This is a genomic window from Microbacterium sp. NPDC076911, from assembly GCF_040687125.1.
Classification (GTDB): Bacteria; Actinomycetota; Actinomycetes; order Actinomycetales; family Microbacteriaceae; genus Microbacterium.
Map to the genome: position 1 here is coordinate 171,674 of NZ_JBFBMP010000006.1, position 57,193 is coordinate 228,866.

A 57,193-nucleotide genomic window follows, 5' to 3' on the forward strand; every position below is an offset into this window, starting at 1 on the left:
CGCCCCTACTAGGCGACTACCTCGAGCGAGCGCGCCTCGAGTCTTCGCGGGGCGTGAGTACCGCCACCATGCGGGTCGCAGATGAATTGAGCCTTCGAAGGTTGGCAACTCGCCGTGCGGGCGCCGTCGAGATTGTGCGGCCGGCTGGAGCGCGACGAGCTGCGGCTGAATGGGCTGAAGCCGGCCTCGCTCAGTACTCTTAGTGAGTTTGCGGGGTTAGACTACCCACACGTACTACGCAATCCCTGGAAGGATTACACACATGGGAATCCAAGGCTGGCAGTGGCTCCTCATCCTCGCCGTGATCCTTCTGCTCTTTGGCGCAGCGAAACTTCCCGCTCTCGCGAAGAGCATGGGACAGTCCGCTCGAGTGTTCAAGGGCGAGATGAAGGCGATGAAGGACGAAGATAAGGCTGATGCAGAAAGCCCTGTCAACTCGACTCCTGCCCCCTCGACTTCGAATACGGTGACTCCAAGCGAACCGTCTTCGAACACGGGCAGGACTCCCGACTCGACCCTGTAGCCCCTTCGTGGTGACCACTGAGCCGCCGCGCACGGGAGATTCACACTCCCCAAAGCGCGATCGGCGGATGTCGCTTGGCGCTCATTTGGTGGAGCTGAAGCGACGATTGCTGATCGGCGCCATCGCGCTCGTAGTCGGAATGGTCGTCGCTTTCATCGTGACCGACCCTGTCTTGAGACTGATCACCGAGCCGATTCGAATCGTCGCGGAGAGCCGCGGTGAAGGGTCGGCTGTTGAACTGGCGTTTAGCAGCGTGACTGCAGGATTCGATCTGCGCCTGAGAATGTCGTTTGCTATCGGTCTGTTGATTTCCGCTCCTGTGTGGATTTGGCAGGTGTGGGCCTACATCATGCCCGGTCTGACTCGCAAAGAGATCCGTTACACAATCGGATTTGTGGCTGCTGCGGTCCCGCTTTTCTTCGCTGGCTGTGCGACCGGGCTCTATGTGATGCCCAACATCGTGAGCCTGATGGCGACGTTCGTTCCTGAGGGCGCTGCGGCGTTTTACGACGCGATCTACTACTACGACTTTGTTTTCAAACTGCTGTTGTTTGTCGGAGTCGCCTTTGTGCTTCCCGTGTTCTTGGTGGCGCTCAACCTCGCCGGAATCATTTCCGGGCGTGCGATTCTTCAGGGCTGGCGCCTGGCGATCATCATTGCTGTGGTGTTCGCGTCTCTCGCGACGCCGCCCGCCGACATTGCCACGACATTGCTCCTGGCTGGCATTTTGACAATGCTCTTTTTTGCCGCGGCTGGCTTGTCGATGCTTTTTGACCGGCGCAAAGCGAAACGCGATGCGGCATTTCTATCATCGGAGGCACCCGAGTGAGTGACGCCGGTCCTGCGGAGCGATACGCACGAGCGCGCCAGATTGCCGAGCAGAACCGGAGCCATGCGATCACGGCTGACTTCGCCGCATCTCAGGAATTCGAACTCGACGATTTTCAGATCGAAGGGTGCCGCGCGCTAGAAGACGGCAAAAGCGTGTTGGTTGCCGCCCCCACAGGTGCGGGAAAGACGATCGTCGGCGAGTTCGCCATTCACCTGGCAATGCGTGAACCGGGTGTAAAAGCCTTCTACACGACACCGATGAAGGCGCTTTCCAACCAGAAGTTTCGAGAGCTTCAGCAGGTTTATGGGGAGTCTGAGGTAGGGCTGCTCACGGGCGACACGAATATCAACGGCAATGCGCGTGTGGTCGTGATGACAACCGAAGTGTTGCGCAACATGCTTTATGCCGACTCACCAGCGCTTCGCGGTCTGCGGTACGTCGTCATGGACGAAGTTCACTACCTTGCAGACAGGTTTCGCGGAGCGGTGTGGGAAGAAGTCATCATTCATCTTCCGCCCGCGGTGCGGATGATCTCACTTTCTGCGACGGTGTCGAACGCTGAAGAATTCGGCGACTGGCTCGATACGGTACGTGGCGACACCGCCGTGATCGTGTCGGAAATTCGTCCGGTGCCGCTAGAACAGCACGTGCTGGTGCGAGGCGATCTGCTTCCGCTCTTCGATGACCGGGCGGGCATTGCAACCGCTCAGGTCAATCAAGAGCTCATGCGAATCCGCTCCTTCAAAGGCGGCAACTACGAGAATAATCGACGCGCGCAATCGTCGAACAGTGCACGACACGGTGGCTATCAGTCGTCGCGGCGCCGATCTAAACATGGCAACAAGCCACCGGCGCGTCCCGCGAATATGCCGCGCATGGAGCGCATCGACCGCCCTGAAGTCATTGCGCTGCTGGACCGCGCAAATCTGCTTCCCGCCATCTTCTTCATCTTCTCTCGTGTTGGTTGCGATGCTGCCGTTCAACAGGTGCGCCGCTCGGGCTTGCGGCTGACGACGGCCGAGGAGCGCGCTGAGATTCGCGCGACCGTAGAGGAGCGCACTCGTGCCTTGCATGACGAAGACCTTGCTGTGCTCGGCTATTGGGATTGGCTGAGCAACCTCGAGAGGGGCGTGGCGTCACACCACGCTGGCCTGCTTCCTGCGTTCAAAGAAGTCGTTGAGGACTTGTACCGCCGCCGCCTCGTGAAAGTCGTGTTCGCGACCGAGACACTCGCGCTGGGCATCAATATGCCGGCACGGACCGTGGTGCTTGAGAAGCTCGAGAAGTTCAATGGCGAAGCGCGCGTGGCTATCACCTCAGGGGAGTACACCCAGCTCACCGGACGTGCCGGACGGCGCGGCATCGACGTCGAAGGCCACGCGGTCATTCAGTGGGCCGAGGGGTTAGACCCGCAAGCCGTCGCCGCGCTTGCTTCTCGCCGCACCTACCCGCTCAATTCCAGCTTCCGGCCGACATACAACATGGCCGTCAACTTGATCGATCAGTTCGGGCGGCCGCGCGCACGCGAGATTCTCGAATCGTCGTTCGCGCAGTTTCAAGCAGACCGCGCTGTGGTGGGTCTGGCGCGCAAGGTGCGCGAGCAGGAAGAATCGCTCGCTGGCTACAAGACGGCGATGAGTTGCGATCGCGGTGACTTCGCGGAATACTCCGGCATTCGACGTGAGCTCAGCGATCTCGAGCGAACTAACCGCAAAGATGCGAACGCGTCGCGTTCTACCCGAGATGCACGCCAAAAGCAGCTGGCTACGTTGCGACGTCGCATGCAGCGACACCCCTGCCACCAATGCCCAGAGCGCGAGGATCACGCACGCTGGGGTGAGCGCTATTGGCGCATGAAGCGCACTACCGACCAGCTTCGTCGCGAGATCGACAATCGCACCGGAACAGTGGCTCGCATCTTTGATCGTGTCGTTGATGTGTTGCACACCCTGTATTACGTGAACATCGACGATGAGGGAGTCGTGAGCCTCACAGCTGCGGGGCGCACGATGCGACGCATCTATGGCGAACGTGATCTGCTTGTGGCCGAGTCCATTCGCCAGGGTCTGTGGAACAAGCTCGACGCGCCGTCACTTGCTGCACTGGCGTGCAGTCTTGTTTACGAACCGCGCCGTGATGAATCTGGTTCGGGGGAGCGGGCCCTGCCGCGGGGCGCTTTCCGCGTGGCGTTGGCAGAGACTTTGACGCTATGGCAAGAGCTCGACGACCTCGAACAAGACCACAAGCTGCCGGGTTCCGAACCGCCCGCTGCGGGGCTTGCTCAAGCAATGTACTCATGGGCGCGCGGCGGCATGCTCGATTGTGTGCTCTCTGAAGCCGATATGGCAGCGGGGGACTTTGTGCGCTGGTCTAAGCAGACAATAGATCTACTCGACCAGCTCTCGTTGGTCGCTGACGCTCCGCTGGCCACGACTGCTCGCCAGGCCCTTGATGCGGTCCGGCGCGGCATAGTGGCGTACGGCACCGTCTGATGAACCCTCGTCCGATCTTGCCCCTGTGGGCAGCTGCCATCGTTGCTGCTCTCGCTGGCGGCGTGCTTGATCTCGCCTACCCGTCGCTGGGCTGGTGGCCGTTCGCCTTTGCTGGCGTCGCTCTTGTGCTCGTGACGCTTATCGGTAGGTCGGCATGGGGGTCGGTACTTGTTGGATTCGTCTTCGGCGCGTCGTTCTATCTGATTCACATTGTGTGGATCACGCGCTATCTGGGCGTGGTTCCCTGGTTCGCTCTCACCGCTGTCGAGACGGTCTTCATGGCGTTCGGGTCGATTCCGATCGCCTTGGCCTATCGATGGATGCCTCGACTGTCATCGTCGCGATGGGTCCGCCTGATTGCACTGCCTGCACTCGTGGCTGGGCTCTGGACGGCACGTGAACTGTTCATGGGCGCATGGCCCTACTCGGGCTTTCCGTGGGCACGAATTGGAATGAGTCAGTCAGAGAGCCCGCTCGCGCATATTGCCTCGTGGGTGGGCGTCGCTGGGCTCACCTTCCTCATGGTAGCTTTCACCGCAGGCGTGATCGAGTGGATTCGGCTTGCACAGTGGCGGCAGGTCCGCACGGCCGTGCCAGCCGCGAGCGTCGGCTTGCTGATGCTCGTGCTACCGGCTTTTCCCACCACCCCCGCCGGCGACATGCGGGTCGGCAGCGTGCAGGGCAACGGACCGTCGGGCTACTTCGATGAACGCACCCCCAATGCGGTGCTCGGTGCGCAACTCGAAGCATCCGAACCTCTCTTCGGCGAAGAGATGGATGTGCTGCTCTGGCCAGAGGGCGGAATCGACTCAGACCCGCTGACGAACTCAACAACGGCCTTCACCCTCGACGCCCTGGCGAGACGGGTGGATGCCCCGCTGCTCGTGAATGCGGCAACCACACGCGGCGATGACACCTTCAATACCTCGATGTTGTGGGTCGGCGGCGAAGGAGCGGTGCAACTGCATGACAAAGCAAACCCCGTTCCGATGGGGGAGTACGTGCCCGATCGTTGGTTCTTCGAGCCGCTCGCACCTGATCTGGTCGGTTTGATACAACGCGAGTACACGCCGGGCACCAACCCGCCGTTCTTCGACGTCAATGGCATTGGGGTTGGCTTGGCCATCTGCTTTGACGTGATTTATGACCGTGTCATCTGGGACGGCGCCCGAGATGGCGCACAGATCTACATGTTCCAGACGAACAACGCAGATTTTCGCGATACTGACGAGAACCTTCAGCAGCTCGCCTTCGCCCGCATGCGAGCTATTGAAACGGGTCGCTCGGTAGTCAACCTGTCGACGGTCGGCACGAGTCAGGTGATCGCGCCGGACGGCTCCACGATCGACGGCATCGCCGCGGACGTTGCTGGCCATATGCTCACCGAGGTGCCGCTGCGCACCGGCCTCACGCCCGCGGTCGTCATCGGTCCTGCGGTGCAGTTAGTACTCGGTTTTGGCAGCGTGCTCGTTCTTGTCTTGATCGGCGTGCGCGTCAAGACCGCTGCGCGTGGGCGCACCAAAACGCCGACCCTCTAGGAGGGCCGGCGTTTACGGGGGATCGCGTCAGCTAGGCGCTGATCTTGGCGCTTGCGGGCTCACTGGTGCCGCGGCGCTCACGCAACAGAGCGAGGCGCTCTTCAAGCAACTCCTCGAGCTCCGGAAGCGTGCGACGCTCGAGCAACATGTCCCAGTGGCTACGGGGCACCTTGTCGCCTGAATGGTCGACGGTGGCCGTGGTGTCGCCAACACGCAGGAGTGCCTCGGCGCCGCAGGTGCGGCATTCCCAGGCCTCTGGAACCTCTGCGTCAGCGGCAAAGGTCAGCGTGGAATCGTTTTTGCACGTCGTGCAGTGGTAGGTGTGCTGTGCGCGTTCATGGAACACGACGCCCTCTTCGCTCTGTAAGCTCTGGGCGCCGAGTCGGATGCCGCGAAGGCTGCGGTCTGCCATTGTGTGGTCCTCTCGTCGCTACCTATCAGGTATAACGGGGCCACCTGTGCAGAAGGTTGGAACGGTGCCCGTTAACGACCATTCACAGTTGATGCACAGCCGCTGTCAGGGCTTTAGCAGGGCGAGTGCATCGGCGGCGCGGTCGGTCACAATTCCATCGACTCCTAGCGCAACCAGTCGCCGCATGTCGTCGGGTTCATTCACGGTCCAGACGTGTACTTCGACGCCGTGTCTGTGTGCAGCCTCGAGCAGTCGCGGGCTCACCACGCGCAGTGCCCCGTGCCGCTCGGGTAGCTGCAACGCGTCAACGCCGTCTAGTGCGGCAGCGACGCCTCGCCGCGAGTGAATGGTGAGGGCGAAGATCAGGCGCGCGACCGTGCTCCACCCGGCTGACGTAGCTGGCCGTTGTTGAGGGTTCGCGGCCAGCGCGGCCTCAAGGGCTCGGAGTCGTCGCTGGTCAGAGAAGCTGGTCAGTAGAACTCGATCTGCAAAGGGACCGACGATGGTGCCTGCGGTTTCTGCCGCCGCATCCGCTTTCACATCAATGTTGAACCGAACGCCGGGGAACGACTCGAGTGCCTGAGCGAGGCTAACCAGGCCGCCGCGCTCAGCCATGAGCTGCTCGAGTTCTCTCAACTCGATTTGATCGATGCGCCGTGGGTCGCCAGCTACGCGCACCAGGTCGTCGTCGTGAAAGAGCACGGCGACGCCGTCGCGCGTGACATGGCAATCAGATTCGACGTAGACCGCTCCCGCTGCGTGTGCTGCCGCAACAGCGGCAAATGAGTTCTCGACAATGCCCGCCGCGAGGGCGGCATCGGTCACTAAGCCGCGATGGGCGAGGGTGCGAGGTGTCTCAGAGGCATCAAACCACGGGTGCTGCGCCAGCCGCTCAGGCATCCGATCCGGGTGTGGGTGCGGTCCGAGCTTCGGTCGCGATTGAGTCTGCCTCGGATGCCGCCTGTCTTGCTGCAGCCACGGCCTCGTCAGCGGTGGCGCGGGTGGTCGACTCGCGTTTCGGCTTTGACGCGCCCGTCGCGTCGCTCGGCGCCGCGTTTCCAGCACGCCCCGCGAAGGCTTCACCGATGCCTTGTAGTGCCTGCGTGAGTTCGCTAGGCACGATCCATAGTTTGCTCGAGGGGCTATCCGCGATTTTCGGTAGCGTCTGCAGATACTGGTAGGCCAGCAGCTTCTCATCGGCGTCACCGACGTGAATTGCGTTGAACACCATCTCGATGGCTTCAGATTCGCCCTGTGCACGGAGCACCGAGGCGAGCTTGTCGCCTTCAGCGCGCAAGATCTCGGCTTGTCTGCGACCTTCTGCTTCAAGAATCTGTGACTGCTTGGAACCTTCAGCAGTGAGGATCGCAGCGCGACGGTCGCGCTCAGCGCGCATCTGCTTTTCCATCGAGTCTTGGATTGAAAGGGGCGGATCGATTGCCTTGAGCTCGACGCGAGATACGCGAATGCCCCACTTGCCGGTCGCCTCGTCGAGCACTACCCGTAGCTTGCTGTTGATTTCGTCGCGGCTGGTAAGTGCCTCTTCAAGGTTCAACCCGCCGACAACGTTGCGAAGCGTCGTTGTCGTGAGTTGTTCCACTGCGCCCAGATAGTTTGCGATCTCATAGGTAGCCGCCCGCGCGTCGGTCACCTGGAAGTAGACCACTGTGTCGATGGAGACCACGAGGTTGTCTTCGGTGATGACCGGTTGCGGCGGAAACGACACGACTTGCTCGCGCAGATCGATAAGCGGTCGAACGCGATCGATGAACGGAACCAGGATATTCAGACCGGGCGAGAGTGTGCGTTGATACTTGCCCAGGCGCTCGACAACTCCGGCGTTGGCTTGGGGGATGATGCGGATAGAGCGAAAGATCACCACGACCACGAATATCGCGATGACGATCAGCAGGATTACGACGAATATCTGGCCGATGAAGGCCCCAACGTCAACCATGTGTGGTGGTCCTTTCGAGAGTATTGGGGGGAGTGGCCACCTCAACGGTGGCGCCAAGAACCCGGGTTACTGATACTCGGCTACCGACCGCGATCAGTGAATCTGAGACGCCGTCGGGAAGCCGCGCAGACCACGTTTCGCCGTTATCGAGCTTCACGGTTCCGTTGCCTTCGGCGAATGCCCCGACCACGCGGCCAGACATACCGACTATCGCGTCGACATTCATTGGCACGTTGGCAGAGCCGCGGCGCAGTGCTTTCAGTAGCAGCGGACGGATCGTGAAGAGCAGCAATGCCGAGACAACGGCGGCGGCTGCTATCTGCAACCACCAGACGCCACCGAGCAGGTTCACACCGAGGCCACCGACCAGCGCGCCCGCCGCCAGCATGAGAAATGTGAACTCGAGCGTGAGCAGTTCGATGATGACGAAAATCAGCACGAGGGCAAGCCAGAGAATCCACATGTACTGGGTGAGATCTGGCAACATCGCCCATCCTTTCGATGACTTGTTTGAAGACTATCAACGAGGGGGTTAGTAGGGCCCGATTGGTAGGGTCGAATATGGTTTCACCGTTCGGTGGAATCGCTCAGAACCACCCAGGAGTGCACAATGACACAGCCTCTCGCTCAGGGAGCGCTCACCGGCCGTACGGCCCTCGTGACCGGATCTTCTCGTGGTATCGGCGCCGATACGGTGCGATACCTAGCCGAGGCCGGCGCAAACGTGGTGGTCAACTTTCGCAACAAGGCCCCCCGTGCAGAGAAACTCGCGCGCGAGTTGCGTGAACTGGGAGTGCGGGTGCTCGTCGTGGGCGCTGACCTGACAGACCAGGCTTCGGTCGACGCTATGTTCGCAGAGGTCGAGTCCACGTTCGGGTCGCTCGACATCTTGGTGCTCAACGCCTCCGGCGGTATGGAATCCGGTATGGCTGAGGACTACGCCCTCGCGCTCAACCGTGATGCGCAGGTGCGAGTTCTTGAGGCAGCCACCCCGTTGCTACCGAACGACGGACGCGTGGTCTTCGTCACCAGCCATCAAGCGCACTTCATTCGAACGACCCCAACGATGCCGGAGTATGTGCCCGTCGCGCTCTCGAAGCGTGCGGGCGAAGACGCTCTGCGCGAGATGATTCCTGCTCTCGCGGATCGCGGCGTCGGATTTGTCGTGGTATCGGGCGACATGATCGAGGGCACAATCACCGCCACGCTGCTCGAACGTGCCAACCCTGGGGCGATTGCCTCGCGTCGCGACTCGGCGGGCAAGCTCTACAACGTGTCAGAGTTCGCGGCCGAAGTCGCGAAGGCTGCGCTGGAAGAGGTTCCAGAAAACAACACGAAGTTGGTGGGCGACGTTTCTTCGTTCGTAGGGGAGTGATCGATGCGCGCGCAAGACATTGAGACGCTGGTTTCGGTCGGGCGCCCGACCCTCGCAGCAGATGCGACGTTCGCCATCTTTGCCACGTCGCGACCCGATGTTGCGGCTAACCGTGATGTCGGGCAACTATGGCGAGTGGAGTTGCCCGCAGGCACGCTGACTCGCATGACTCGCGGCGTGTCCGACAGCTCGCCGCAGCTATCGCCCACCGATGCGAGCGTCGCGTTCTTACGCGCTGACGCCAAGGGCAAGCCGCAGGTCTATGTTGTCGCCGCCACTGGTGGTGAACCCGTGCAGACCAGTGATGCCCCGCTCGGTGTATCCAGTTTTGGCTGGTCGCCCGCGGGAGATTCGATTGCGTTCGTTGCGCGGGTTGCAGAGCCGGGGCGCTATGGCGACGTCGAGGGCTTGGATGCTTCCGCCGAAGCGCCGCGACACATCACCAGCATCCGGTGGCATGCAAATGGTCTTGGCTACACCGGTGATCGTCCTGCTCACGTGTTCATCGTCGACGCCCCAGATCTGGATGCCGAGCCCTTCTACGAAGCGGCGCCGGCCGTCGTCGATGCCAACAGCCCCGCGCCTGAAAAACGGGTGTTGCAGAATCTGCCCCGGCAATTGACCTTCGGTATGGCTTCGCACGCCGGAGTGGTCTTCAGCGAAGACGGCACCGAGATTCTCACCGTTCCCGATCTCGCGGAGAGCACACGGCGCGATCTTCGGAGTCGTTTGATCGCGGTTGCGGTGGACGGCACCGGGGAGCGTGAGATCGTTGGCCTCGAAGCGAGGCTGTCAATCGGTGACGTTGCGATCGCGCACGATGGCGGCATCGCATTGCTCGCTCACGAACTTCCGCGCAGCGATGTGGACTTTGTTGCACCGATGGTTGGACTCTGGGCTGTCGATGAGGGCGCTCCGCGACGTTTGACGGATGCGACGCTTGATCTCGGAGAAGTGGGCAGCCACGTTACCTGCATCGATGGCGGCTTTTTGGTGCAGGACCGCACTCACGGGCGCCTGAGACTCGTGAAAATCTCGGCGACGGGAGACGCGGAAGAGGTGCTCGGGGGCAACGTCGAAGTCACCGCTCACGCGGCAGCAGCGGGGACGGTAGTCGTCGCCGTGCAAGGGCAAGATTCGTATGGTGAACTCGTCGCTATCGAGGGCGGCGAAGCTCGCACACTGACCTCGTTTGGTGCTGCTGCTGGCAGCGCGGGGATCGTGGTTCCTCGTGAACTCACGATCGAAGCCCGCGACGGGTATCCCGTGCATGGGTGGGTAGCGACACCCGCAGGCGATGGACCTTTTCCCGTCATCTTGCAGATTCACGGCGGGCCATATGCCTCATACGGTATTCACTTGTTCGATGAGACTCAGGTGCTCGTCGATGCCGGATACGCGGTGGTTTACTGCAATCCCCGTGGATCGGCTGGCTACGGGCGCGAGCACGGACTCAGCATTCGCGGGCAGATGGGCACCGTTGACTTTGCCGACGTGATTGATTTCTTGGATGCCGCGATGGCTGCCGATTCTCGGCTCGACAGCGAGCGAGTTGGCGTCATGGGTGGCTCCTATGGCGGCTACCTCACGGCGTGGATCATCGCTCACGATCACCGTTTCGCCGCGGCGATTGTGGAACGCGGCTTTCTCGATCCGGTGTCGTTCCAGGGAACGAGTGATATCGGTACTTTCTTCGGAGATGAGTACGTTGGTGTTGATACGGCTGCGATGATCCGTCAGAGTCCCATGGCCGTGGTGGAAGAGGTCTCGACTCCCACGTTTGTCGTGCATTCTGAACTTGATTTCCGTTGCCCGCTCGAGCAAGCCACACGCTATTTCTCTGCGCTGAAGCGAAACGGCGTCGACGCTGAGATGCTCATCTTTCCAGGTGAGAATCATGAACTCACCCGTGCGGGTCAGCCGCGTCATCGTGTGCAACGCTTCGAGGCTGTGCTCGCGTGGTGGGCGCGCTACCTTCCGGCTCAGTAATACACTAATACACGCAAAAGAGGAACGGCCCGGAGAACCCGGGCCGTTCCTCTTTTACAGGCTCTTGGTCAGGCCTTCTTGCCGTACATGAATGCACGCACGACGTTGATGATACCGAGCACCACCAGCATGATGCCGAGCAGCCACCAGAGCGCGAATGCGCCCCACAGCGGTGTGAAGACCAGGTACAGTCCGGCGATAAGGCTGACGATCGCAAAGAAGATCGTCCAGCCTTTGGAAGAAGCATCGCCGATTGTCGTGAGCGACACGATGCCCTCAACGACCCACATGATTCCGATCAGAATCGCGAAGAACACTGCGAACCATCCGGTAGCTACCTGGAGGTTGGCGAACATGATGATGCCAGCGGCGATGAAGACCAGGCCAAGTACGATGTGACCGACGCGAGCCCAACCGCCCTTGTGCTTCGAGAAGATACCGAGGCCACCATAGATAAGGCCGGCTGCGATTGCGTATACGGCGATGATCGCGGTAACGACGGAAGCGGTCGCGCCGGGCCATGCGAGGATCAGTACGCCGACGATAATTGCGAGGAGGCCGCCGACGCCGAGCGCGGTGCGGATTCCGTTGATTGCCGATTTTTCGGCGGATTCCATTGACATGCGTGGGCCTTTCTGGGAGTTAGCTGTGAGCGTGCGGGATACAGTTTAGACCTCGTTGTGACGCGCGGCGAACGCTCTTGGGGGAGTGTTGCAATCTTCTGGTCGCTTGAGTCCGGTTATTTGAGTAGCAGGGTGATCAAGATCAGCACAGGGACGCAACCGATGGTGGTGACGAACACGGTATCGCGAGAGATCGTTTCGCCTATGCCGTAGCGCTGCGAGTAGTTGAATACGTTCTGCGCGGTCGGCAGTGCTGCGAGCACGGTGATGACGAGCACATCGTGGTTGCTCAGTCCAAAGATGTATTCGGCTACGGTCCATGCGATTAATGGCATCGCGATGAGTTTGAGCGACGACGCAAGCATGATGTCTCGTCGTCGGCCAGGCGATGACAGCACGCGTTGCCCATGAAGTGAGATGCCATAGCTGATGAGCAAAATGGGCACGCAGGCGTTGGCGATGAGGATTGCTGGCTCGATCACGATCGGCGGGAGCTCAATTTGCGATACCGACACGAGGGTGCCGAGTGCCGAGCCAAGCACGATGGGGTTGGTGAGGGTGCGCCCGATTGTGCGCCACACGCTCGTTCGCCCGGAAGTGACAGCATCCATGATCGCGATTGTCACGGGAGTGAACACGAGCAATTGCAGCAGGATGACGGGCGCAGGATAGGCAGCGCTACCGAGTAGATAGAGCGAGAGGGGGATGCCGATGTTGTTGGAATTGACCTGTCCCGCCGACAGCAGGCCGATCACAGTCTCGCCCACAGAGCGGCGCCACACGAAGCGGGCGATAAGCGCGTAGGCCAGAAAGACAGCGACGGCGGCGATCGCTGATACCGGTAGCAGTGCAGAGAACAGGGTCTGGACGTCTGCTTGCGAGAGCACGACGAACAGCAGAAAGGGCGATAGAACAAAAAACGTCAGCCGTGCGAGAACAGGGCGTGCATGCTCGCCAAGGAGGTCAATTCGTCCGATGATCCAGCCGACGACGATCGCCACGCCCACGACGGCGAATCCGGTGAGCGACTCCAGCATGAGCAAAGCCTAGAGATGTGTTTGTGAAGACGCCGAATCGACTCAATAGATCTGGAAGACTGGCGGCGTGGAGGAGCAGCTGGCGGGCGGCAATATGGCACCCGTCTTTCGAGTGGGCGCGACGGTGCGGCGTGAGACAGGGGAGTGGACTCCTGCCGTGCACCGACTGCTGGCTGCCTTGACCTCGATTGACGAGGTGCCAGCGGTGATCGGGCTCGATGATTTCGACCGCGAGGTGCTGACTTTTCTGCCCGGCGACATGCTGGCCGGTGCAGATGCGACCGTGTTGTGGTCTGAGCGCATTTTGGTTTCGTCAGCGAGATTGCTTCGAAGAATGCACGATGCGTCGGTCGAGCTCGCGGGCGACCCGAGCTTGGTGTGGCGTTCACCGGCGCATCGGCCGAGAGAGGTGATTTGTCATAACGATTTCGCGCCCTACAACTTGATTGTGCGTGGGGGTGTGCTGAGTGGGGTCATTGACTTTGATTTCGCGTCACCAGGCTCGCGTGTGTGGGATCTCGCGTACCTCGCGTATCGGTTGGTGCCGTTCGCTGAAGACGCACCACACGCGGAATCGCTGGATCGGTCGCAGCGCCTTGCGGCACTGATCAACGCCTATGGCATGTCGTTCGCGCCCGACGATGTTGTGAGCGTGATTGTGCAACGACTCGATGAACTCGAGTCGTTTACGCTGGCGCGGGCCAGTGACACAGGTCATGCCGACTTCTTAGCTCATGCGGCTATGTATCGTCGGGATGCTGAACGGCTGAAGCTCTGGAACGCCCGTAATTCATAAACACCGATAATGCACATTATGACAATCCGTCTGGAAGTGCTCCCTCCCTCACGCCCTCCTGTCGATCGGCATCATTGCTGGAGTGCTTCGGCGATAGCTACCCGCATGGAGTCCGCGGCACGCGCGGCGAGAGCAAGCATGGCCACGAGTGCGCCAGTCTTAGGAATGCCTGCGGTGGCGGTGATCTGAGCGTGTCGACGCAAGAACGGTATCGCCGGCTGCTGCGCTGGTATCCCCGATCGTGGCGCGACGCCCATGGTGAGGTCGCACTCGGAACCATGCTGGATCTCGCTGAGAGCGAGGACCGTGTGCGCCCCACGGCGCGCGACCATGTTGCCGCAGTCATCTACGGGCTGGGGGCTCGTTTGACCGTCGCCGCGGCCCTCGGGTCCGCTCTGGTTGGGCTAGTGCTGGCGGCGGTTGCTGGACTCGTGGCGGTCTGGGACGTTTCGACCGTGTCGGTCCTGGATGCTTCGTGGGTGCTGCCGGTGCTGACCGGCGGCGTAGTGCCACTTTTCACTGCATTCAGCCTCGTCGCGATCGCGCGCGACCGAGGTTTTGTATCGTCGCCACGTGCGCGTGCGCGTGCGCGTGCGCTTGCCGGGTTGGTGCTCGCCACGGTCGCTCTGAGCCTCGGCGTGCTAGCCCAAACGGCGTGGAGTCTCGGCTTCGACTTCGTCGACGAGGAGGCCGCGGCGACCGGCCTCGCCACGCTCTTTCGACCGCTCTTCGTTGCCGGTTGGTTCTTTGGAGCCACTGCGATCGCTGTTCTCTTGGCGGGCTTGCTGTCGCGGACGAGCATTCCCCGCGGGTTTGTGATCCTCCTATCTGCAGTCTGCGGCCTTGTTGCCCCTCCCTTTGTCGGTGTCTCGCTACTCTCCCCCATCGTCTCGCTGATCGTCGCCATTGCCGCGCTCACGCTACTGTCCCGGCGACAAGCGGCCTCATCCCCCTGGTGGCGGTGGCATACGCAATTTGGGGCACTCGCAGCCTGCACGCGGCACCGAAGCGCGGCGGCCACAAGAATGAGCGGGCGAGAAGCGACAAGATCATCAACCAAGTACGTCCCATCGCCGACGCATGAGCCGCTGCGGGTGACGTCGGATGAGACTATTCGGGCGTGCGAAAGATGAACCGGTCGGCCGGCGACCAGAGGTGCTGGTCGTCGCACCGAAAGCCTCGCAGCCACGGTTTGCCGTCGATCGTTCGCAGGTAAAAGCCTTTCGGAAACTCATCATCTTCGCGCAACGCGCGCGCGGCTACGGTCACGGAGCCTGTCGGCGCGCGGCCCGAGCTCAGCACCGAGTCTGGGGCGGACTGCTGCTGTGCCAGTGCAAACCGCAAGTACGGACCAGCGACGGCGGGACACAGCAGTAGTCCTTGGCATGTTGCCCGTGCGTAGATCTGGGTGAGTGTCGCCCCATCGGCAAGTCCGATGGCGGCCACTGAGCGCTCCGCAATTGATATGACTTCGCCCTCACCGACGTCGTCGAATGCCGAGTCGTCTAGGAGCGTGTTCGCATGTTCGTTCAATAGCGTGCCGCTCGCGTGGAGTCTCGCCAACAACACTTCGCGCGAGAGATGCCCAACAAAAACACGACGGGCTACGTCGTCGGCTCGGGCTCGCGTTGTCATCTCTAGAGAGTACGGCGTCGGTCGTTACGACGTGAAGATCCGTGCTGCGGACGAAGACGGGACCATTGGCCCTACCTCGCCGCGCCTTCGTCGCGCACAGTTAGGTGACCGCAAACGCCGGCCACGCGTCGATCTACGCGAACCGGTACGCGCCTCTTCATGAAGCGAACCGGAAGGATGAGCGAAGTGAACGACACCACCGACCAGAGGCCGATCATCGTCGGAGTCGACGGGTCTGCCGGCTCCATCGACGCCCTACGTAAGGGCGCTGAACTAGCCCACGCACTCGGCGCGCCTCTCGAGGCGGTCACAGTGTGGCAGTTTCCTGCCCTCTACGACGGTTCATTTGTTGCCGCGAACTGGTCCCCCGAGGAAGACGCAAAGGACGTCCTCGTTGCGACGATCGCCGCAGCATTCCCTGACGGCCCGCCCGAGGGGCTCAAACGATCCATTGTTGCCGGGCCAGCGGCGGCAGCGCTGCTTGACTTAAGCGCTGACGCGGCCATGATCGTCGTCGGCAGTCGCGGGCGAGGCGGATTCCTCGGTTTGCTTCTCGGATCGGTGAGCACCGCGTGCGCACAGCACGCGCGTTGCCCGGTTCTGATTATGCACGCGACGAAACCAAACACGAGTTCGAACGGCGAGAAGACCTCGCGATCTGATGCCGATGGCCGCTGAGGCAGTGACATCCACCCGCCCAGTGCCAGCGGGAACCTACGAGCCGCCCCATGCCCATCCGGCAGCCCGGGTGCTCGAGGGCCGCTGACCGCCTTGCAGTGGCTCCTTGCGCTGGCATACGGCGTAGCGTGCTTCATCGCGATCGAAGCGATCAAAGCCATCGGTCGGCACTTTCAGGCGAAGCGAACACTGCAACGATGACCATCGGCGTCGCGTCGCTAGACCTCGCTCTGACATCATCGATGGGAATCTCCACGACGAAAGCAGCCTGCGCATGACAATGACCGACGATGAGTTGCTAGACGCGTTCGAGCGAGGAACGCTGAGAAGCTTCCCCCACCGAGAGCATGTGCGCGTCGCGTACCTGCTGCTGCATCGAGATGGCTTCGACGATGGTTCGCGCAACATGAGCGAGGGAATACTCACTATGGCGATCGCGGCGGGGTTCGAGAACAAGTTTCATGTCACTCGCACGATCGCATGGTTGCACGTGGTGCAGGCAGCAATGCTCAGCAGTGGCGACGCTACTGATTCGCAGGACTTCGTTGATCAGCATCCCGATCTGCTCGATCGCGATCGACTGTCACAGCACTACTCCCCCGAGGCTTTGAAATCGGTCGCGGCCCGCCAAGCGTTTGTTGAAACTGATCGCGAACCGTTCCAGCCCTGAAAAGCAGACGTAGGATCGATTGATGATCAAGCGGAAGCGTGTTCCTGCACTCGTTGCTTTTCCCCTGGCTCTCACCGTGGCCCTCGGGGGATGCGCCACTGGGGCATCAGACGTCGAGAACGACGAAGTCTCCCCGGCAGTCGCTGAGCTAAGCGAACGCTTGGGCGAGACGACAGTGGCGATCAGTGCCTGGCACGACGCAGAAGATCTCGCGGAGCTCAAGCAAGCGGCCGAACAGGTGCGCAACCTCGTCACGGGCGAGGTTGGCCCATACTACGGCGATGCCGATGGTGACGGAACGGTCTCTGGAGCGATGACGGTGGGGGTACTACCTGGCCTCGAAGGCGAACCAGGTCTCGCGAGCATCATCGAAGGCGACTGCCTTGAGCAGGATGTCTTAGGCGGCGACTGGTCTGACCCTGCAGAGCGATGGCAAATTCTTGACGACGCAATCGTGGCATGGGCGCCCACGAATAACACCTTTCCGTCGCTTCCGAGCCACCCGCAACGCACAATCGGCTGGGCCACGCTTGCCCTGAACGAAGACGACCTCGAAACCGCGCGCGAGTTCGCTAGCCACGCGCAACTGCACATCAATGTGACGGCTGCCGCGCTGCAAAACTGCAAATGAACCGTCGCGCGGCATCCCCGACACCACCCACACCGACAGGAGCGACACATGATCGACTTTCCTATGCACGACGAAGAATCCGCACCAGAGGGCAGCAAAGAGCTTCTCGCAAAGTCGAAGAAGCAGAACGGCCGCATTCCGGGCCTTCACGCGACCATGGCTGAAGCCCCGGGCCTGCTGGACGGCTACCAGCAACTGCACCGTCTCTTTCTCGAGTCGAGTTTCAACGACGACGAGAAGACTGTCGTGTGGCAAACGATCAACGTTGAGCACGAGTGTCACTACTGCGTGCCCGCACACACTGGCATTGCCAAGCGCATGAAGGTTGACGATGCGATCACCGAGGCCCTGCGCGATGGCACTCCCCTGCCCACCGCCCGCCTCGAAGCGTTGCGTACCTTCACTCTCGAGATGGTTCGCGAGCGCGGCAACGTGGGCGACGCCGAGCTGCAGGTATTTCTCGACGCAGGTTTTACCAAGCGTCAGGTGCTCGAAGTCGTGCTCGGTCTGTCACAGAAGGTGATGTCGAACTACACCAACCACCTTGCGCACACTCCCCTAGACGCCGCGAACGAAAAGTACGCGTGGGATGGCGTCATCGTTCAGCCGTAGGCGATGTGGCTGATCACGTAGAGCGCGGTGTCCATCCGAAGGGAGTTGGGCCACCGCGCTCTGCACGTACTTGGTCCGTGGCGGCCGACCAGCCCTGCGCAGCATCCACTGAATCGAATCCGCCACGAGCCAGGCGAAAGCCGACATCGTCGTGGTGCATTCGAGGTGCTCCTCCGCGCCGAACTGATGCGCGAACGCTCCACGCATCATCGGCGAAGCCGCCACCTCGAAAGACTCGATAGTCGTTGTATCGTGCGGGATCCAGCAGATCCCAGCACCACTCCCAGACATTGCCGAGAGTGTCGAAGAGCCCATTGAGATTGGGATGCTTGCCGCCGACATTCTGCGGCGCGCTGACGCCGTCTGTGCTTGTCCAAGCGATCTCCGCAAGCGGTCCGTAGTGAGGGGTCGTGGAACCCGCCCGGCAGGCAAACTCCCATTCCGCTTCGGTTGGTAGACGGAACCCGTCGGAATCGACATGCCAGGTCACATCTTCGCCGTCGAAGCTGTATGCGCTGTCGAGACCTTCCCACTCCGATGCCGCGTTGCAGAAATGCACAGCCCGCAACCAGCTGACGTCGCTTGCTGGGCGACGCGGGAAAGCGGCCGAAACACCAAGGATCTCGGCGAGCTGTGACTGGGTCACCGCGTACACGCCGATCTCAAATGCCTCAAGGTTGACGCTCCGGCGGCTCTCGGTTCGTGCGTCGTGCAACGTGACATTTCCGCCTGCCACCCGCGTCATTTGAAAGTCGTCCACTCAGGAACTCCAGGCGTTCTACTGCGTCGGTGACTGCAGGATCTCTTCGATCTCGTCGACGAAGGCGTTGTAGCCGGCGATCGTCGCGGCGACCTGGTCGTCACTGAAATCAGAGCGATCTTGACTGATGGTGAGTTGTGTTGCCCCGGCGACTTCTTCGATGTCGAACAGCACAGGCGAACCTGCATCACGGCCAGGCTGGTCTGTCAGCGTCATGGCAATGTGCGAGGGACGTTCCACAGCAATGTAGGTGCCTTCCCAGTTGATGGAACCGCCCTCTGGAAGCTTCATTTCAGCACGAAACTCTCCACCTGGCCATACCTCCATGCGAAGGCTCTCTTGGGGCACTTCGACGACGGCCGTGCCAAACCACACTGCGAAGTGCTCCGGCAGGGTGATCACGTCGAAGACCTCTTCCTTCGAGCCGCCGAGTGTGCGTATCACGGTGAAGTATTCGGGCATGCTTTCACTGTCTCCTCGTGCGTGTCGATGAACTAGGAATCGCTCGGCGTGATCGTGGTCCACTGCCCGAACTTGGGCGTTCGCCCATCACCAGAAGACGTCCCCGTCAGCCGGCGCTGAACCCAAGGGCCGACGTGTTCACGGTAGTAGTCCAAGCCGCGTGGTGCTGAAGCAGGCAGCGGAGGCAATGACCACCAGCCTGCGGGTGGCTCAAGGCCGAGGGCGGTGATCACCCGTGCCGCGACGCGGTGATGGCCCCGTGCATTCATATGCAGACGGTCTTCAGACCAGTACGGCGGGGTAGCTAGCTCGCGATCAAACCAGTTGAAAGCGCGAATGATGTCGCGCCGATCGTTGAAGCGGGAATCAACCGCGTGGGATAGCAAATCACCCCGTCGCTGGATGAGGCGGCTGAGTGGAAGCTGCGCTGACGGGTTTGCGCCAGAGAGCATGATCAGCTTCACACCCTCCTCATCGCATCGCTCGATCACGCGACGAAACGAGTCCACAACTGTCGAGACGCTCGTTCGTGGGCGCAACATGTCGTTGCCGCCGCCGTTGAACGAAAGGTGGGTGGGGCGAAGTGCCAAGGCCGGCTCAAGCTGTTCTTCGATGATCGGGCGAACGAGCTTGCCGCGAATAGCGAAGTTGGCGTACTCCACACTCTCGCCGCTGGCGTCGGCCCAGCCCTGGGCGGTCAGGTCGGCCCAACCTCGAACGTGGCCATCAGGAAGTTCGTCGCCGACTCCCTCGGTGAATGAATCGCCGATGGCGACGTAGCGAACTTTTGACACCCCTCCACCCTAGGACTGCTGGACGACGCAGCGCTTCATACCGACAAGCTCAGCGTGCCATTGCCGCGCGCAAGGTGTCGAGACCGACGCCACCGATATCGAGGGCACGCTTGTGGAACTCCTTGATGGAGAAGTCCTCACCGTCTCGCTCAGCCACGTCATCTCGCAGCTGCTCCCAGATGCGCTGGCCCACCTTGTACGACGGCGCCTGCCCTGGCCAGCCGAGATAGCGGTTCACCTCGAACTGTACGAACTCGTCAGGCATGTTGACGTTTCGCCGCATGAACTCAAGGGCATAGTCAGCATCCCAAACGCCTTGGCCATCGGGCCGAGGCTTTCCAAGATGCACGCCGATGTCGAGCACCACACGCGCAGCGCGCATGCGCTGACCATCGAGCATGCCGAGACGATCGGCGGGGTCTTCGAGGTAGCCGAGCTGCTCCATAAGCCGCTCTGCGTACAGCGCCCAGCCTTCAGCGTGGCCGGATGTGCCGCCGAGGAGACGGCGCCAAGAATTCAACTGTCCACGGTTGTACACAGCCTGCGCGATCTGAAGGTGGTGACCCGGAATGCCCTCGTGATACACCGTGGTGAGTTCACGCCAGGTGTCGAACTCGGTAACTCCTTCGGGCACAGACCACCACATGCGGCCGGGTCGCGAGAAATCGTCGGTGGGCCCGGTGTAGTAGATACCGCCCTCTTGGGTGGGTGCAATCATGCACTCCAGGTCGCGGATGGGTGGAGCAATGTCGAAGTGAGTCTTGCCCAACTCCTCAACTGCACGGTCGCTCGTCTGCTGCATCCACTTCTGCAGCGCATCGGTGCCGACTAGCTTGCGGCTGGAATCCTTCTCGAGAAACTCGATTGCTTCTTCAACGGTTGCGCCCGGAAGAATCTCGTTGGCAATTGCCTCTTGCTCAGCGACCATTCGGGCGAGCTCTTGAATTCCCCACTCATAGGTTTCGTCAAGGTCAATCGTCGCGCCGAGGAAGCGACGGGAGTGCAGCTTGTAGAGTTCCCGACCGACAGCATCTGATTCGGATGACGCGGGGGCAAGGGTAGAAGTCAAGAACGATCCGAGCGAGTTGTAGGCCGAGCGCGCCACGTCTGCGCCCTCGCGCAGCTCACGGATGAGATCTGCGGGCAAATCGCCTTCGGCTATCGAAGCCCCGGCGACAAAAGAGGTGAAGAAACCAGAGTCATCGGTGTAGCGGGCCACCTGCGCTGCAACTTCGCGCACCTGGCGCCGTGCAGGAGTGATGTTTTGGGCGATACCTTCGCGAAGCGTTTCGACGTATCCCTCGATGGCGGCAGGGACGGCTTTCAACCGCGTTGCGATTGTCTTCCAGTCTTCGACGGAGTCTGTCGGCATGAGGTCGAACGCCGAGCGAATGTCTTGAGCGGGAGAGGCGATGACGTTCAGATCACGTAAGTGCCAGCGTGCCTCGTGAACGTCGAGTAGGAGCTGAAGATCGCGTGACAGGTCGTCTTGCGTGACGATATCGATGTCATCGACCGGTGTCGCTGCCTGCAAATCAGCCAGCGCGGCGCGGGCTGCGCTGGCGATCCGCTCCGCACCCGCGGGGCTGTAATCGGCGAAACGATCGTTGAACTCGAATCGACCGATGTAGGTTGCCAGGAGCGGCTCGAGTTCAGCGAGTGTGTCTACCCAGGCTTCTGCGATTGTGTCGATAGGCGTGGGTGTGCGAGGTGTTTCTGTCATACCCCGAGCCTAAATCTTGTTGGGGCAGAACAGGTGTGCGTCAGTGTGCGGCTTCGTCCCAATTCGCGCCTCGGCCGATCTGCACGTCGAGCGGAACCGTCAGCGCGGCAGCGTCGCCCATGCGCGTGCGCACGATCTGCTCGGTGGCATCCCACTCCCCCGGAGCCACCTCGATGACGAGCTCATCGTGGATCTGCATAAGCACACGTGACGCGAGACCCTGCGTGCGCAACTCGTCGTGAATGTGGAACAGCGCGATCTTCATGATGTCGGCCGCGCTGCCCTGAATCGGAGCATTCAAAGCGGCGCGTTCTGCGTTCTCGCGCAACACTCTGTTGGGGCTCGACAGGTCTGGGAAGGGCCGGCGCCTGCCGAAAATCGTCTCAGTGTAGCCATCGACTTTGGCCTGCTCAACGGACGAGCGCAAATAGTCGCGCACCGCGCCGAAACGAGCGAAGTACTCCAGCATCAGCTGCTTGGCCTCGGACTGCTCGATGCGCAGTTGCTTCGATAGTCCAAACGCCGACAGACCGTAGACGAGGCCGTACGACATGGCCTTGACCTTGGTGCGCATCGCGGCAGTGACCTCATTCGGCTCAACGCCGAACACCCTCGCACCGACGAACCGGTGCAGGTCTTCACCCGAGTTGAAGGCCTCGATCAGCCCCGGGTCTTCAGACAGATGCGCCATGATGCGCATTTCGATCTGTGAGTAATCCGCGGTCAGCAGTGTCTCGTAGCTATCGCCGACCTGGAATGCAGCGCGGATGCGGCGACTTTCTTCATTGCGCACCGGAATGTTCTGCAGGTTCGGGTCAGTGCTCGACAGGCGGCCGGTCTGGCTACCGGTCTGCACGTAAGTGGTGTGAATGCGATCATCGGTGCCGATAGCGGTATCGAGTGACTCGATGATCTGGCGCAACTTCGTCGCTTCGCGGTGCTGCAGGAGTAGATCGAGGAATGGGTGAGGGTTCGTTCGCTGTAGGTCAGCGAGACCGGCAGCATCCGTCGAGTAACCGGTCTTGGTCTTGCGCGTCTTCGGCAACTGCAGATCCTCGAACAGCACCTCTTGCAACTGCTTGGGCGACCCGAGGTTCACCTCTCGGCCGATGGTCGTGAAGGCTTGTTGAGCAATCGCGTCCGTGCGAGTGCCGAGTTCCGCCGAGAACGCCGAGAGCTCGTCATGCGACACAGCGACGCCGGCGAGCTCCATATCGGCGAGTACAAGCAGTGAGGGCACCTCGATGTCGGTCAATACGGTCGTCACGCTGGCTGGCATTTCGGCGCGAAGAGCCTCGGCGACACGCACGGTGAACCACGAGAGCTGACCAGGAGTTGCCCCCTCGGTCTCGGGAACGAGCTGGCTCGGGTCGGCCTCAGGAAGCTTCTCATCAAGGAATCGCTCCACCAGATGGCCAAGAGTTTTGTCTGGAAAACTCGGTCGCAGAAGCCACCCAGCGATGAGCGTGTCAAACGCCAGCCCGCCCAGCACGACATCTGCGCGGCGAAGCGCCTTGACCTGTGCTTTTGCATCATTCATGATCTTGGGCGCGTCAGAAGCCAGCCAGGGGGCCAGCACGGTGGATGCTTCCGCATCCCATGCCGCCTCGATAGCGCTGTCGCTGTTGGCGAGACCGAGCCGTTGCGGAAGCCCGCCCTCGGTGAGCACTGTAACGCCGACTTCGCCAGTGGCTGCTTCAAGCCAGGCTTGCAACTCTGCTCCGGTCGGCTCTGTGGGGACGGGCATGGCCACGGCCGGTGCGCTGGCGGCATCGGCGGTGGCCTGATCAGCGCCGGTCGCTTCAAAAACCCGTGGCAGAAGCGCACGGAACTCGAGGCGTGCGAAGATCTCGCGCACCGCCTGCGCGTCGATGGGGGCCACCGCGAGCTCATCAGGGCCAAGCGCTAGCTCGACGTCGGTGAGCAGACGGTTGAGCTTACGATTGCGGCGCACGTCATCAAGATGCTCGCGCAGGTTGCCGCCCACAACACCAGTGACTTTGTCAGCGTTGTCGAGCAGTTCTTGCAGTGAGCCGTACTGCTTGAGCCACTTGACCGCGGTCTTTTCCCCCACCTTGGGTACACCGGGCAGGTTGTCGCTCGTCTCACCGACAAGGGCTGCGATGTCAGGGTATTGCTCGGGCGGCACTCCGTAGCGCTCAATGACCGCCTCGCGGTCGTAGCGCTTGAGCTGCGAGACACCCTGCACATTCGGGTAGAGCAAGGTGACGTCGTCATTGACCAGCTGAATGGTGTCACGGTCGCCGGAGCACACCAGCACGTTGTAACCGGCGGCGGCTCCTTGGCTGGCCAACGTCGCGAGAATGTCGTCTGCTTCGAAGTCGGGCTTCAGCAGCACCGGGATGTTCATCGCGCCGAGACATTCCTGTAGCAGTGGAATCTGGCCCTTGAACTCGGCGGGTGACTCAGAGCGGTTTGCCTTGTATTCGGTGTATTCCCGGGTGCGGAAGGACTCGCGGGAGGTGTCGAATGCGACAGCAAGATGCGTCGGCTTCTCTGCCTTGACGAGATTGACGAGCATGGACAAGAAGCCATAGATGCCGTTGGTGTGCTGGCCGTCTTTTGTCGAGAAGTTATCGACCGGCAGAGCGTAGAAGGCGCGGTAGGCCAGCGAATGGCCGTCGATAACGAGAAGGGTAGGCTTTGCGGAGTCCGTCACCCTGCAAGCGTAGCCGCGGGTGACGACATGGCTCTCGCACTGTTGCTCGACCGAAGGTGAATCATGGCATCCGACCTCCCCACTGACATCGATGGATTGGCCTGGGCAGCGGAGCGAGGACTGGGCGCGCTTGCCGAGAAAATGGGCATGCGCTTCACCGAATTCACGATTGATCGCTGTGTGGCCACGATGCCCGTAGAAGGCAACACACAGCCGGTGGGACTGCTGCACGGCGGCGCCTACGTGGTGCTGGGCGAATCGCTTGGTTCAATGGCGGCGAATCTGCACGCGGGCCCGGGACGGCTTGCTGTGGGCGTCGACATCAATGCGACTCACACACGTTCGGCGACTTCGGGCACCGTGACCGGAGTCTGCACACCGGTGCACCTGGGACGAAGCATGACGGTGCACGAGATCGCCGTGAGCGATGATCAGGGACGCCGTTGCTCGACTATTCGCATCACAAACATGATTAAAGAAATGCCCGCCAAGAACTGATCAGTTCCTGGCGGGCATTCCTGCACTAGGGTTCGGCTAGCTCTTGGGAGCGAGTTGTTCGATGATCGCCTTCGCGACATCCTGCATGGTGAGACGGCGGTCCATAGACGCCTTCTGGATCCAGCGGAATGCTTCGGGTTCAGACAGGCCCATCTTCTCGTTGAGAAGGCCCTTGGCGCGATCAACAAGCTTGCGGGTCTCAAAGCGCTCGACCATGTCGGCGACCTCGGCCTCAAGCGTAATGATCTGCTCATATCGAGCAAGCGCAATCTCAATCGCGGGAAGAAGGTCGTTCGGTGTGAACGGCTTCACCACGTAGGCGAGTGCGCCCGCCTCACTGGCGCGCTCTACGAGCTCTTTCTGGCTGAAAGCCGTGAGAAGCACCACGGGCGCAATATGGTTCTTGCTCAGCTTCTCGGCGGCAGAGATGCCATCGAGCTGAGGCATCTTCACATCCATGATCACAAGGTCAGGTCGCAGCTCGGTTGCCAGTGCGACAGCGGTCTCACCGTCACCCGCTTCGCCGACGACGTCAAATCCGTTGTCTCGCAGAATCTCGACGATGTCGAGTCGGATCAACGACTCATCTTCGGCCACTACGACACGACGGGGGGTGTTTGCCGGCGTACCGGGGGTCTCTTCCTGCTCAGTCACCATTGAATCCTACGGTATCGTCGTTGTTGCACGTTTTATTGCCGGTGTGGCGGAATGGTAGACGCGACCGACTCAAAATCGGTTGCTCGAGAGGGCGTGTGGGTTCGAGTCCCACCACCGGTACAAAAACGAGAGCGGGTCCCCGTCCGGGGACCCGCTCTTTTTGTTGAGAAACCAGGCCGTCAGCCGAAGTACTTGTTTCCCAGCGCCTTGCTCTTGAGCGCATCGAACTCGCCTTGAGAAATGGCGCCCGAGTCGAGCAGAGCTTTCGCCTGCGCAATATCTTCGGACGGACTCGCCGACGCTTTGGGCTGGTAGTCGTCCTTTTCGGGTACGGCGCCGCGGTTGTGCGCCTGTGCGCGCGCCGCCATTCCTGACCCGCGTGCGATGACGTAGACCAGCGCGGTGAGGAACGGCACAAAGATCAAGAAGATGATCCACAGCGCCTTCCACCAGCCGCTCAGCTCATGATCGCGGAACAGATCAATGATGATCATGGCCATCACGAAGAAGTAGGCGATGAAGTAGAACGAGACGAGGGCAAACCAGAACAGGTCGAGGATCATCGAGATTTTCTTTCTTGTGAGGGCTTGGAAGCTACGTCGCTCACCCTACTGCCGCGGGGATTTGCGCGCCATAACCCGATACGGGTGAAACGCAAAGTGGGATGCCTCGCTTGAGGCATCCCACTTTGATTCCGGTGTTTACAGATCGCCCGACTTGTAGATCGGTGCCTTGCCGTGAACGGCATCGCCCACCTTGTGGATGCGAATGTCGTTGGTCGAGCCAATGATTCCGGGAGGGGAACCCGAGATCACCACGACCTTGTCGCCGACTGCTGCGAGGTCGTTCGAGAGCAGGTGGTCATCAACCTGGATGAACATGCGGTCTGTGTGCGTCACTGGCTGCACGAGGGCTGACTGCACACCCCAGGTGACCGCCATACGGCGACGAATCGCAGGCTCAGGAGTAAACCCGATCATCGGAATTGCAGGGCGCAGACGAGACATACGGCGCGCGGTGTCGCCAGATTCCGTGAAGATGCAGAGACACTTCGCGCCGACGAACTCCGCGACCTCGAGCGCAGCGAGAGTGATCGCACCGCCCTGCGTGCGTGGTTTGGTGAGTAGCGGCTGGATGCGCTCCAGCCCGTGTTCCTCGGTGGAGTCGACGATGCGTGCCATCGTCTCCACAACGCCGACGGGGTACTTGCCGACACTGGTCTCACCCGAGAGCATGACTGCGTCAGCACCGTCGAGGATGGCGTTCGCCACGTCGCTGGTCTCAGCGCGCGTCGGCACGGGATTGTCGATCATGGATTCGAGCATCTGTGTGGCAACGATGACTGGCTTGGCCATGCGGCGGCACAGTTCCACGGCGCGCTTCTGAACGATCGGCACCGCTTCGAGCGGAAGTTCGACGCCGAGGTCACCACGAGCGACCATGATTCCATCGAACGCGTCAATGATCTCTTCGAGATTCTCGACTGCCTGTGGCTTTTCGATCTTGGCGATGACGGGAATGTGGCGTCCCTCTTCGGCCATGATGACGTGCACTCGTTGGATGTCTTTCGCATCGCGAACGAACGACAGTGCGATCAGATCGGCGCCAGCATTGAGTCCCCAGCGGAGGTCTGCTTCGTCCTTCTCAGATAGTGCAGGAACGTTCACAGCAACGCCGGGCAAGTTGATGCCCTTGTTGTTCGATACAGCGCCAGCGACGATCACCTTGGTGGTTACGACGGTGCCGTCTGTTTCGGTGACCTCTACGCGAACTTTGCCGTCGTCGATGAGGAGGAAATCTCCGGGATTGACGTCATGCGGGAGGCCCTTGAAGGTTGTGCTGACGATTTCTTTGGTGCCGAGAATATCGTCGACCGTGATCTTGAAGATGTCGCCCACTTCGAGCATGTGCGGGCCGTTCTCGAACTTGCCGAGGCGGATCTTCGGACCTTGCAGGTCGACGAGCGCGGCGACGGATCGCCCTGCATCGTCGGCAGCTTTGCGAACATTCGCGAAGTTGTTTTCGTGAACTGAGTAGTCGCCGTGGCTCAAATTGAAGCGGGCGACATCCACACCAGCATCGATGATGGCGCGAACCATCTCATATGACGATGTTGCGGGTCCTAACGTGGCGACGATCTTAGCGCGTCTCATCCGTGGGTTCTCCGGGTTGTTTGTTAGTGGCGAATGCCGATTTCAGCCTACGCGTGCGGTAGACCGATGGCGAGGTCGGTCGGGCGAACCGGGGCGGGTAGCTCCGATGAACCCATAAGGAAACGGTCGACGCTGGCGGCCGCGGCGCGGCCTTCTGCGATTGCCCAGACAATTAGTGACTGGCCTCGGCCAGCGTCACCAGCAACGAACACCCCTGGTGCTGTGCTCTGATAGTCGTCTTCGCGATGCACGTTGCCGCGTTCGGTGAACTGGGTTCCGAGTTGCTCTTCGAGGAAGGTGCGCTCTGCACCAGTGAAGCCCATTGCGATCAGAACCAGGTCAGCCGGAATCTCTCGCTCGGTGCCGCTCTTTGGCACGCGTCGTCCGTCAACAAACTCAGTTTCAGCGACGCGGAGGCCGCGAACTTCTCCTGCATCGTTGCCAACGAACTCGACGGTTGAGGCAAGGTAGGCGCGTTCGCCGCCCTCTTCGTGCGCCGACGCGACTTCGAACAGCAGCGGTGCCATCGGCCACGGGTGGCTCTCAGGACGCTCTGCCGGCGGTTGCTTTCCGATGGCCAGGTTGGTCACGCTCAGTGCGCCATGACGGTGAGCGGTGCCGATGCAGTCGGCACCGGTGTCGCCGCCGCCGATGACGACGACGTGCTTGCCCTCTGCGGTGATCTGGTGGGCAACCTTGTCGCCCGCTCCCGCCTTGTTCTGTTCAACCAGGTACTCCATGGCGAAATGAACACCCGCGAGGTCACGACCGGGGATGGGCAATTCGCGAGGAATCGTCGCGCCCGTGGTGACGACGACAGCGTCATAACGGGCGCGCAAGTCGTTCCACGAGATGTCTTTGCCGATTTCGACGCCAGCCCGAAAACGTGTGCCTTCGTCTTGCATCTGGCGAAGACGCGACTCGAGGTGCTTCTTCTCCATCTTGAAGTCGGGAATGCCATAACGAAGGAGGCCACCGATTCGGTCGTCGCGCTCATAGACGGCCACAGTGTGACCGGCGCGCGTGAGCTGCTGTGCAGCTGCCAACCCAGCCGGACCCGAGCCGACAACCGCCACGGTCTTGCCCGTCAGCCGACCGGGAGGCTCTGCTTCCACCCAGCCATTGGCAAAAGCCTCGTCAATGATCGACACTTCGATCTGCTTGATTGTCACGGCGGGCTGGTTGATTCCCAACACGCATGAGCTCTCGCACGGAGCGGGACAAAGGCGCCCGGTGAACTCCGGGAAGTTGTTCGTCGCGTGCAGACGTTCAATCGCTGAGCGGCCCTCGCCGCGCCAGGTGAGGTCGTTCCACTCGGGAATCAGGTTTCCCAGCGGGCAACCTTGATGGCAGAACGGAACGCCGCAGTCCATACAGCGGCCTGCCTGCCGTCGCAGAACGGCGGAATCGCCGGGCTCATAGACCTCTTTCCAGTCCATGATCCGCACGGGAACGGGGCGCCGAGCGGGCAGCTCCCGTTCGGTGGTCTTTAGAAATCCCTTTGGGTCAGCCACCCGTCACCTCCAAGATGCGTGACCAGACGACATCGCCATCAGGGTCCAGCCCCTCGGTGACGGCGTCCTGTCGCGTTTGCAGCACTGCTGCGTAGTCGCGTGGCATCACCCGCACGAAATTGTCGAGCTCGCTATCGAGATTCGCCAAAAGTGAGGCTGCCAAGGTTGATTCGGTCTGTGAGAGATGCTGCTCAAGCAGATCGCGCAAGATTTCAGCATCCCCCGATCCGAGCGGGCCAAGAACGAGTTCGCCTGACGCGAGTGATTCGCGGTTGACGAGCGCGTCATCGAGCTTGTAGATGTACGCAGTGCCGCCCGACATACCTGCACCGAGGTTTCGGCCGGTAGCACCCAAGATCACGGCAAGTCCACCCGTCATGTACTCGAGCGCGTGGTCACCGACGCCTTCAACGACGGCAGTAGCACCCGAGTTGCGAACGAAGAAGCGCTCCCCCACAACGCCACTCAGGAACATGGTTCCCTGCGTAGCCCCATAGCCGATCACGTTGCCCGCGATCACGTTCTGAGACGCATCAAAGGTCGCACTGCGCGGCGGGCGCACGACAATCTGGCCGCCGGAGAGACCCTTGCCGACGTAATCGTTCGAGTCGCCCTCAAGGCGCAGCGTGATCCCAGAGGGCATGAACGCGCCGAATGATTGCCCCGCAGATCCCTTCAGATTCACAATGATGCTGTCTTGCGGCAGGCCGTTCTGGCCGCGCGCCCGCGTGACATGGTGGCCCAACAGAGTGCCGACTGCGCGCGCGGTGTTGCGTACCGGCAGGTCGATCGTGACCGATCCACCATCGCTGATGACGCCGGCGGCGCGTTCGATCAACGCGACATCAAAGTGCGAGTCGAGATCGTGCTCTTGCGCGCGCAGGTTGCGGCGAGGTTCGTCGTCGGCGAACTGAGGACCGTGAAGCACAGGTGCCAGGTTCAGACCGCTTGCCTTCCAATGGCCTACTGCGCCGTCGGTGTTGAGCAGATCTACGCGACCGATCACTTCGTCGAGCGAACGGTAACCCAGCTCGGCTAGATATTCGCGCACTTCTTCGGCGATGAACTCCATGAAGTTCACGACGAACTCGGGCTTGCCGGTGAAACGCGATCGTAGGGTCGGGTTCTGCGTTGCGACTCCCACTGGACATGTGTCGAGATGGCAGACGCGCATCATGATGCAACCCGAGACCACCAGAGGAGCTGTGGCAAAACCGAATTCCTCGGCTCCGAGCAACGCACCGATGATGACGTCGCGGCCGGTCTTCAGCTGACCGTCAACCTGCACCACGACGCGGTCGCGCATGCCATTGAGCATTAGAGTCTGCTGGGTCTCTGCGAGCCCCAGTTCCCATGGCGTTCCGGCGTGCTTGAGCGAATTGAGCGGGCTTGCACCCGTGCCGCCGTCGTGGCCGGAGACCAAAATGACATCAGCGAGCGCCTTGGCCGTACCCGCAGCAACAGCGCCGATACCTGACTGGCTCACGAGCTTGGCATGCACTCGCGCGCTGGGGTTGGCACGCTTCAGATCGAAGATCAACTGCTTGAGGTCTTCAATCGAATAGATGTCGTGGTGAGGGGGCGGCGAAATCAGGCCAACGCCGGCAGTGGCGTGACGCGTTCGCGCCACCCAGGGGTAGACCTTCGTCGGGGGAAGCTGACCGCCTTCGCCAGGCTTTGCACCCTGTGCGAGCTTGATCTGGATGTCGTCGGCTTCAGTCAGGTACAGGCTTGTCACACCAAACCGGCCCGAAGCAACCTGCTTGATGGCGCTCCGACGTTCTGGATCGAGCAGACGATCAACATCTTCGCCGCCCTCGCCGGTGTTCGACTTGCCGCCCATGCGGTTCATCGCAACGGCGAGAGTCTCGTGTGCTTCGCTCGAGATAGAGCCGTAGCTCATCGCACCGGTGGAGAATCGCTTGACGATCGCCGAGACCGGTTCGACCTCGTCGATTGGGATCGGAGCACGACCCTCGGTGCGCAGCGTGAACAGTCCGCGGAGGGTCTTCAGCTCTTCTGACTGGTCATCGATCAGCTTCGTGTACTCACGGAAGATGTCATACCGGCGCGTGCGCGTCGCGTGCTGCAACCGGAACACCGTGTCGGGGTTGAACAGGTGAGGCGCGCCGTCGCGTCGCCACTGGTATTCGCCGCCAGTCCACAGTCGTTCGTGAGCACGCACTGCGGCATCTTCGGGGTATGCGTAGGCGTGACGAGAGGCATTCTCTGCCGCGATCACATCGAGCCCGATGCCACCGAGCTTGGTCTCAGTGCCCGTGAAGTACTCCTGAACGAACTCCGCCGAGAGCCCAACGGCTTCGAATACCTGTGCGCCCGCATATGACGACACGGTCGAGATGCCCATCTTCGACATGATCTTCAATACGCCCTTGCCGAGCGCGTAAATGAAGTTCTTGACGGCCTTCTGCGGCGTGACACCGTTGATGTAGCCAGCTCGCACCAGATACTCGACGGTCTCCATCGCGAGATACGGGTTGACTGCTGATGCGCCGTAACCCATCAACGTCGCGACGTGGTGGACCTCGCGCACATCGCCAGCTTCAACGACGAGTCCGACCTTCATACGCGTTTGGTTGCGAATCAGGTGATGGTGCACTGCGGCGAGCATAAGCAGAGACGGAATCGGCGCGAGGTCTTTGTTGGAGTCGCGGTCGCTGAGCACGATGAACTCGGCGCCGTCTTCGATGGCGTCATCGACCTCGCGGCACATTTGCGCGAGACGCTTCTGCATGCCCTTGTGTCCCGCTTCAACACGGTAAAGGCCCCGAATGGTCACCGAAGAGCGACCGGGCAGCGCCGTGTCGATGTGCTGGATCTTTGCCAGTTCATCGTTATCGATCACCGGGAAGTCGAGCGTGACAATCTGAGTGTGGCCGGGACCCCACTGCAGCAGGTTTCGCTCAGGGCCGAGACCAATCGAGAGCGACGTCACGACTTCTTCGCGGATCGAATCGAGCGGCGGATTCGTCACCTGTGCGAACTGCTGCGTGAAGTAGTCGAACAGCAGACGCGGACGGTCGCTGAGCACGGCCACCGGGGTGTCGCTTCCCATAGCGCCAAGCGGCTCGGCGCCGTTTTGCCCCATGGGCGTGAGCATGATGCGCACTTCTTCTTCGGTGTACCCGAACGTGCGCTGACGTCGTGTGATCGAGGCAATCGGATGAACGATGTGCTCGCGCTCCGGCAGGTCGGCTAGGCGTACGCGGCCGGCCTCCACCCACTTTTCCCAGGGCTCCAGCTCGGCGAGCTCTTGCTTGAGCTCGGTGTCGGGAACAATGCGCTGTTGGGCAGTGTCAACGAGGAACATCCGCCCGGGGCGAAGACGACCGCGACGTTTGATGCGCTCTGGCTCAAAGTCGAGAACACCGGTCTCGCTGCCGATGACGATCAGACCGTCGGTGGTCTCGGTCCAACGACCAGGACGCAGACCGTTCCGATCGAGGGTCGCACCGATCATTGTGCCGTCGGTGAAGATCAGCGCTGCCGGGCCATCCCATGGCTCCATCTGCATGGAGTGGAAGTCGTAGAACGCGCGCAACTTCGGGTCGATATCGTTCTGCTTCTCGTACGCCTCGGGCACCATCATCATGATGGCGTGAGGAAGACTGCGACCGGTGAGGGTGAGCAGCTCAAGAACTTCGTCGAACGATGCCGAGTCGCTGGCGCCGGTGGTGCAGATCGGCAGAATCGGGGCGAGGTCGCCGATCAGCTCGGATTCGAGTTGCGACTGGCGTGCCCGCATCCAGTTGCGGTTTCCGTTGACGGTGTTGATCTCGCCGTTGTGGGCGAGCATGCGCAACGGCTGCGCGAGCGGCCACGACGGGAATGTGTTTGTTGAATAGCGCGAGTGCACGACGGCGAGTTCAGAGGCGAACCGCTCGTCTTGCAGATCAGGATAGAACGGCTCGAGCTGAAGGGTCGTGACCATGCCCTTGTAGCCCAAGGTGCGCGCAGAGAGCGAGACGAAATAGGCGTCGAGTTCGTTTCGAGAACGCTTGCGGAGCCGGAACGTGCGTCGGTCCAGTTCGATTCCACTCAGCGCAGGCTGGTCGCCGACGGCGGGGCGTGAGACGAACACCTGCTCGAACACCGGGCGCGCTGCAAAGGCGAGCTTGCCAAGGTTGTCGTCAGCGGTAGGCACAGCGCGCCAGCCGAGAATCGTGAGGCCCTCCGATGTCGCGATCCGCTCGACGCCATCCTTCAGCGCAGCGCGTGCGTCGTCGTCGCGGGGCAGGAACGCCATACCGGCGGCGTACTCCCCCATGGGCGGAAGGTCGAAATCAACAACTTCGCGAAAGAAGGCATCCGGCATCTGCGTCAGGATTCCTGCACCGTCGCCGGTACCGGAGTCAGAACCGATCGCACCGCGATGCTCGAGGTTGCGCAGCGCTGTCAGTGCTAGATCGATGATGTCGTGGCCAGCTTCACCTCGAAGAGTGGCGACCATGGCGAGGCCACAGGCGTCTTTCTCAAAGGCGGGGTTATACATCCCTTGCTTCGCGGGATAGCTTCCCACATGCGACTGCGCGTTGATGATTCCCTCAGACGAGGGCTCGCGACGGGGGCTCGGTGCCATACCAACCGTCCTCACTTTGATGATCAAGATGGGACGACGTCGGCCCTGTGCTGATAATAAATCTCGTCCTCATGGACGAAAGTCTCAGTTCGTGTCGGCTGTGCTTGTGGCGGTGCCCTTGACTACTTGGACGCAAGCGGTTCGCTGACGTCGACGAAGTCGTCGGTGTCTTGCGATTGTAGCGTGCCTTCTGCATGCCATTCACGACCGGGAACGTATGGTGATGGCTCCAAGCCCGGGTGGCGTCGCTTCTGAACGACGAGCAACACCAATCCGATGAGCACGCCGAAGATCGCGGCCCACACGTTCGTGCGCAGGCCGAGAATGATGTCGCTCGGGTCGATACGGATCGACTCCCACACGATTCGACCAGCGCTGTACCAGATCAGGTAGAGCGCAAAGAGTCGGCCCCACTGCATCGAGAGCTTGCGTCCGGCCCAGAGCAGCACGAGCACTCCAAGTGCGTTCCAGAGCACTTCGTACAAGAAGGTGGGGTGGAAGAGGGTGCCCTCAGCAAGCCCCGGAGGGAATGCCGGATTGTCGTAGTCGATCTCAAGGCCCCACGGAACGTCGGTGGGAAGCCCGAAGAGTTCCTGATTGAACCAGTTGCCGAAACGCCCGATTGCCTGAGCCAAAAGCAGACCCGGTGCCAGTGCATCCGCGAATGTCCAAAAGCGGATGCCAGTCCAGCGGCAACCAAGCCATGCGCCGATCGCGCCACCGATGAGCGCGCCATAGATAGCAATGCCGCCCTCCCAGATATATAGCGCTGACAGCGGGTTGGCGCCTTCGCCAAAGTAGAAGTCAGAGTGGGTGAGCACGTGATAGATACGCGCCGCGATGATCGCCAGCGGCACCGCCAGGAGCGCGATATCGATCACGACCCAGGGTTCGGCACCCCGCTTAGTCAACCGACGGTTCGTCAGCAGGGTTGCAAAGACGATTCCCGTGATGATGCAGAGCGCGTAGAAGTGGATGCGGGGTCCACCATCCCACAGGTCGAAGTAGCTGACCGTGGGGCTGGGAATACTGGTGAGCACGCTGGCTGCGGCGGTGATCATGGGTGATCAGGTCCTAGCTGTTGTCGGTGACGGCGAGAAGCCGACGAGAAGAAGTCTAATTGCGGCGGGTGCCTGCGGCGATGGCGCGGCTTGCATCGGCAAGACCGGCAAGCCCACCATCGCGAAGGGCGCGCACCAAAGCGGTGCCCACGATCGCCCCGTCCGCGTACTCAAGCACACCTGATACCTGTTCGGCGTTCGAGATGCCAATACCCACGCAAGCGTTGACCGAGCCGTGTTCACGCATGCGTGCGACGAGTTTGCGCGCAGCAGCGTCGAGCTGTGTGCGCTCCCCCGTGATGCCCATGGTCGAGACCGTGTAGACGAACCCGGTGGAGTTCTTCAGGATCATCTCGAGCCGCTCATCACTCGACGTGGGCGCGGCGAGGAACACGCGGTCAAGTCCGGTGCGCTCGCTTGCAGCAATCCAATCACTGGCAGACTCGGGAGTGATGTCTGGGGTGATCAACCCGGCGCCATCGGCCGCGGCGAGGTCATCAGCGTATCGATCAACGCCGTACTGCATCACCGGGTTCCAATAGGTCATGACAAGCACCGGAATGTTCACGCGCTTGGTGATCTCGCGGACGGCCGTGAACGTGTCGCGCAAGCGAAAGCCTGCGGCCAAAGCGTGTTGCGTCGCTTCTTGAATAACGGTGCCGTCCATGACCGGGTCAGAGTATGGCGGCCCGAGTTCAAGAATGTCGACGCCGTTTTCAGCGAGGGTGACGGCCGCGTCGATGCTCGTCTGCAAGTCAGGAAAGCCAAGCGGAAGATAGCCGATAAAGGCGCCGCGTCCGTCGGCGGCGGCAGCGTCGATGGCTGCTGAGACGCGTGAGGTCATGAGCTGGCTCCGTCATCGTAGAGCCCGAAGTAGCGAGCAGCGGTATCCATGTCTTTGTCCCCACGACCCGAGAGGCAGACGGCGAGCACCGCGTCGGGGCCCATTTCGCGCCCGAGTCGCATTGCGCCGGCAAGTGCGTGTGCGGACTCGATCGCTGGAATGATTCCTTCGGTCTGAGTGAGTAGACGTAACGCTTGCATCGCCTCGTCGTCGGTGGCCGGGATGTACTCCGCGCGCCCAATCGAGGCGAGCCATGAGTGCTCCGGGCCAACGCCGGGGTAATCCAGTCCTGCAGAAATCGAGTGCGACTCGATTGTCTGACCGTCTTCATCCTGCAGCACAAAGGTTTTGGAGCCGTGCAGAACTCCTGGGCGTCCGCGCTCGATGGATGCGGCGTGACGTGGGGTGTCGACGCCGTCGCCCGCGGCCTCGACGCCGTACAGCTTCACGTCGGCATCGTCGAGGAACGCATCGAACATGCCGATGGCGTTGGAGCCACCGCCCACACAGGCGATGACGGCGTCGGGCAGCTTGCCTACCTCAGCGAGCAGCTGTTCGCGTGCTTCTTCTGAAATGACCTTCTGGAAGTCGCGGACCATCGCCGGGAACGGGTGTGGGCCAGCGGCGGTGCCGAAGATGTAGTTGGTGGTTTCAACGCTCGCTACCCAGTCGCGGTAGGCATCGTTGATTGCGTCTTTCAGCGTGCGGGAACCCGTTTTGACGGGAATGACCTCGGCGCCGAGCAGACGCATGCGTGCCACGTTGAGCGCCTGGCGTTCGGTATCGACTTCGCCCATGTAGATCGTGCAGTCAAAGCCGAACAATGCGGCCGCGGTAGCGGTCGCGACGCCGTGCTGCCCGGCGCCAGTCTCTGCGATGACACGGGTTTTGCCGAGACGCTTGGTGAGAAGCGCCTGCCCGAGCACGTTGTTGATTTTGTGCGATCCGGTGTGGTTGAGATCCTCACGCTTGAGGAACACTCGCGCACCGCCCGCGTGCTCAGCGAAACGCGGCACTTCGGTGATGATCGACGGGCGGCCCGCATACGTGAGCAGCAGTCGAGCGAATTCGGCATGAAAGGCGGGGTCGGCTTTTGCCGAGTCGTATTCCGCAGCGAGTTCGTCGATCGCGGCAATCAGGGACTCAGGCATAAAGCGGCCACCGAAGTCGCCGAAGAATGGGCCTTGGGCGTCGCGCAGGCTCATGAACCAGCCTCCAAAAATGCGGTGAGAGTAGACACCGGGTCGTTTGTCACAAGGGCCTCGCCCACCAGCACGACATCTGCCCCGGCGGAGCGATAGTGCGCAACGTCGGCGGGTGCAAGCACCGCAGACTCCGCGATCTTGATCGCGTCTGCGGGGATTCGGTCGACGAGAGACCCGAACAGGTTGGTGTCGAGTTCGAACGTGGAAAGGTTGCGGGCGTTGACGCCGATCAATCGGGCGCCGATATCCGCTGCGCGGTCGAGTTCTTCAGCAGAGTGCGTTTCTACGAGCGGTGTCATGCCCAGCGCAAGCGTGAGCTCGTGTAGGCGGGCCAACACATCTTGTTCGAGCGCAGCGACGATAAGCAGCACCAGATCGGCACCTGACGCCCGCGCTTCGAGCACTTGGTATTCGTTGGCGATGAAATCTTTGCGCAGCACGGGTACGCTGACGCGCGATTTCACGGCCTCGAGGTCTGCGAGGCTGCCTTTGAAACGGCGCCCTTCGGTCAGAACCGAGATGGCAGAGGCGCCACCAAGTTCGTACTGGCTCGCTTGAAATGCCGGATCGGGAATGGCCGCAAGGTCTCCGCGGGAAGGGCTCGCGCGCTTCACCTCGGCGATGATTTTCACACGATCAGCGGGGGCAAGTGCTTCCAGCGCATTGATCGCGGGCTTCTGGGCGAGCGCGGCTGCTTCAACGACAGCCAAGGGTCGTTCCGAAGCGCGAGCTTCGGAGTCTGCAACCGCGCCGGCCGTGAGGTCGGCGAGCACCTCAGTGGGCTTTCGGCGAGTACTTGGGTCCAGAAACGCCGTACCCGGCCTTGGCCATGATCCAACCCACGAGCAGACCGACGACGAGAAGTCCCGCCGACGCCCACACCAGCACAGGCATGTCAAAGAAGAAGAAAAGTGTGCCGAGAGAGACGGCGACCAACATGATCACGACTGCGGTCCAAGCCGCCGGCGAGTGTCCGTGGCCGGGGTCGTCGATGGGGTTGCTCATTGATGTCCTCCGAGGTAGCGCGGGCTTGGTCAGTCTAGCGGTCGAGCGGTGGGATCGTCGCCACGAGACAGGTCATCCCAGGAGTCGATCGCATCGTGTGGTCGTGAACTATCGGCGCTGGATGCGGGAGCAGGAGCGTTCTGCCCAGTGCGAAAGCGGCGAGATGAGCCTGACCAGGTTCGCACTGTGGCGAGCGTGAAAACGCCGACAGCCAGCAGCAGCACGCCAACGACCATCGTGATCGCTGGCCATGCGGTGGGCGTGATTGAAGAGACGAGAGCGGAGACTGCAGTTTCACCGCTGATTCCGGTCGCGACGGTGACCGTGGCAACGACCGCTGAGGTCGGGTGCTCAAGAGCAACGGCACCTGACAACCAGCCAATTAGCGCGCCGATGATGACCGTGAGTACGCCGAACGCGTAACGCAGGATCGTGCCGACGATGGTGAGCGCCAGCCCGAGCGCGAGCACAGCAAGACTGAGAGGAGCGAGCACTACGACCGCGTCGGCTCCCGAGACCACAAGATCGTCACTTCCGCCCGCGACAAGCGCTACGTGAAGCCACGTTTGCGTGGATGAGATCACTGCCAACGCCCCGCACAGCACGATCGTGCTGACGGCGATCAGTCGAGCGCGCTGGATCACCTGCTGGGCTCCGCAGCCGCGAACGGCTCAAGGTCGACCGCGTCGAAGCAGGTACGAGTACCCGTATGGCAGGCGGCCCCGACCTGTTCTACGGTGACGAGAATCGTGTCGCCGTCGCAGTCGAGTCGTGCGCCCCGCACATACTGAGCGTGACCGGAGGTATCGCCCTTGCGCCAGTACTCGTTGCGTGAACGCGACCAGAACGTCACTCGTCCCTCGACCAGAGTGCGGCGGAGCGCTTCAGCATCCATCCAGCCCATCATGAGTACTTCAAGGGTGTCCCACTGCTGAATGACCGCGGCGACAAGTCCCGCTTCGTTGAACGTGACGCGGGCGATTCGTTCGTCAATCGATTGGCTCATGCGTGCACTTCTCTCACGGCGATTCCCTCAGCCATCATGACTTCCTTGACATCTGCAACCGTGAGCTGGCCGGAGTGGAAAACGGATGCCGCCAACACCGCATCGGCACCGGCAGCGATCGCAGGCGCGAAGTGTGATGCATCGCCAGCACCGCCGGAAGCGATTACTGGCACCGCCGAGATCTCACGCATCAACCGCACCAGTTCGAGATCGAAACCTGCTTTGGTGCCGTCGGCATCGATCGAGTTGACCAGCAACTCCCCCGCGCCGCGATTGATTGCCTCGCGCGCCCATGTGAGAGCGTCGAGCGTGGTTTCGGTGCGCCCGCCATGGGTGGTGACGACGAAACCAGAATCGGTGGCGTCAGAGCGTTTTACGTCGAGCGAGAGCACGAGAACCTGCGCTCCGAAGCGGTCGGCGATCTCATCGATCAGCTCGGGGCGTGCAATTGCTGCCGAGTTCACACCAATTTTGTCGGCACCTACCCCGAGCAGTCGTGCGACATCTTCTGCGGAGCGGACGCCACCGCCGACCGTGAGCGGAATGAACACCTGCTCGGCCGTTCGTCGCACGACGTCGTAGGTTGTCGCGCGCGCGTCGACGGTTGCCGTCACATCGAGAAAGGTGATCTCATCCGCGCCCTGCTCGAAATACTCCTGGGCGAGTTCGACCGGATCCCCCATGTCGCGCAGGTTCTGGAAATTGACACCCTTCACCACGCGACCGGCGGCGACATCAAGGCACGGGATGACCCGGCAGACCAGGCTCATGGCTAAAGCCTGGCGTTGTGGATGGCGGTGACGAGGATCGCGCGTGCGCCGATCGCATAGAGGGAGTCCATGACGCGGTTCACGTCTTTGCGAGGGCTCATGACCCGCACCGCGACCCATTCGGGGTCGCGCAGCGGCGAAATCGTGGGCGACTCGATGCCAGGCGCGAGGGCTACGGCCTCATCGACGAGGTTCGCGGGCAGGTCGTAGTCGATCAGCACATAGCGGCGCGCAACCATCACACCGCGTAGTCGGCGCAAGAGCGTCTCGGCGCCCGGTGCTTCGGTAGGACCGGCAATGAGCACCGCTTCCGACTCCAGAATGACCGGACCGAAGATCTCAAGCCCTGCCTGGCGCAGCGTGGTGCCGGTGGATACGACGTCGGCGACCGCGTCGGCAACACCGAGTTGCACCGCAGACTCGACGGCACCATCGAGCGGCACGAGGTCTACCGCGACCCCGTGAGTGTCGAGGAAGCCGTCGACCAAACCAGGGTATGCGGTGGCGACACGGAGCCCCTCGAGGTCTTCGATATCGGCGTAGACGCCGGGACGGCCGGCAAATCGGAAGGTGGAGCCACCAAAGCCCAGCTGCTCGACTTCTCGTGCACCAGGCATTCTGGCATCGAGCAACAGGTCGCGGCCCGTGATCCCCACGTCGAGCGCACCGGAGCCAACGTAGGTGGCGATATCTTTCGGGCGCAAGTAGAAGAACTCGACATCGTTCACCGGATCGATAACGTGCAGATCTTTCGGATCACGACGACCGGTGTAGCCGGCCTCGTTGAGCATTTCGGTTGCGGTCTCGGCGAGCGAGCCCTTGTTCGGCACAGCAATTCGCAGCATGGGAGCGTGGCTTTCTTGAGTCGAGGTGGGTGAGCGGGGAGAACTCACAGATGTCGGTAGACATCCTCTAGAGAAAGTCCCTTCGCGAGCATCATGACCTGCAGGTGGTACAGCAGCTGCGAGATCTCTTCTGCCGCAGCATCCGTCGACTCGTATTCAGCAGCCATCCACACTTCGGCTGCTTCTTCGACGATCTTCTTGCCAATCGCGTGGACGCCAGCATCCAGCTCCGCGACGGTTCCCGACCCCTCAGGGCGCTCAGCGGCTTTCGCGGCGAGCTCGGCATACAGAGTGTCGAACGTCTTCACAGTCCTAGGGTATCGAACCGAGAGCACCCTTCGGACGCTCTGACAGATTCGCTCATCACTGTGTCGGTCAATATGTGTGCCTGTGGCGCATTGCGACGTTGCGCAGATTCACGATCGCGGCGTCAGGGTCGTCTGCTCCGAACACCGCCGAACCTGCCACAAAGGTGTCGGCGCCGGCTTCGGCAGCTTCGGCGATCGTCGACTCGCCAATGCCGCCGTCCACCTGCAGCCAGACCGCGCTCCCGCGTCGTTTTGCTTCCTCCGCGAGCGAGCGGAGCTTCGGCATGGTCTCGGGCATGAATGACTGCCCGCCGAAGCCGGGTTCTACGGTCATCACGAGAATCTGATCGAATTCATCGAGTACGTCGAAGAGGTTTTCGACGGGCGTTCCCGGCTTCACGGCGACCCCCGCGCGCGCTCCAATTGATCGAAGCCGCCGTGCGAGCGCAACTGGCTCGCTAGCCGCCTCTAGATGGAAGGTAACCGAGGCAGCTCCGATTTCGGCGTATTCCGGTGCCCAGCGCTCAGGGTTATCGATCATGAGGTGAACATCGAGTGGAATGGGGCTCGTCTGCTGGATTCTGCCAACCATCTGCGGTCCGAACGTCAGGTTCGGAACGAAATGGTTGTCCATGACGTCTACGTGAGCAAAGTCGGCACCCGAGATACGCGCGAGCTCGGACTCCATGTTCACGAAATCGGCCGCGAGAATGCTCGGGTTTATGCGGATGCCGTCGACGCGGCCTGTCTCATCGAGTGGGGGCACGCGTCCATTATGGCGTTTGCGCCGCTCACACGCGCTGAAGCAACGAGATCGACATCGCGTCAGTGTTGTGCCGGTGCGGCCACAACTGCGCACGAGCGGTGCCGTCTGATTGCGTGAGAAGCTCTGGGTCACTCGACGACAGCTTCGTGACGACATCGCGCGCCGATAGCTCGACGATGGCATCGCCCCACTCGCGCTGCACTTCGGCGACCACGCCCGCAGTTTCTGCCAGATGGGGCGAGCAGGTGATGTACGCCACCACTCCGCCGGGCCGCAATGCGCTCACTGCCGTCGAGAGCAGCTCGGTTTGGAGCGCGGTGAGTTCCGGCACGTCGCCGGGAGTTTTGCGCCAACGCGCTTCGGGACGGCGTCTCAGCGCACCCAGCCCCGTGCAGGGGGCGTCAACGAGGATTCGATCGTAGGTGTCGGAGGATTTCGAGGCCAACGTGCGCCCGTCTTCTTCAGACACAGTGACGCCGAGGGGCACCCCCGCGATCGCCTGACGCACGAGACCGGCACGCGCTGGCGAGATCTCGTTGGCATCGAGCGTAGCCCCGTGCTTGAGCGCCTCGGCAGCGAGCATCGCAGTCTTGCCGCCAGGCCCCGCACACAGGTCAAGCCACCGCTCGCCTTCGCGTACAGGTAGTGCGCGGGTGAGCGCGAGGGCGGCCAGCTGGGAGCCTTCGTCTTGCACGCGCACGCGACCGTCTGCGGCGCGAATGACTGACTCGGGGTCTCCCCCGCCGAGGCGGAACCCGAACGGCGAAAAAGGGGTGTGGCGCGAGTCTTCTGGAAGACTCGCGAGCCCGGGCAACGCTGCCATCGTCACCCGTGGGGCGGAATTATCAGCCGCGAGGAGCGCTTCAAGCTCTTCGGCCCTGCCCTCGGCCGCCAGAGCCCGGCGGAAAGCACGCACAATCCATACCGGGTGCGAGAACAACAGCCCAAGTCGTTCGTCGTCAGAACGAGCGCTATCGCTCACGCGCGTCATCCAGTCACCAGGATTGTCGCGTGACACTCGGCGCAGCACAGCGTTAGCGAACCCCGAGGCGCCGCGGCCGCCCACTGATCGGGCAAGCTCCACGGACTCATTCACGGCAGCGTGCGAGGCGACCCGTGTGGATTGCAACTGATGCACTCCGAGTCGAAGGGCGTCCAGGACTGCAGGGTCGATATCGGGGATGCTGCGGTCAGCCGCGATTGCGATCACAGCGTCATAGGTGCCCTGACGGCGCAGCGTGCCGTACGTCAGCTCAGTGGCGAGGGCCGCGTCGGCGGTTGAGAGGCCGGCACGTTCGATTGACTTCGGCAGGAGCAGATTCGCATAGGCGTCCGACTCATTGACAGCGCGCAGCACATCAAAGGCAACCTGGCGAGCGGGGGCAACTTTGTTCATGATCCGGCGACCACCGTTTCGCTGCGAAGGCCACGAAACCAGTCAGCTGCTCGCATTGAGCCCTTGCCTGCAGGCTGTACCGTGCGAACCTGGATGGGGACGGTTGCCGTTCCGATGATGACCTCTTTGTTGTGTATGGCTACCTGCCCTGGCGCAAGGGTAGGAGCGTCGCTGGGGGCGGTGCGTGCCTCAAGCACCTTCACGCGCGCGCCGTTGATGGTGGTGTGGGCGCCTGGTGCGGGCGTGACTCCTCGGAATCTGCCGAGTACACGGTCGCTTGATTGCGTCCAAATGAGCTGGCCATCGACGTCTTCTAACTTCGAAGCGTACGAGGGATCGCCGGTTTGGGCCCGCGTCGTCGCGGTGCCGGCGGCGATGTCATCAACGACGCGAGCTAATAGGGATGCCCCACTGATAGCGAGCTGTTCGAGGAGCTCGCCCGCGGTGGCATCTGGTTCAATCTCGTGCACGATTTCGTCATACACATCGCCAGCATCCAAACCAGCAACCAGCTGAAACACACTCGCTCCGGTGACGGTATCGCCTGCGATGAGAGCGTGTTGCACCGGCGCTGCGCCGCGCCACTTTGGCAACAACGAGAAATGGAGGTTGATCCAGCCATGTCGAGGCATTGACAGAAGCGGTTCACGAACGAGGCCACCGTACGCCACGATCACGCCCAGATCGGGTGCGAGTGCTTCGACCTTCGCAGTCACCTCTGTGTCGAGCTTGTCAGCCCGAATGACATCGATATCGAGCTCTTCGGCTCGGTGGGCCACCGGCGATGGCGTGAGAACGCGCTTACGGCCCACGGGAGCATCGCGGCGAGTGATCGCAGCGAGCATCTCGTGCCGGCTGGCGGCGAGCAACTCAAGAGACGGTACCGCCGGTTCAGGCGTGCCAGCGAAGACGAGGCGCATCGGGCTCCTCACAGTTCTAGGTCGGGTACGTCAACCCGCACTCTGAGTGTATTGCCGGGACGGGGTGGACGCCCCTTCGGTGGTTTACGAGATTTCATGGCTTGAGAAACGACGGAGGCGCGAAGACTCTCGGTAACTTTCGCTCCAGCGGCGTAGTCAAAGCGAACGAGGGCGCGCACGGTCTGGTCGTGTGGGAGCGGGCCCAATACTGCCAACTCGTCGAGGGTGGGCACCGCTTCGCGTAGCTCTGCGATTGCTGAATCAACGGCACGTCTGTCGCCCTCAAGTGCGGCGACGCGCACCACCGGAGGCATTCGCAATGGTGCGCGCTCGTTGAGTTCGCTGCGTGCATAGGCCGGTTGCGTCCAAGTTGCCAATGCGCGAGCGACAGGACCGGCGACGCCGACGAGATGCACGGGCGCACCCGGTGCCGCTAGGGCGGCAGCATTGGACCACCAGCGCAGGCAGGACTCGGTGATGCGCAGGTCGTCGGCGAGTAACATCTTGTCTCCGTCGAGAAGAATCACGGCTCCGTATCCACCGGCCGCGATTGGTTCTGCACCGCGGGTCGCTACGACTAGCGCAGGTTTGGAATCGACATGGGTGACAGCGTGTTCGCCATCGGACACGATCACGCGCACACCTGGGAATGCACGACCCAGATCATCTGCCGTGCGCTCACTGCCCGACGATGCCATGCGAAAGCGAGTTGACGTGCATTCTGGACAGGTCCACGCTATTGCGGATCGGCCGCACCACGAACACGCGGGGACGGCTCCCTGCCGAGCCGCGTGCAACGGACCGCTGCAGTGCGGGCAGCGCGCCGGATGTCTGCACTCGGCGCAGACGAGCACCGGTGCATAGCCTGGACGTGAGACTTGCACGAGCACCGGCTTCTCGTTCAGCGCATCGCGTGCTGTGGCGAACGCGGCCGAGGGTACGCGTGCACCTCGCGATTCTCCCTCGCGCGTGGCGCTGAGAACGATCTTGGGTGTCACACGCTTCGTAGGAATCACCTCACGCACCCAACCGACGGCAACCAGCCGCCCCACATCGGTGGTGCGGGTGTGGCCCGCAAACACCAGCGCGCCTGCTTCGATCTCTTGTCGAAGTAAAGCGGCGTCTCGTGCGTGTACTCCCGGGCTCAGCGGTTCTGATAACAGTGAGTCGCCGTCATCCCACAGTGCGATCAGGCCAAGCGAGCGCACGGGCGAGTACACGCTGCTGCGGTTGCCGATAACGATGCATGGCGCTTCGGCGAGAGTGCGCAGAAACGCTCCGTATCTCGCGGGTGAGGACTGCGCGGCGTCATGACGCACGAGCGCGTATTCGGGAACTCTGCCAGCAAGCGATGCCTCGAGCTGGGCGCGGTCGCGATGATCCGGAACGACGATGACGGCGCTCTTACCCATAGCCAGAGTGTCGATCGCAGTCGCTGCGAGCAACGCGGCCCAGCCACCCACATCTTCACCATCGTGCGCGCCGCCGCTCAGGCGAGTGAGCCGGGGCGGAGCGTCGATTGCAATGCGCTCACCCGCTCGGATCGCAGCGGCAAGGGTAGGAAACGGCGCCATGACATCCGCGGCCCATGTGAGTGACGCGGGGTCGACGGCTGGAGAAGCTGGCGCATCCGAAGCAAGCCACGCCCGCTCGGCACGGACCATTCGTTTGGGGATTGCGAGTCGGAGAATATCGCTGGCTGATCCGGCTGCGCGGTCAGCGGCTCGCCGGGCGAGCGCGTAGAGCTGTGGGGTGAGCACCGGGATCGGCGAGACCACGCAGTCGAGTTCTGACAGCGGGCGGTCGGAGTCGTCAGCTTCACCGTGTTCGACGATGTAGCCCTCGACCACGCGCCCCGCTGAGCGCAGCGGCACTTTAACCCGCACACCCGGCTGGGCTTCGTCAAGAAATTCGCGCGGAATCTCGTAGTCGAACAGCCGATCGAGCTGTGGCAGCGGCGAATCGATCAGCACGCGCGCGACGGACCGCGCGGTCACCTCAGAGCCCGGCGGCCGAGCGCAACTCGTCTACGCGATCGGTGCGCTCCCACGTGAAGTCAGGCAACTCACGACCGAAATGGCCGTACGCCGCAGTTTGCGCGTAGATGGGACGCAACAGGTCGAGACGATCGATGATTGCTTTGGGGCGAAGGTCAAAGACGTCAAGGATTGCGCGGGTGATCGCCGCATCCGAAACGTGTCCGCTACCGAAGGTCTCGACATACATGCCTACCGGTGCTGCGCGGCCGATCGCGTAGGCGACCTGTACTTCAAGGCGGTCGGCGAGACCCGCTGCGACAGCGTTCTTAGCCACCCAGCGCATAGCGTAGGCGGCTGAGCGATCAACCTTAGAGGGGTCTTTGCCGCTGAATGCGCCACCACCGTGGCGCGCTGCGCCGCCGTAGGTGTCGATGATGATCTTGCGGCCGGTGAGGCCAGCATCGCCCTTGGGCCCGCCGATGACGAACGGCCCTGCGGGGTTGATCACATACTCAACGTTGGAGAGGTCAAGGCCGGTCGCTTCAAGCACCGGGTTGATCACTTCGACCTGCAGCGCCGCGCGCAATGCTGCCATCGAAATATCGGGATGGTGTTGCGTAGAAAGCACCACCGTTTCGACCGTGCGCGGAGTGGCGCCGTCGTAGCCGAGAGTTACCTGGGTCTTGCCGTCGGGACGCAGAAAGGGCAATGCCCCATTGCGCCGCGCCTCGGTCAAGCCTTCTGCGATACGGTGCGCCGCCCAGATCGCCGTGGGCATCAACTGTGGCGTCTCATTGGTTGCGTAGCCGAACATGATGCCCTGATCGCCAGCGCCGAGTGCATCAATCGGATCTGCCGAACCGCCCTCACGGTGCTCGAGTGCGGAATCCACGCCGGCGGCGATGTCACTGGACTGTTCGCCAATCGATACTGTGACACCGCATGAGTCGCCGTCGAACCCAGTCTCGCTCGAGGTGTAGCCAATGCGATTCACTACTTGCCTCACGATGCCCGGAATATCGACATATCCGTCGGTGCGAACCTCTCCCGCAACATGCACGAGCCCGGTTGTGACGAGGGTCTCGACCGCGACCCGACTGTTGGGGTCAGCGGCAATGAGCGCGTCAAGGATCGAGTCCGAGATCTGGTCACAGATCTTGTCAGGGTGTCCCTCAGTGACGGACTCAGAGGTGAACAGACGCAGTTCGGTCATTGGTGCTCCAGATAGAAGACGGCGGACACCAGTATGCCCCCGAGGTCGGACAAATCCGACCTCGGGGGCATCTGAAGGTAATAACTACTCGACGGGCCGCAGGCGCAGCTTGTCTTCGTGAATCTCGTGCATCGCGATCGTCAGCGGCTTGTCTTCAACGGTCGAGTCAACCAGCGGGCCGACATTGTCGAAGAGGTTGCCCTCGTGAAGGTCGGAGTAGTAGTCGTTGATCTGACGCGCACGCTTGGATGCGTAGATGACCAACTGGTACTTCGAGTCGACCTTCTGAAGAAGGCTGTCGATGGGGGGTTCAATGATGCCCCCGTGGTTCGTTCCTGCCATGGCGAAACCTCCTGGATCGGATGACGGTGGAAAAGTCTTTGACGCCTCAAGAGATCGAGGCATCGGTACAGTCTACCCGAGAGTCGTGAACGCTGGCATACCGGCACACCCCTAGTCTGCGAGCGCGGCGATCTCAGTGGCCGCCCGCACGACATCGTCATTTACGACGTGATAGTCAAACTCGGACTGCGCCGCCAGTTCGACGCGAGCGGTGCGCAGGCGACGAGCTCGCTCGGCATCGTCTTCGGTGCCGCGACCAACGAGGCGTTCGACGAGTTCGTTCCAACTGGGTGGCAACAAAAAGACGAGAGCGGCTGAAGGGTCAGCTGCTCGCACCTGACGAGCGCCCTGCAGGTCGATCTCGAGCAACACGGTACGGCTCTCGGCAAGAACACGATCGATCGGAGCGCGGGGCGTGCCGTAGCGGTGTGAATTGTGCACCGTGGCATATTCGAGCAGCTCGCCTGCCGCAATCATGCGATCGAACTCAGCGTCAGAAACGAAGTAGTAGTGCTCCCCCTCGACTTCGCCCTTGCGCGGGCTACGAGTGGTGGCCGACACCGAGAGGTAGATTTCGGGGTGATTCTTCTTGATTTCGGCAGCTACGGTTCCCTTGCCAACGGCGGTAGGACCCGCAAGCACGAGCAGACGGCTGCGATCTGATCGAGCGGACGTCTCAGGCCAGCGGCTGTCGAGGAACTCTGACAGCACGTCACGCTGACGTGATCCGAGTCCTCCGATTCGCTTGACCGGCGAGATGCCGAGGTCTTGCAGGATGCGATCCCGCTTTCCCTCGCCGATAGCCGGGATGCTAGTGAGAAACTCGGTGACGCGCATTGCGCCAGCCGGCGTCTCGGGCGCCGCCCATGCTCGACGAAGGAGTTCCTGCGGTGAGATGACACGCATGGTGACGTCTTTTTTCAGGGCGGCTCGTTCACGACGAGCCGCTACCGCGCGGCGGGATGCCGCGACGCGGTCGACTTCTGGTGGTGTGCGGGAATCAGGCACTGGGGAACTCCTGGAGTATCGCGCGACGCTTGTCGATCGCCATCGCTACGCCTGTGGGGCCAGCCTGAAGAATGCCTCGGCTCTCGCTCACCAATACTGCTGGTGAGCGAATGCCAAATAATGCCTCAAGGTCCGTGAGCTCGGCCCCTTGGTGGCCGAACCCAGGAGCAAGAATGGGTGCGATCGGTTCGATCTTTTCGGGTAAATCGAACGCGTTCCAGTCGACGGTAGCACCGATAACGACACCGATACTCGCCCAATCCTTATCTTGTGTGTGAGTGGTGTTAAAAACTGAGATTTGGCCGATGACAGCGGAAGAAACCGTCCGGGAATCGGAACCGGCAGTGCGTGCCGTCTGCAGGCTGGCGGCGTCAGGGTTGCTCGTCGCAGCAAGCACGAAGAGGCCCTTGCCATGCTCGTGAGCAAGCTTCATCGCCCCGTCAAGCGCCCCCACGCCCAGATACGGATTCACGGTCAGCGCGTCAGCTTCGAGTGGCGAGCCGGGAAGCATCCATGCGGCGGCATACGCGTCCATGGTTGTTCCGATATCACCGCGCTTAGCATCAGCGATAACCAACAGCTCAGCAGCACGGGCCGCGGCCATAACGTCTTCGAGGGCGGCGAAACCCGCGGAGCCGAACCTCTCGAAGAATGACACCTGGGGCTTTACCACGGCGACCCGGCCGGCAGCCGCGTCGATCACTCGAAGACCAAACTCGCGCACCCCGGCCGGTGTCGCATCCAGACCCCAATCGGCGAGCAAGTGCTCGTGCGGGTCAATACCCACGCAGAGCTGCCCATAGCGCGTCACCGCACTATGAAGTCGCTCGCCGAAGCTGATCATGCGTGAGCCGCGCGATCCGCCGCGTACTCCTGAAGGCTCCGCACGCGGAACCCCTCGCCCATCACACTCATGGCGCTCACTGCGGCGCCGAGCGTGGAGATCGTGGTGAACAGAGCCTTATCTGCCGCGACAGCCGCCGCACGAATCTCGTACCCGTCAGCACGCGCCGACATGCCACTGGGGGTGTTCACGATGATGTCGACTTCGCCGGCGTTGATCAGGTCGACGATGTTCGTCTCGTCGCTACCCTGCGTCGCGCTGTACTTGTTGACGAGTGTGACAATGACACCGTTGCGGGCCAAGATCTCGGCGGTACCTTCGGTGGCGAGCAAGCGGAACCCGAACTGCTGCAAACGGTGCGCGGGCAGAATCACGGCTCGTTTGTCGCTGTCGGCAACCGAGATGAAAACTGTGCCCGACAGCGGGATGCCACCATATGCCGCAGCTTGACTCTTCGCGAATGCGGTCGGGAAGTCCCGGTCGATGCCCATCACCTCACCGGTTGAGCGCATCTCGGGTCCGAGCACTGAGTCGACCGTCTGACCGTCTTTCGTCCGGAAGCGTTTAAAAGGCAGCACGGCTTCTTTCACCGACACAGGTGCGTCGAGCGGTACGCGAGAGCCGTCCACGGCAGGAAGCAGTCCTTCTTCGCGCAACGTGGCGATCGATGTGCCGACGATGACGCGGCTCGCTGCTTTAGCGAGCGGAATGCCGAGCGCCTTCGATACGAAAGGCACCGTACGGCTGGCGCGCGGATTTGCCTCAATCACGTAGAGCACTCCGGCGCTGATTGCGAACTGCACATTGAGCAGACCTCGCACGCCCACGCCCTTCGCAATGGCGAGGGTAGCGTCGCGCACACGATCAACCTCAGAGCGACCCAGCGATACCGGTGGCAGCGTGCACGCGGAGTCGCCGGAGTGGATGCCGGCTTCTTCGAGGTGCTCCATCACACCGCCGATGTAGAGCTCTTCGCCGTCGTACAGCGCGTCGACATCGATCTCAATGGCGTCATCGAGAAAACGGTCGACAAGCAGCGGCGTACCGGCCGCGACGATCACTTCGCCCTCCGTGCGCACGAAGTAGTCGCGCAGGCTCGCGGTGTCGTACACGATCTCCATGCCGCGCCCGCCGAGCACGAAGCTAGGGCGCACGAGCACCGGGTAGCCGATCTCTTCCGCGATGGCGACAGACTCCGCGACGTTGATCGCAGTGCCATGGCGCGGCGCTACAAGTCCGGCCGCATCGAGCAACTGCGAGAACAGCTCACGCTCTTCGGCGAGATCAATCGCTTCGGGGCTGGTGCCGAGAATCGTGTAGCCCGCGTCTTCGATGCCCTTGGCAAGACCCAGCGGAGTTTGGCCGCCGAGCTGGCAGATGACTCCGAGAATCTCGCCAGACCGAGACTCCGCGTGCAGCACTTCGAGCACGTCTTCGAGAGTGAGCGGTTCGAAGTACAGCCGATCACTGGTGTCATAGTCGGTCGACACCGTTTCGGGGTTGCAGTTGACCATGATGGTCTCGTACCCGGCATCGGAAAGCGCAAACGAGGCGTGCACACACGAGTAATCGAATTCCACGCCCTGCCCGATTCGGTTCGGACCGGAGCCAATGATGACGACCTTCGTGCGCTCTGACGGCGTCACTTCGGTCTCGAAGTCATAGCTTGAATAGTGATACGGCGTGAGCGCGGGAAACTCCCCAGCGCACGTGTCCACCGTCTTGTAGACCGGGCGCAGCCCAGCTTCATGACGAAGGGATCGCACAGCAGTCTCTTCAATACCGCGCAGCTGCGCAATCTGCACGTCGCTGAAGCCGTGGTCCTTCGCGATGCGCATGGTTGCAGCATCCAATTCATCAGCCGCGTGCACAAAATCGGCGACCTCGTTGATCAATACCATCTGGTCAATGAACCAAGGGTCGATCTTCGTGGCGTCGAAGGCCTGCTCGGGTGTTGCCCCCTTGCGCAGCGCCTGCTGCAACACCACGATGCGCCCGTCGGTCGGAGTCTTCGCGATTTCGAGCAGCTCTTGCGCCGAACGCGGTTCGTCACCCCAATGAAAACTCGAGCCGCGCTTCTCGAGAGAACGCAGCGCTTTTTGCAGCGCGGTCGTGTAGTTGCGGCCGATCGCCATCGCCTCGCCGACCGACTTCATGGTGGTCGTAAGCGTGGTGTCAGCGGCAGGGAACTTCTCGAAGTTGAAGCGTGGCACCTTGACCACGACGTAGTCGAGCGTGGGCTCGAAGCTCGCGGGCGTGACCTTGGTGATGTCGTTGGGTATCTCATCGAGGCGGTATCCGATGGCCAGCTTTGCGGCGATCTTTGCGATCGGAAAGCCGGTTGCCTTCGACGCGAGCGCTGACGAACGCGAGACACGCGGGTTCATCTCGATCACGATGATGCGTCCGTTGGCGGGATCGATGGCGAACTGGATGTTGCAACCACCGGTGTCGACACCGACAGCACGAATGATATCGATGCCGATATCGCGCAGCTTCTGGTACTCACGGTCAGTGAGCGTCAGTGCTGGGGCGACGGTGATGGAATCGCCGGTGTGAACGCCGACGGGGTCAACGTTCTCGATCGAACAGACGACAACGGTGTTGTCAGCCGTGTCGCGCATCAACTCCAGTTCGTACTCTTTCCATCCCAGGATCGACTCCTCAAGGAGCACCTCGGTGGTGGGCGAATCGCGCAATCCTGCACCCGCAATGCGGCGCAGGTCGGCTTCGTCGTAGGCGAAGCCGGAACCCAGCCCACCCATCGTGAACGAAGGGCGCACGACCAGCGGGTAACCGAGTTCTTCTGCCGCGCTCAAGCAGTCGTCCATGGTGTGCGCGATTCGGGATGCTGCAACATCGGCGCCGGCGTCGAGCACCAATTGCTTGAAGATCTGGCGGTCTTCGCCCTTGTTGATCGCTTCAAAGTTTGCACCGATGAGCTCGATGTCGTACTTCTCTAAGATGCCGTGGTTGTGCAGATCAATCGCCGCGTTCAGCGCGGTCTGACCGCCGAGCGTCGGCAGGATCGCATCCGGCTTCTCTTTTGCGATGATCGTCTCGATGACCTGCCAGTTGATTGGCTCGATGTAGGTGGCATCGGCGAAATCAGGGTCCGTCATGATCGTTGCAGGGTTGGAGTTCACGAGAATCACGCGAACGCCTTCTTCGCGCAACACGCGGCACGCCTGCGTTCCTGAATAGTCAAACTCGCACGCCTGGCCGATGACGATCGGGCCAGACCCGATGACCAGGACGCTCTTGATATCTTCGCGCTTCGGCATTACTCGGAGTCCTTCGCAGATTCAGTGCTCGATCCGGTCTCTGCGCGCACCATGTCGGCAAACCGGTCGAAAAGGTAGTTGGCGTCGTGGGGACCCGCGGCGGCTTCTGGGTGGTACTGCACCGAGAAGGCGGGGAGGTCGAGGGCACGAAGACCCTCGACGACGTTGTCGTTCAAACCGACGTGGCTCACCTCAACGCGCCCGTAGCCGTTAGGGCTGTCGAATGTGCCGTCGATTGGGGCGTCGACCGCGAAGCCGTGGTTGTGGGCGGTGATCTCCACTCGTCCTGTCGACTTGTCAACCACGGGCTGGTTGATACCGCGGTGGCCGAACGGCAACTTGTATGTGCCGAGGCCCAAAGCGCGGCCCAGCAACTGGTTTCCGAAGCAGATGCCGAAGAATGGCAGGCGCTGATCAAGAACCGCACGAAGCAGTGCGACGTGGTCGCCGGATGCAGCGGGGTCTCCTGGCCCGTTTGAGTAGAAGACCGCGACCGGATCGATCGCACGAATGTCGTCGATAGTCACGTTCTGCGGCAGCACGTGCACTTCGAAGCCTCGCGCAGCGAGATTGAGGATCGTAGCCTGCTTCACGCCGAGATCGAGCACGGCGACGTTTCCGATGCGCGTGCCCTCTGCCGGGGTCACCTCCGGGGCACCCACTGAAACAGATGCCGAGAGGTTCTGGCCTGCCATCTGGGGCGCCTCTTGAACCAGGCGCAGCTGTTCGGCGGGTTCGATCGCCGCTGCCTCGCCCGAGAAGATGCCGCCGCGCATGCTGCCGGCTGAGCGGATGTTTCGCGTTACCGCACGGGTGTCGATCCCACTGATTCCGATGACGTCATCGGCGACGAGGGCGTTGTCGAGAGTTTCGTCTGCGCGCCAGTTCGATACGACTCGAGAAGGGTCGCGAACGATGTAGCCAGATACCCAGATGCGGCGTGACTCAGGATCCTCGGCGTTCATGCCGGTGTTGCCGATGTGCGGTGCGGTCTGCAACACGATCTGGCCGGCATAGGACGGGTCGGTCAGCGTCTCTTGGTATCCGGTCATGCCGGTAGAGAACACCACTTCGCCGATTGTGGTCCCGCGCGCGCCGTAGGCGTGACCCGAATGGCGGCTGCCATCTTCGAGCACCAGGACGGCGGGGTCGGTCGTGAACTGAGAGATCATGCGTCGGTTCCGATCTGAGACGGGGTAAGGGTGCCACGGATGGCATCAGCGAGGGCATGCGCCGATGCATCTTGCGGGCGAATATAGCTGTCAACGGGGGTGGCGTCTGCGGTGAGCCATGTCAGTCGCACCAGGCCATCGCGTTCGACGACGCGATCGATAGTGACGGTGGCTTGTGCGACGTCGCGGATGATTTCGCACGAGAAGAACACGCGTGGCTTGCCAGTGAGATCCAGCGCTACCCCGGCCGTGGTCACTGTGATGTCAGCCCGCGAGCGAAAATCCAGACCGGCAATCGCGAGGCGCTCGAGCGGGTCGCCGTGGCGAGTGGTCGCCACGTAGAGCGTTCTGAAACTGGCGACGACAGTGGCTTCATCTGGCATTTCACCGATAGGCGCCGCGATTCCCGCATCACGGCGAGTACGCCGCATCCACGCCCAGATGAGCACGCCAATGATCACCAGTGCTACTGCGACAGTGATCGCAAGTGCACCCTCGCGGGTCATGAGCGCACGCCCGGCTGATCAAGCAGCGCACCGTCGGCAACGGTAGGCGTCCCCTGGTGCAGCGTCCAGCGTACGTCGCCGGGCAGCTCCCGCCCGAGGTACGGCGAGTTGATGCTGCGGCCGCGCAGGTCGTCGGTGGTGAACGTGCGCACCGGAGCAGGGTCGTAAAAGGTGAGCGAGGCTGCGTGGCCGACGGTGAGAGGGGTGCCATGGCCCGCGAGCCGGCCGATGTGCGCGGGTTTGCGCGACATCACCCGAGCGACGTCGCCCCACGTCAGCATCCCAGAATCAACCATCGCGAGTTGCACCACACGCAGTGCGCTTTCGAGCCCGACCATGCCGTTAGCAGCGGCGTGCCATTCACACGACTTGGCTTCGGCAGGGTGCGGAGCATGGTCGGTAGCGACAATATCGATGGTGCCGTCAGCCAAGCCCTCGCGTACCGCAAGCACATCTTCGTCGCGGCGCAGCGGCGGGTTCACTTTGAAGTGCGGGTCGTAGCCGCGCGCGAGTTCGTCGGTGAGCAGCAGGTGGTGGGGCGTCACTTCTGCGGTGACGTTGACGCCACGCTTCTTCGCCCAGCGGATGATCTCCACCGAGCCGGCTGTCGAGAGGTGGCACACGTGCAACCGCGAACCGACGTGCTCGGCCAGTAGTACGTCGCGCGCGATGATCGACTCTTCCGCGACCGCTGGCCATCCAGCCAGCCCGAGTTCAGCAGACACCGAACCCTCATTAAGCTGGGCTCCTTCGGTGAGGCGCGGATCTTGCGCGTGCTGCGCGATCACGCCGTCGAAGGCCTTCACGTATTCGAGGGCACGGCGCATGATCAGCGGGTCCCACACGCAGAACCCGTCGTCACTGAAGACGCGTACTTGTGCGCGAGAGTCTGCCATGGCGCCAAGCTCGGCGAGGCGCTCCCCCTTTTGCCCGACGGTGACCGCACCGATTGGCTGCACAGTGACGTAGCCAGCAGCTTCGCCGAGCGCGAGTTCCTGCTCGACGACGCCAGCGGTATCGGCCACCGGTGAGGTGTTTGGCATCGCGAAGACTGCCGTGTACCCACCTGCGGCAGCCGCGCGTGAACCGGTCAGGATCGTTTCGGATGCCTCGAAGCCAGGCTCACGCAGGTGGGTGTGCAGGTCGACGAGTCCTGGTAGAGCGACGAGGCCGTCGACGTCGATCACGCTTGCACCAGCGCGGCTTACGCCGTTGCCGACTTCGGTGATCTGTCCGTTTTCGACGAGCAGATCGGCCGTGCTGGCCCCCTCTAGCGTCGCGCCGCGAAACAGGAAGACTTCGCTCATCGTGCGTACTCCTTGTCGTTCTTGTGCACACCGTTCGGGGCGGTGTTGACCTCGTGCTCTGAACCTGACAACAGCAGGTAGAGCACGGCCATACGGACAGACACTCCGTTTGTCACCTGCTCCAACACTGTTGAGCGGGCGGAATCGGCTGCCGCGGCCGAGATTTCCAGCCCCCGGTTCATGGGTCCGGGATGCATCACAATGCTATCGCTCCCCAGCGCCTCGAGTCTGAGTGGGTCGAGACCCCAACGGCGAGAATACTCCCGTTCAGTGGGGAAATATGCTGCATTCATGCGTTCAAGTTGAATGCGAAGCATCATCAGGGCGTCAGGGCGGCGCGCGATCGCGTCATCGAGGTTGTACAGAATCGTCGCTGGCCACATCGACACGTCTTGCGGAACCAGAGTGGGAGGCGCCACCAGGGTTACCTCGGCTCCCAACGTGGCGAGCAGCCAAACGTTCGAGCGCGCGACGCGTGAGTGCAGCACGTCGCCGACGATCGTGACACGCATTCCATCGAGGTCGCGCCCGCGGCTGTCGGCACCGTAGCGACGCTTGCGCATGGTGAACGCGTCGAGAAGAGCCTGGGTGGGATGCTCGTGCGTTCCATCGCCCGCATTCACCACACCGGCGGTGATCCAGCCGCTCGAGGCAAGAGTGCGCGGAGCGCCGGAAGCCCCGTGTCGGATGACGACAGCATCTGCGCCCATCGCTTGGAGGGTCTGGGCGGTGTCTTGCAGCGATTCGCCTTTGGAGACGCTCGAGCCTTTGGCCGAGAAGTTGATCACATCGGCGCTCAACCGCTTGGCAGCCGCTTCGAACGAAATACGGGTGCGGGTGGAGTCTTCGAAGAACAGGTTGACTACGGTCTTGCCCCGCAGGGTGGGAAGCTTTCTCACCTCGCGCAGTTGAGTGTCAGCCATGTCTTCGGCCACATCGAGAATTTGAATCGCTCCGTGTCGCGAAAGCGTCTGGGTGTCGAGTAGGTGCCTCATGATTCGACCGTCACCTCGTCTTTACCGTCGGTTTCATTCAACCTCACGTTGACACGCTCATCACGTGCGCTAGGGAGGTTCTTGCCTACAAAGTCAGGGCGGATAGGCAACTCGCGGTGCCCTCTATCGATCAGTGTCGCGAGGCGAACGGCAGAAGGTCGGCCAATGTCTTGGAGCGCGTCGAGCGCGGCGCGGATGCTGCGCCCGGAGAAGAGCACATCGTCGACGAGCACGACCGTCTTGCCGTTGATTCCGCCATCGGGAATCAGCGTCGGACGGGGCGCGCGGGTCGGATTCCTGTGCAGGTCATCACGGTACATCGTCACATCGAGAGCGCCGGTCTCGACAGCCACATCGCTGAAGCTCTCGATGAGCTGGGCGATGCGCATAGCGAGTGTGACGCCGCGGGTGGGGATACCCAGCAGAACAAGATTGTCGGCCCCGCGATTGGACTCCAGAATCTCGTGAGAGATCCGAGTCAGGGCTCGGGCGATGTCGGCATCCTGCAGCACGATTCTCTCGTGTGCGCTCATACCGCTCCCTTCTCCGCCTCACAGGACGGTGTTAAAGGTTGCTTGATAACTTCTACCTTAGCGCGTGACGCTAAGCGACTGGTTGCGCAGCTTCGCGGTTGAGCTGGTCTTCAACCTGTGACGCACGAATGGGGTGCCCGTGAGTGCTCAGACACTTGCCTGAGGCGAGATCCCACTTCCAATCGTGCAGACTGCACGTGAGCACACCGTCTTCGATTTTGGCCGTCTTCGACAGGTCCGCGC

At 61.8% G+C, this 57,193-nt stretch carries 56 protein-coding genes and 1 tRNA gene (2 of these 57 cut by a window edge); 15 read left to right on the plus strand and 42 right to left on the minus strand.

Annotated features, from left to right (window positions below):
- The 5 genes from AB0O81_RS11250 to lnt form a co-directional block, all read left to right on the plus strand.
- A protein-coding gene (locus tag AB0O81_RS11250) for a WYL domain-containing protein (protein ID WP_363584274.1) crosses the window boundary here: on the plus strand, positions 1–203 show its end. The gene continues 760 nt to the left of window position 1, outside the view; 203 of the gene's 963 nt are visible here — the last part of the coding sequence; the start codon falls outside the window, past its left edge; its stop codon occupies positions 201–203.
- Positions 204–262: 59 nt separating this feature from the next.
- Positions 263–523, plus strand: a complete 261-nt coding sequence (gene tatA, locus AB0O81_RS11255; protein ID WP_363584276.1) for a Sec-independent protein translocase subunit TatA — start codon at positions 263–265, stop codon at positions 521–523.
- A gap of 67 nt (positions 524–590) precedes the next feature.
- Complete coding sequence (gene tatC / locus AB0O81_RS11260) at positions 591–1,352, plus strand: twin-arginine translocase subunit TatC (RefSeq protein ID WP_363584545.1); 762 nt, start codon at positions 591–593, stop codon at positions 1,350–1,352.
- Positions 1,349–3,847: a DEAD/DEAH box helicase gene (locus AB0O81_RS11265; protein ID WP_363584280.1), complete on the plus strand. Its 2,499-nt coding sequence runs from the start codon at positions 1,349–1,351 to the stop codon at positions 3,845–3,847. Before tatC ends, AB0O81_RS11265 begins: the two co-directional genes overlap by 4 nt.
- Positions 3,847–5,385, plus strand: a complete 1,539-nt coding sequence (gene lnt / locus AB0O81_RS11270; protein WP_363584282.1) for an apolipoprotein N-acyltransferase — start codon at positions 3,847–3,849, stop codon at positions 5,383–5,385. The genes AB0O81_RS11265 and lnt overlap by 1 nt, the downstream gene beginning before the upstream one ends.
- Before the next feature lie 31 nt (positions 5,386–5,416).
- On the opposite strand, the gene AB0O81_RS11275 is transcribed toward lnt, so the two are convergent.
- The 4 genes from AB0O81_RS11275 to AB0O81_RS11290 form a co-directional block, all read right to left on the minus strand.
- Positions 5,417–5,797, minus strand: coding sequence for an RNA polymerase-binding protein RbpA (locus AB0O81_RS11275; protein ID WP_337337850.1), 381 nt, complete (start codon positions 5,795–5,797; stop codon positions 5,417–5,419).
- 105 nt (positions 5,798–5,902) lie between these two features.
- On the minus strand, positions 5,903–6,697 hold the full coding sequence (locus tag AB0O81_RS11280) for a glycerophosphodiester phosphodiesterase family protein (protein WP_363584285.1): 795 nt from the start codon (positions 6,695–6,697) through the stop codon (positions 5,903–5,905).
- Positions 6,690–7,754: an SPFH domain-containing protein gene (locus AB0O81_RS11285; RefSeq protein ID WP_363584287.1), complete on the minus strand. Its 1,065-nt coding sequence runs from the start codon at positions 7,752–7,754 to the stop codon at positions 6,690–6,692. Before AB0O81_RS11285 ends, AB0O81_RS11280 begins: the two co-directional genes overlap by 8 nt.
- Entirely contained in the window at positions 7,747–8,241 is a 495-nt protein-coding gene (locus AB0O81_RS11290; RefSeq protein WP_363584289.1) for an NfeD family protein, read from the minus strand. The genes AB0O81_RS11285 and AB0O81_RS11290 overlap by 8 nt, the downstream gene beginning before the upstream one ends.
- A 123-nt stretch (positions 8,242–8,364) precedes the next feature.
- Between AB0O81_RS11290 and AB0O81_RS11295 the strand changes: the two genes are divergently transcribed.
- Positions 8,365–9,129, plus strand: coding sequence for an SDR family oxidoreductase (locus AB0O81_RS11295; RefSeq protein WP_363584291.1), 765 nt, complete (start codon positions 8,365–8,367; stop codon positions 9,127–9,129).
- A gap of 3 nt (positions 9,130–9,132) precedes the next feature.
- The gene (locus AB0O81_RS11300) at positions 9,133–11,118 is read left to right on the plus strand and encodes a S9 family peptidase (protein WP_363584293.1); all 1,986 of its coding nucleotides are present in this window, start codon (positions 9,133–9,135) and stop codon (positions 11,116–11,118) included.
- Positions 11,119–11,186: 68 nt separating this feature from the next.
- On the opposite strand, the gene AB0O81_RS11305 is transcribed toward AB0O81_RS11300, so the two are convergent.
- Together AB0O81_RS11305 and AB0O81_RS11310 are read right to left on the minus strand one after the other, a co-directional pair.
- Entirely contained in the window at positions 11,187–11,741 is a 555-nt protein-coding gene (locus AB0O81_RS11305) for a DUF308 domain-containing protein (protein ID WP_363584295.1), read from the minus strand.
- 116 nt (positions 11,742–11,857) lie between these two features.
- Positions 11,858–12,778 (minus strand): AEC family transporter, encoded by a 921-nt coding sequence (locus AB0O81_RS11310; RefSeq protein ID WP_363584297.1) that lies wholly within the window; start codon positions 12,776–12,778, stop codon positions 11,858–11,860.
- A gap of 67 nt (positions 12,779–12,845) precedes the next feature.
- Here AB0O81_RS11310 and AB0O81_RS11315 point away from each other — a divergent pair, with 67 nt between their 5' ends.
- Both AB0O81_RS11315 and AB0O81_RS11320 read left to right on the plus strand, forming a co-directional pair.
- Entirely contained in the window at positions 12,846–13,574 is a 729-nt protein-coding gene (locus tag AB0O81_RS11315; protein ID WP_363584299.1) for a phosphotransferase, read from the plus strand.
- 191 nt (positions 13,575–13,765) lie between these two features.
- On the plus strand, positions 13,766–14,707 hold the full coding sequence (locus tag AB0O81_RS11320; protein ID WP_363584301.1) for a hypothetical protein: 942 nt from the start codon (positions 13,766–13,768) through the stop codon (positions 14,705–14,707).
- Here the strand turns inward: AB0O81_RS11320 and AB0O81_RS11325 are convergent.
- On the minus strand, positions 14,685–15,209 hold the full coding sequence (locus tag AB0O81_RS11325; RefSeq protein ID WP_363584303.1) for a hypothetical protein: 525 nt from the start codon (positions 15,207–15,209) through the stop codon (positions 14,685–14,687). The two genes, AB0O81_RS11320 and AB0O81_RS11325, sit on opposite strands and share 23 nt — an antisense overlap.
- A gap of 186 nt (positions 15,210–15,395) precedes the next feature.
- Here AB0O81_RS11325 and AB0O81_RS11330 point away from each other — a divergent pair, with 186 nt between their 5' ends.
- From AB0O81_RS11330 to AB0O81_RS11345, 4 genes are all read left to right on the plus strand, one after another.
- Positions 15,396–15,887 (plus strand): universal stress protein, encoded by a 492-nt coding sequence (locus tag AB0O81_RS11330; protein ID WP_363584305.1) that lies wholly within the window; start codon positions 15,396–15,398, stop codon positions 15,885–15,887.
- Between the two features lie 274 nt (positions 15,888–16,161).
- On the plus strand, positions 16,162–16,557 hold the full coding sequence (locus AB0O81_RS11335) for a hypothetical protein (RefSeq protein ID WP_363584307.1): 396 nt from the start codon (positions 16,162–16,164) through the stop codon (positions 16,555–16,557).
- A 22-nt stretch (positions 16,558–16,579) separates the two neighbouring features.
- Complete coding sequence (locus AB0O81_RS11340; RefSeq protein WP_363584309.1) at positions 16,580–17,188, plus strand: hypothetical protein; 609 nt, start codon at positions 16,580–16,582, stop codon at positions 17,186–17,188.
- A gap of 48 nt (positions 17,189–17,236) precedes the next feature.
- Positions 17,237–17,800: a hypothetical protein gene (locus tag AB0O81_RS11345; protein WP_363584311.1), complete on the plus strand. Its 564-nt coding sequence runs from the start codon at positions 17,237–17,239 to the stop codon at positions 17,798–17,800.
- Between the two features lie 13 nt (positions 17,801–17,813).
- Here the strand turns inward: AB0O81_RS11345 and AB0O81_RS11350 are convergent, their stop codons facing one another.
- Genes AB0O81_RS11350 through polA form a run of 5 tightly spaced genes read right to left on the minus strand, consistent with a single transcriptional unit; the run spans position 17,814 to position 24,219 of the window.
- Entirely contained in the window at positions 17,814–18,560 is a 747-nt protein-coding gene (locus AB0O81_RS11350) for an SUMF1/EgtB/PvdO family nonheme iron enzyme (RefSeq protein ID WP_363584313.1), read from the minus strand.
- Between the two features lie 18 nt (positions 18,561–18,578).
- Positions 18,579–19,022, minus strand: a complete 444-nt coding sequence (locus tag AB0O81_RS11355) for an SRPBCC domain-containing protein (protein WP_363584315.1) — start codon at positions 19,020–19,022, stop codon at positions 18,579–18,581.
- A 32-nt stretch (positions 19,023–19,054) separates the two neighbouring features.
- Positions 19,055–19,816: an SGNH/GDSL hydrolase family protein gene (locus AB0O81_RS11360; protein ID WP_363584317.1), complete on the minus strand. Its 762-nt coding sequence runs from the start codon at positions 19,814–19,816 to the stop codon at positions 19,055–19,057.
- Between the two features lie 49 nt (positions 19,817–19,865).
- Positions 19,866–21,539, minus strand: a complete 1,674-nt coding sequence (locus AB0O81_RS11365; RefSeq protein ID WP_363584319.1) for a DUF885 domain-containing protein — start codon at positions 21,537–21,539, stop codon at positions 19,866–19,868.
- Between the two features lie 40 nt (positions 21,540–21,579).
- Positions 21,580–24,219, minus strand: a complete 2,640-nt coding sequence (gene polA, locus AB0O81_RS11370; protein WP_363584321.1) for a DNA polymerase I — start codon at positions 24,217–24,219, stop codon at positions 21,580–21,582.
- A 63-nt stretch (positions 24,220–24,282) separates the two neighbouring features.
- On the opposite strand from polA, the gene AB0O81_RS11375 reads away from it, so the two are divergent.
- The gene (locus AB0O81_RS11375; RefSeq protein WP_363584323.1) at positions 24,283–24,717 is read left to right on the plus strand and encodes a hotdog fold thioesterase; all 435 of its coding nucleotides are present in this window, start codon (positions 24,283–24,285) and stop codon (positions 24,715–24,717) included.
- A gap of 36 nt (positions 24,718–24,753) precedes the next feature.
- Here the strand turns inward: AB0O81_RS11375 and AB0O81_RS11380 are convergent, their stop codons facing one another.
- Complete coding sequence (locus AB0O81_RS11380) at positions 24,754–25,374, minus strand: response regulator (RefSeq protein WP_337337876.1); 621 nt, start codon at positions 25,372–25,374, stop codon at positions 24,754–24,756.
- A gap of 37 nt (positions 25,375–25,411) precedes the next feature.
- Here AB0O81_RS11380 and AB0O81_RS11385 point away from each other — a divergent pair.
- Positions 25,412–25,494 (plus strand) — tRNA-Leu (locus AB0O81_RS11385).
- Positions 25,495–25,553: 59 nt separating this feature from the next.
- Here AB0O81_RS11385 and AB0O81_RS11390 read toward each other — a convergent pair.
- The 29 genes from AB0O81_RS11390 to AB0O81_RS11530 all read right to left on the minus strand — a co-directional run.
- On the minus strand, positions 25,554–25,937 hold the full coding sequence (locus tag AB0O81_RS11390) for an SHOCT domain-containing protein (protein ID WP_363584325.1): 384 nt from the start codon (positions 25,935–25,937) through the stop codon (positions 25,554–25,556).
- Between the two features lie 138 nt (positions 25,938–26,075).
- Positions 26,076–27,527 carry a pyruvate kinase gene (gene pyk / locus AB0O81_RS11395; protein ID WP_363584327.1) on the minus strand — a complete coding sequence of 484 codons (1,452 nt, stop codon included), beginning with the start codon at positions 27,525–27,527 and terminating at the stop codon, positions 26,076–26,078.
- A 47-nt stretch (positions 27,528–27,574) separates the two neighbouring features.
- Positions 27,575–29,041, minus strand: a complete 1,467-nt coding sequence (locus tag AB0O81_RS11400) for a glutamate synthase subunit beta (protein WP_363584329.1) — start codon at positions 29,039–29,041, stop codon at positions 27,575–27,577.
- A complete protein-coding gene (gene gltB, locus AB0O81_RS11405; protein WP_363584547.1) occupies positions 29,034–33,554 on the minus strand; it encodes a glutamate synthase large subunit in 4,521 nt (1,506 codons plus the stop codon). Before gltB ends, AB0O81_RS11400 begins: the two co-directional genes overlap by 8 nt.
- A 209-nt stretch (positions 33,555–33,763) precedes the next feature.
- Positions 33,764–34,702 carry a prolipoprotein diacylglyceryl transferase gene (gene lgt / locus AB0O81_RS11410; RefSeq protein ID WP_363584331.1) on the minus strand — a complete coding sequence of 313 codons (939 nt, stop codon included), beginning with the start codon at positions 34,700–34,702 and terminating at the stop codon, positions 33,764–33,766.
- A gap of 55 nt (positions 34,703–34,757) precedes the next feature.
- Entirely contained in the window at positions 34,758–35,546 is a 789-nt protein-coding gene (gene trpA / locus AB0O81_RS11415; RefSeq protein ID WP_363584333.1) for a tryptophan synthase subunit alpha, read from the minus strand.
- Positions 35,543–36,751 (minus strand): tryptophan synthase subunit beta, encoded by a 1,209-nt coding sequence (trpB, locus tag AB0O81_RS11420; protein WP_363584335.1) that lies wholly within the window; start codon positions 36,749–36,751, stop codon positions 35,543–35,545. The genes trpA and trpB overlap by 4 nt, the downstream gene beginning before the upstream one ends.
- Positions 36,748–37,524, minus strand: a complete 777-nt coding sequence (gene trpC / locus AB0O81_RS11425) for an indole-3-glycerol phosphate synthase TrpC (RefSeq protein ID WP_363584337.1) — start codon at positions 37,522–37,524, stop codon at positions 36,748–36,750. The genes trpB and trpC overlap by 4 nt, the downstream gene beginning before the upstream one ends.
- A gap of 1 nt (position 37,525) precedes the next feature.
- Complete coding sequence (locus AB0O81_RS11430) at positions 37,526–37,756, minus strand: DUF6704 family protein (protein WP_363584339.1); 231 nt, start codon at positions 37,754–37,756, stop codon at positions 37,526–37,528.
- Between the two features lie 29 nt (positions 37,757–37,785).
- On the minus strand, positions 37,786–38,400 hold the full coding sequence (locus tag AB0O81_RS11435) for a Trp biosynthesis-associated membrane protein (RefSeq protein ID WP_363584341.1): 615 nt from the start codon (positions 38,398–38,400) through the stop codon (positions 37,786–37,788).
- Entirely contained in the window at positions 38,397–38,762 is a 366-nt protein-coding gene (gene hisI, locus AB0O81_RS11440) for a phosphoribosyl-AMP cyclohydrolase (RefSeq protein ID WP_363584343.1), read from the minus strand. Before hisI ends, AB0O81_RS11435 begins: the two co-directional genes overlap by 4 nt.
- Entirely contained in the window at positions 38,759–39,532 is a 774-nt protein-coding gene (gene hisF, locus AB0O81_RS11445; RefSeq protein ID WP_363584345.1) for an imidazole glycerol phosphate synthase subunit HisF, read from the minus strand. Before hisF ends, hisI begins: the two co-directional genes overlap by 4 nt.
- 2 nt (positions 39,533–39,534) lie before the next feature.
- The gene (hisG, locus tag AB0O81_RS11450; protein WP_363584347.1) at positions 39,535–40,377 is read right to left on the minus strand and encodes an ATP phosphoribosyltransferase; all 843 of its coding nucleotides are present in this window, start codon (positions 40,375–40,377) and stop codon (positions 39,535–39,537) included.
- A 44-nt stretch (positions 40,378–40,421) separates the two neighbouring features.
- On the minus strand, positions 40,422–40,685 hold the full coding sequence (locus tag AB0O81_RS11455; RefSeq protein WP_337337889.1) for a phosphoribosyl-ATP diphosphatase: 264 nt from the start codon (positions 40,683–40,685) through the stop codon (positions 40,422–40,424).
- Between the two features lie 67 nt (positions 40,686–40,752).
- Positions 40,753–41,451, minus strand: coding sequence for a ribulose-phosphate 3-epimerase (rpe, locus tag AB0O81_RS11460; RefSeq protein WP_363584350.1), 699 nt, complete (start codon positions 41,449–41,451; stop codon positions 40,753–40,755).
- Between the two features lie 25 nt (positions 41,452–41,476).
- Positions 41,477–42,847, minus strand: coding sequence for a transcription antitermination factor NusB (locus tag AB0O81_RS11465; protein WP_363584352.1), 1,371 nt, complete (start codon positions 42,845–42,847; stop codon positions 41,477–41,479).
- Positions 42,844–43,767 carry a methionyl-tRNA formyltransferase gene (fmt, locus tag AB0O81_RS11470; RefSeq protein WP_363584354.1) on the minus strand — a complete coding sequence of 308 codons (924 nt, stop codon included), beginning with the start codon at positions 43,765–43,767 and terminating at the stop codon, positions 42,844–42,846. Before fmt ends, AB0O81_RS11465 begins: the two co-directional genes overlap by 4 nt.
- 8 nt (positions 43,768–43,775) lie before the next feature.
- Positions 43,776–45,764: a primosomal protein N' gene (locus AB0O81_RS11475; RefSeq protein ID WP_363584356.1), complete on the minus strand. Its 1,989-nt coding sequence runs from the start codon at positions 45,762–45,764 to the stop codon at positions 43,776–43,778.
- A 1-nt stretch (position 45,765) separates the two neighbouring features.
- Positions 45,766–46,959, minus strand: a complete 1,194-nt coding sequence (metK, locus tag AB0O81_RS11480) for a methionine adenosyltransferase (RefSeq protein ID WP_363584358.1) — start codon at positions 46,957–46,959, stop codon at positions 45,766–45,768.
- Between the two features lie 84 nt (positions 46,960–47,043).
- Positions 47,044–47,301, minus strand: coding sequence for a DNA-directed RNA polymerase subunit omega (rpoZ, locus tag AB0O81_RS11485; protein ID WP_337337895.1), 258 nt, complete (start codon positions 47,299–47,301; stop codon positions 47,044–47,046).
- Between the two features lie 111 nt (positions 47,302–47,412).
- Positions 47,413–48,309 carry a guanylate kinase gene (gene gmk, locus AB0O81_RS11490; protein WP_363584360.1) on the minus strand — a complete coding sequence of 299 codons (897 nt, stop codon included), beginning with the start codon at positions 48,307–48,309 and terminating at the stop codon, positions 47,413–47,415.
- Positions 48,302–49,153 (minus strand): orotidine-5'-phosphate decarboxylase, encoded by an 852-nt coding sequence (gene pyrF, locus AB0O81_RS11495; RefSeq protein ID WP_363584362.1) that lies wholly within the window; start codon positions 49,151–49,153, stop codon positions 48,302–48,304. The genes gmk and pyrF overlap by 8 nt, the downstream gene beginning before the upstream one ends.
- The gene (gene carB / locus AB0O81_RS11500) at positions 49,150–52,437 is read right to left on the minus strand and encodes a carbamoyl-phosphate synthase large subunit (protein ID WP_363584364.1); all 3,288 of its coding nucleotides are present in this window, start codon (positions 52,435–52,437) and stop codon (positions 49,150–49,152) included. Before carB ends, pyrF begins: the two co-directional genes overlap by 4 nt.
- Positions 52,437–53,609 carry a glutamine-hydrolyzing carbamoyl-phosphate synthase small subunit gene (carA, locus tag AB0O81_RS11505; RefSeq protein WP_363584366.1) on the minus strand — a complete coding sequence of 391 codons (1,173 nt, stop codon included), beginning with the start codon at positions 53,607–53,609 and terminating at the stop codon, positions 52,437–52,439. The genes carB and carA overlap by 1 nt, the downstream gene beginning before the upstream one ends.
- A complete protein-coding gene (locus tag AB0O81_RS11510; RefSeq protein WP_363584368.1) occupies positions 53,606–54,115 on the minus strand; it encodes a hypothetical protein in 510 nt (169 codons plus the stop codon). The genes carA and AB0O81_RS11510 overlap by 4 nt, the downstream gene beginning before the upstream one ends.
- Positions 54,112–55,422 carry a dihydroorotase gene (locus AB0O81_RS11515; RefSeq protein WP_363584370.1) on the minus strand — a complete coding sequence of 437 codons (1,311 nt, stop codon included), beginning with the start codon at positions 55,420–55,422 and terminating at the stop codon, positions 54,112–54,114. The genes AB0O81_RS11510 and AB0O81_RS11515 overlap by 4 nt, the downstream gene beginning before the upstream one ends.
- On the minus strand, positions 55,419–56,417 hold the full coding sequence (locus AB0O81_RS11520) for an aspartate carbamoyltransferase catalytic subunit (RefSeq protein WP_363584372.1): 999 nt from the start codon (positions 56,415–56,417) through the stop codon (positions 55,419–55,421). The genes AB0O81_RS11515 and AB0O81_RS11520 overlap by 4 nt, the downstream gene beginning before the upstream one ends.
- Entirely contained in the window at positions 56,414–56,950 is a 537-nt protein-coding gene (pyrR, locus tag AB0O81_RS11525; protein WP_363584374.1) for a bifunctional pyr operon transcriptional regulator/uracil phosphoribosyltransferase PyrR, read from the minus strand. The genes AB0O81_RS11520 and pyrR overlap by 4 nt, the downstream gene beginning before the upstream one ends.
- Before the next feature lie 70 nt (positions 56,951–57,020).
- Positions 57,021–57,193, minus strand: the 3' portion of a protein-coding gene (locus tag AB0O81_RS11530; RefSeq protein ID WP_363584376.1) for a Rieske 2Fe-2S domain-containing protein. Its footprint extends 1,402 nt past the window's final position; the window shows 173 of its 1,575 coding nt (coding positions 1,403–1,575); its start codon lies beyond the right edge, outside the window; the stop codon is at positions 57,021–57,023.

Bases quoted from the DNA above. Each gene is read 5' to 3' on its own strand.
- AB0O81_RS11275 (WP_337337850.1), bottom strand. From the start codon at position 5,797: ATGGCAGACCGCAGCCTTCGCGGCATCCGACTCGGCGCCCAGAGCTTA.
- AB0O81_RS11340 (WP_363584309.1), top strand. From the start codon at position 16,580: ATGATCAAGCGGAAGCGTGTTCCTGCACTCGTTGCTTTTCCCCTGGCT.
- AB0O81_RS11375 (WP_363584323.1), top strand. From the start codon at position 24,283: ATGGCATCCGACCTCCCCACTGACATCGATGGATTGGCCTGGGCAGCG.
- AB0O81_RS11380 (WP_337337876.1), bottom strand. From the start codon at position 25,374: ATGGTGACTGAGCAGGAAGAGACCCCCGGTACGCCGGCAAACACCCCC.
- AB0O81_RS11325 (WP_363584303.1), bottom strand. From the start codon at position 15,209: ATGACAACGCGAGCCCGAGCCGACGACGTAGCCCGTCGTGTTTTTGTT.
- hisI (WP_363584343.1), bottom strand. From the start codon at position 38,762: ATGAGCCAATCGATTGACGAACGAATCGCCCGCGTCACGTTCAACGAA.
- pyrF (WP_363584362.1), bottom strand. From the start codon at position 49,153: ATGATCAGCTTCGGCGAGCGACTTCATAGTGCGGTGACGCGCTATGGG.
- lnt (WP_363584282.1), top strand. From the start codon at position 3,847: ATGAACCCTCGTCCGATCTTGCCCCTGTGGGCAGCTGCCATCGTTGCT.
- trpB (WP_363584335.1), bottom strand. From the start codon at position 36,751: ATGAGCCTGCGCGACGCCCAAGGCCCATTCTTCGGCGACTTCGGTGGC.
- AB0O81_RS11305 (WP_363584295.1), bottom strand. From the start codon at position 11,741: ATGTCAATGGAATCCGCCGAAAAATCGGCAATCAACGGAATCCGCACC.
- tatA (WP_363584276.1), top strand. From the start codon at position 263: ATGGGAATCCAAGGCTGGCAGTGGCTCCTCATCCTCGCCGTGATCCTT.
- AB0O81_RS11465 (WP_363584352.1), bottom strand. From the start codon at position 42,847: ATGAACAAAGTTGCCCCCGCTCGCCAGGTTGCCTTTGATGTGCTGCGC.
- metK (WP_363584358.1), bottom strand. From the start codon at position 46,959: ATGACCGAACTGCGTCTGTTCACCTCTGAGTCCGTCACTGAGGGACAC.
- AB0O81_RS11280 (WP_363584285.1), bottom strand. From the start codon at position 6,697: ATGCCTGAGCGGCTGGCGCAGCACCCGTGGTTTGATGCCTCTGAGACA.
- AB0O81_RS11390 (WP_363584325.1), bottom strand. From the start codon at position 25,937: ATGATCCTCGACCTGTTCTGGTTTGCCCTCGTCTCGTTCTACTTCATC.
- AB0O81_RS11365 (WP_363584319.1), bottom strand. From the start codon at position 21,539: ATGACAGAAACACCTCGCACACCCACGCCTATCGACACAATCGCAGAA.
- AB0O81_RS11300 (WP_363584293.1), top strand. From the start codon at position 9,133: ATGCGCGCGCAAGACATTGAGACGCTGGTTTCGGTCGGGCGCCCGACC.
- carB (WP_363584364.1), bottom strand. From the start codon at position 52,437: ATGCCGAAGCGCGAAGATATCAAGAGCGTCCTGGTCATCGGGTCTGGC.
- tatC (WP_363584545.1), top strand. From the start codon at position 591: ATGTCGCTTGGCGCTCATTTGGTGGAGCTGAAGCGACGATTGCTGATC.
- carA (WP_363584366.1), bottom strand. From the start codon at position 53,609: ATGATCTCTCAGTTCACGACCGACCCCGCCGTCCTGGTGCTCGAAGAT.
- lgt (WP_363584331.1), bottom strand. From the start codon at position 34,702: ATGATCACCGCCGCAGCCAGCGTGCTCACCAGTATTCCCAGCCCCACG.
- pyk (WP_363584327.1), bottom strand. From the start codon at position 27,527: ATGAGACGCGCTAAGATCGTCGCCACGTTAGGACCCGCAACATCGTCA.
- AB0O81_RS11285 (WP_363584287.1), bottom strand. From the start codon at position 7,754: ATGGTTGACGTTGGGGCCTTCATCGGCCAGATATTCGTCGTAATCCTG.
- AB0O81_RS11510 (WP_363584368.1), bottom strand. From the start codon at position 54,115: ATGACCCGCGAGGGTGCACTTGCGATCACTGTCGCAGTAGCACTGGTG.
- gltB (WP_363584547.1), bottom strand. From the start codon at position 33,554: ATGTATAACCCCGCCTTTGAGAAAGACGCCTGTGGCCTCGCCATGGTC.
- AB0O81_RS11290 (WP_363584289.1), bottom strand. From the start codon at position 8,241: ATGTTGCCAGATCTCACCCAGTACATGTGGATTCTCTGGCTTGCCCTC.
- AB0O81_RS11335 (WP_363584307.1), top strand. From the start codon at position 16,162: ATGACAATGACCGACGATGAGTTGCTAGACGCGTTCGAGCGAGGAACG.
- AB0O81_RS11310 (WP_363584297.1), bottom strand. From the start codon at position 12,778: ATGCTGGAGTCGCTCACCGGATTCGCCGTCGTGGGCGTGGCGATCGTC.
- rpoZ (WP_337337895.1), bottom strand. From the start codon at position 47,301: ATGGCAGGAACGAACCACGGGGGCATCATTGAACCCCCCATCGACAGC.
- fmt (WP_363584354.1), bottom strand. From the start codon at position 43,767: ATGCGCCTCGTCTTCGCTGGCACGCCTGAACCGGCGGTACCGTCTCTT.
- AB0O81_RS11295 (WP_363584291.1), top strand. From the start codon at position 8,365: ATGACACAGCCTCTCGCTCAGGGAGCGCTCACCGGCCGTACGGCCCTC.
- pyrR (WP_363584374.1), bottom strand. From the start codon at position 56,950: ATGAGCGCACACGAGAGAATCGTGCTGCAGGATGCCGACATCGCCCGA.
- AB0O81_RS11520 (WP_363584372.1), bottom strand. From the start codon at position 56,417: ATGAGGCACCTACTCGACACCCAGACGCTTTCGCGACACGGAGCGATT.
- AB0O81_RS11515 (WP_363584370.1), bottom strand. From the start codon at position 55,422: ATGAGCGAAGTCTTCCTGTTTCGCGGCGCGACGCTAGAGGGGGCCAGC.
- hisG (WP_363584347.1), bottom strand. From the start codon at position 40,377: ATGCTGCGAATTGCTGTGCCGAACAAGGGCTCGCTCGCCGAGACCGCA.
- AB0O81_RS11430 (WP_363584339.1), bottom strand. From the start codon at position 37,756: ATGAGCAACCCCATCGACGACCCCGGCCACGGACACTCGCCGGCGGCT.
- AB0O81_RS11345 (WP_363584311.1), top strand. From the start codon at position 17,237: ATGATCGACTTTCCTATGCACGACGAAGAATCCGCACCAGAGGGCAGC.
- trpA (WP_363584333.1), bottom strand. From the start codon at position 35,546: ATGACCTCACGCGTCTCAGCAGCCATCGACGCTGCCGCCGCCGACGGA.
- hisF (WP_363584345.1), bottom strand. From the start codon at position 39,532: ATGAGCCTGGTCTGCCGGGTCATCCCGTGCCTTGATGTCGCCGCCGGT.
- AB0O81_RS11355 (WP_363584315.1), bottom strand. From the start codon at position 19,022: ATGCCCGAATACTTCACCGTGATACGCACACTCGGCGGCTCGAAGGAA.